The organism is Mycobacterium sp. 1482292.6, assembly GCF_001672995.1.
GTDB lineage: Bacteria > Actinomycetota > Actinomycetes > Mycobacteriales > Mycobacteriaceae > Mycobacterium > Mycobacterium europaeum_A.
Genome location: NZ_LZKV01000069.1, coordinates 56,053 through 111,550, shown reverse-complemented (window position 1 = coordinate 111,550; position 55,498 = coordinate 56,053). Strand labels below are relative to the sequence as shown.

Sequence of the window (55,498 nt, the reverse complement as noted above, 5' to 3'; positions counted from 1 at the left end):
CGTCGCGCCTTGTCGCCGTCGTCGCCGTGGGTGACACCGACGAATGCCAACAGGCCCTGACCAGCCGGCCGGATCGCGCCCACCACCGCGCCGTCCACCGAGACCGTTGCCGACGAAACCCGTTGCACCAACACCCGCATGGGCCTCGATGGTGCCAGACCGGCCCCGCGGATCTTGGGTACGCTCGATGAATGTCTGTGCTCGTCGCGTTTTCCGTCACCCCAATGGGGGTGGGCGAGGGGGTCGGTGAGATCGTCGCCGAAGCGGTTCGGGTGGTGCGCGATTCCGGGCTGCCCAACAAGACGGATGCGATGTTCACCGTCATCGAAGGCGAAACCTGGGCGGAGGTCATGGCCGTGGTGCAGCGTGCGGTCGAGGCGGTGGCCGCCCGGGCGCCCAGGGTCAGCACGGTGATCAAGGCGGACTGGCGCGCCGGGACGACCGACGCGATGACGCAGAAGGTCGCCACCGTCGAGCGTTACCTTTCCGAGGGCTAGCTGTACCGACCTGAGCCGTTAGGCTTCCGGACGAACGTCCTCGGAGCCGATGCGTAGGCTCGGGGCGGTGAGCACACGCGCAGGAATCGTTGTCACCGGAACCGAGGTCCTGACCGGTCGGGTTCAAGATGCGAACGGCCCCTGGATCGCCGATCGCCTCTTGGAGCTGGGCGTCGAGCTGGGCCACATCACCATCTGCGGTGACCGGCCGGCCGACATCGAAGCGCAGCTGAGGTTCCTGGCCGACCAGGGCGTGGACCTGATCGTCACCAGCGGGGGCCTGGGGCCGACGGCCGACGACATGACCGTCGAGGTGGTCGCGCGCTTCTGCGAGCGCGAGTTGGTGTTGGACGCCGAGGTCGAGGAGAAGATCGCCAACATCCTCAAGAAGCTGATGGGCCGCAACCCCGCGTTCCAATCCGCCTTGGATCCCGGCACTTTCGAGTCGCTGCGGGCAGCCAATCGCAAGCAGGCCATGGTGCCGGCCGGGGCGCAGGTGCTCGACCCGGTGGGGACCGCTCCCGGCGTCGTCGTGCCCGGCAAGCCGACGGTGATCGTGCTCCCGGGTCCGCCGCGCGAGCTGCAGCCGATGTGGCACACCGCCATCGAGACGCCCGCGGCGCAGGAGGCGATCGCCGGCCGGACCGTCTATCGGCAGGAGATGCTGCGCATGTTCGGGCTGCCGGAGTCGGGACTGGCCGAAACGCTGCGCGACGCCGAAACGGCCGTGCCCGGCTTCGAACAACTGGAGATCACCACCTGCCTGCGGCGCGGTGAGATCGAGATGGTCACCCGCTACGAGCCGGACGCCGCGGACGCGTACGCGCAGTTGACCAAGCTGCTGCGCGAGCGGCACGGGCATCAGCTGTACTCCGAGGACGGTTCGCGCGTCGACGATCTGGTGGCCCAGCTGCTGGCCGGCCATCGGATCGCGACGGCGGAGTCCTGCACCGCGGGCCTGCTGGCCGCGCGGCTGACCGACCGGCCCGGGTCGTCGGATTACGTGGCCGGCGGCGTCGTGTCCTACTCGAACGAGGCGAAGGTGGAGCTGCTCGGCGTCGACCCCGCGCTGATCGACGCGCACGGCGCGGTGTCCGAGCCGGTGGCCGAGGCAATGGCCGCGGGTGCGTTGCAACGCTTCGGCGCCGACACCGCGATCGCGATCACCGGAATCGCGGGCCCGGGCGGGGGGACCGAGGAAAAGCCGGTGGGCACAGTCTGCTTCAGCGTGACGGCCGCCGGCCGGACCGATACCCGCACACTGCGGCTACCCGGCAACCGCTCGGATATCCGGGAGCGCTCGACGACGGTGGCCATGCACTTGCTGCGACGCCTACTGGACAACAGCGACTAGCTTCACGTCACTTCGCTTGCCAGGAAAGCGCTTTCGGTGGTGCCGAACCGGATTCCGGTGGCGTCCTTTCCGATCAGCGTCAGCCCCGCCACCGCGATCAGCACCGGCACGATCGTGGCCGCCAACGCGAACGGATAACCGTGCGATTCGGCGAGGCGTTCCTGGATCGGCAGGTTGAACGCCGCCAGCAGGTTGCCCAGCTGATAGGTCACCCCGGGATAGAGGCCGCGGATGGCGTCCGGCGACATCTCGGTGAGGTGCGCGGGAATCACGCCCCACGCGCCCTGCACGAAAAGCTGCATCAAAAACGAACCCAGGCACAGCATCGCGGCGCTGCGCGAGTACGCGAACAACGGGACGATGGGCAGCGCCAGGATCGCACAGAAGACGACGGTGTAGCGGCGGCTGAAGCGCTGCGACAGCGTGCCGAAGACCAGGCCCCCGACGATGGCGCCGACGTTGTAGACCACCACGATCCACTTGACCGTCGTGCTGGACAGACCGGCGCCCTGATTGGCGTGCGCCCCCAGGAAGGTGGGATAGACGTCCTGCGTGCCGTGGCTCATCCAGTTGAAGGCCGTCATCAGCAGCACCAGGTAGATGAACCGACGGATGATGGCGCCGCTGCGCAGCACGTCGCGGATCCGGGTGCTGGTGAGCTTCATCTGATCCTGGGCGGCTTCCCACACCTCGGACTCCTCCACGCGGTAGCGGATGACCAGGCTGATCAACGCGGGGACGATGCTCAGACCGAACAGCCACCGCCACGACAGCCCGATCCAGTCGATCACCACCAGCGAAGCGACGCTGGCCAGCAGGTAGCCGAACGCGTACCCCTCCTGCAGCAGCCCGGAAAAGAACCCGCGCCGCTCGACGGGAACCTTCTCCATGGCGAGCGCGGCGCCCAGCCCCCATTCGCCGCCCATGCCGATGCCGTACAGCAATCGCAGGATGACCAGCACGGTGAAATTGGGGGCGAATGCGCACAGGAAGCCGACCACGGAATAGAACATCACGTCGACCATCAGCGGCAGCCTCCTGCCGACGCGGTCGGCCCAGAGGCCGAACAGCAGCGCGCCGACGGGCCGCATGATGAGGGTGGCCGTGGTGACGAACGCGACCTCGGCCTTGCTGTGATGGAACGTCTTGGCGATGTCGGCGTAGACGAGCACCACGATGAAGTAATCGAAGGCGTCCATCGTCCAGCCCAGTAGCGCCGCGATGAAGGAGTTTCGCTGATCGGCGGTCAACTTCTGACGAGGGCGTGGTGTGGTCACGTCAGCATCGTGGCTTACCCAGCGCGCCGGCGCGAGTTGTTTCACCATGTGGACCGCGAGAGTAAGTTCCGGATACATGCGGATCATCGACGCCGACGGACACGTGGCCGAGAATTCCTCGCTGGCAATCGAAGCGATCAAACGATGGCCGCAGCACGTCAGGCCCAGCACCGACGGCCGGCCGGGATTGACGCTCGAGGGCCGCAACTACCCCGAGGACACGGGTCCGGGCGCGGGTTGCCCGCCCGAACACGGGATCAGTAGGGCGCCCGACATCAACTGCCGCTCACCCGAGGGCGTGCTGGGGGACGCCGATCGCGACCACATCGACACGATGGTGCTGTATCCCAGCATGGGGTTGTGCGCGCCCAGCCTCGAGGACCCGGAGTTCGCCGCGGGATTCTCGAGGCTGTACAACCAGTGGATCGCGGACTACTGCGCCTCATCGGGTGGCCGGTTGCGCGGCGTCGCCGTCACACCGATCGAGCACGGCCGCGTCGCCGTCGACGTCATGACGGAGGCCAAAGAGCTCGGGCTGGTTGCCACCTTGGTGCCGCCGGCGCTCAAGAGCCGCAACCTCGACCACCCCGACCTCGATCCGTTCTACGCCGCCGCCGTCGAGCTCGGCATGCCGTTGGGGGTGCACGGCGCCCCGGGCATTCACCTGCCCAAGATCGGTGTGGACCGTTTCACGAATTACATTCAGGTGCACTGCATCAGCTTCCCCTTCGATCAGATGACGGCGATGACCGCGATGGTCTCCGGCGGCGTCTTCGAGCGCCACCCCGAGTTGCGGGTCGCCTTCCTCGAGGCCGGCGCGGGCTGGGTCCCGTTCTTCATCGACCGACTGCACGAGCATTACGAAAAGCGCGGCGACTGGGTCAAGGGCGGCTGGCGCCGCGATCCGCACGACTATCTGGCCGCGGGCAACATCTGGGTGACGTGCGAGCCGGAGGAACCGATCCTGCCCGGCGTGATCGACGTGCTGGGCGACGATTTCATCATGTTCGCCAGCGACTACCCGCACTGGGACGGTGAGTGGCCGGAGAGCACCAAACACCTGCGCACGCGAACCGACCTCAGTGAGGACTCGCGGGAAAAGATCGGCGGCTTGAACGCGCAGCGCTTCTACAATCTGAACTGAGCTCCGCCGCTTACTCCCGGCCCCGACGGGTGGCAGGATTTGCGACCATGGGCCCATTTCTGTTGCGCGCCGCGTTGACCGGCCTGGCGCTGTGGATCGTCACCCTTTTGGTGCACGGCCTTAGCTTCGTGGGCGGGGACACGAAGCTGGAACGCGTCGGCATCATCTTCGTCGTCGCCGTGATCTTCGGGTTGGTCAACGCGTTCATCAAGCCGATCGTCCAGATCCTGTCGATCCCGCTGTACATCCTGACGCTCGGCCTGTTCCATGTCGTCGTCAATGCGCTGATGCTGTGGATCACCGCGCGGATCACCGAGCACACCACGCACTGGGGGCTGCAGATCGATCACTTCTGGTGGACCGCGATCTGGGCCGCGATCGTGCTGTCGATCGTTAGTTGGTTGCTGTCCTTGGTGATTCGGCGTACTGGCGCCCGGCGCTAGCCATCATTGGCCAGGTTCACCACATCGCCCGCGCAACCCCAGGACAAGGTGACGCCGTTGCCGCCGTGCCCGTAATTGTGGATGCACCGCGCCCGCCCCAGCGGCTCGGCTTCCACCCGCACCGAAGGACGGTCGGGACGCAGGCCGGTGATCACCTCGATCACCTCGGCGTCGTTCAGGCGCGGCTCGACGCGGCGACAGCGCCGCAGGATGCGTTGCGTCACGTCGGGGTCGGCCGCGGTGTCCCAGCGCCCGGGGATGCTGACGCCGCCGCAGACCACCCGTTGCGGATGGGGGAAGTAGCAGGTCCAGTCCGGGCCGCCGTCGGTTTCCACAAACAATTGCCGCAGACCGGGATTGGTGAGCACCACGTGCTGGCCGAACAATGGCTGCACGGTGTCGTCACCGGTCAGCGCGCCGGCGGCCAGCCCGGCGCAGTTGACGACGATTTCGGCGGCGTCGGCGGCCTCGTCGAGCGTCCGCACGGGATGATCCTCGATTTCGCCGCCGGCCGACGCCAGCCGTCGGGTCAGGTAGTCGAGATAGTGCGGCATGTCGATCATGGGCAGGGTCGCGCGAAACCCGGTGCGGGAGCCCTCGGGGAGATCGGCCGGGTCGGCCGGCCGCAGGTCGGGAATCAACGCCGCCGCCGCCGATGACATCGCCTCGGTCGCGGTCAGTTCACCGGCGGCCAGCGCCGGCGCCAGCTGGACCCCGGAGTCGGGATCGTCGGCAAGATCGGTGAACACCCGCAGCGAGCGCTCGGTCCACTCCAGCGTCTCGGCTGCGCGCTCGGCGGGTCGTGGGGGAAGCCAGACGGCGCCGGCCACCGCCGAGGTCGTCTGCTTGCGCGTGGCGGCCGCCCATACCCGTACCGGCCAGCCGGCCTCGGCCAAACAGATGGCCGACGTCAGCCCGCTGACGCCGGCGCCGACGACGACAATCTGCTGCGAAGGTGCCACGGCGCCACGGTAACGAAAACGGCCCGGCCGCGGAACGGGCCGAGGGTCGATCAGGGTCGATCAGGAATGCGCGCCCTGCGGGGCCGGCGAAGCGGGGGAAGCCGCCGGCGCTTGCGGGGCCGGCGAGGCGGGTGAAGCCGCCGGGGCCTGGGGGGCCGGCGAGGCCGACGGCGCCCGCTGGGCACCCCCGCCCAGCAGGCTGTTGAGGATGCCGAGCGTGCCCTGCACACCCGCGGGCGGCGCGCTCGACGGCACCGCGGCGTCCGGCGTCAGCTGCCAGGGCTGGCAGCCCGAGGTCTTGAACGCTTTGTCGCCCGGATCGATCTGCACGACCTGGGGCTTCTTGGACATGGCGTTGTCGATGATGTTGCCGTCGGGGTTGCCGGTCCGCTTCCAGTAGCAGGTTCCGTCGCCGACGGGACCCCCGGAGCTGTATATGCCCGGCACGATGTCGCTACCCACCGCGTAGATGCCGTCCTTGTCGATGGACGTCTTCGGTTCCGCCGGTGCGGGCGAGGCCCCCGGGGACGCGGCCGGCGACGGCGACGCCGAAGGTGCCGGCCCGGGCGCCGGCCCCCGCGTCTCGTCCGGATCGGCGCTGGCGACGACCGTGGACGCGGCCCAGCCCGCGACCATCAGACTCGCAGCGACCACCCTCGCCGCAGCAGGTACTCCACCCATAGAGATCGAGGGTACCGGGGTGGACAACCTAATTCATATCGTTGTGAAATCTGCGGAGTGGCAAAGAACGGCTAATCCAGCCGCCGGACCCGGCCCGCGTAGCCGAGCGCGTGCTCGTAGGTCGCGAGGTTGTCGCGGGAGATCTTCGCGTGCACCGGGCGTTCGAGAAAGAAGCGCAGCACCGGGTTGTAGGCGTGGTACGTCTCGTGGAAGGTCAGCACGGTGGTGCCGTCCGGCTGCTCTTCGAGCCGGTGATATCCCTCGGCCCGCGACCACAGCGGGGCGCCAACGGCGACGTAGCGCGACAGCTTGTTGAGCTCGGCCTCGGTCACGGTTTCCCAGGATCGCGCCCTACCGCCGGACAGCAGGTATTTGGGCACTTCGAAGATGCAGGTCCGGACCAGGCCCTCGCCGGCTTCGTTGCCCTCGTTGAGGATTTCCATGCTGCCGTTGGGCCACTCGAGCACCCGCGGCCGCGGGGCGTTCGGTGGGGCCGGCGGATGCAGCACCCGCCACACTTTGCGCGGCGGCGCATCGACGTGGAATCGCACGGTGTAGGACTGCATCAGCTGGCTCCGACGGGCCGTTCCCAGGTGTCCCAGTACGTGATGGTCTCCGCGGGCGGCCGCTTGGCCGGCCGGAAGTCGGTGCCGATCGTGTAGGCGACGGGGAACAGCGCCGCCTGCGTGACGGTCGGCGGGATGCCGAGCAGTTCGGCGACCTCCTTCTCCTTGAACAGATGCATCGTCGTCCACACCGATCCCAGCCCGCGCGAGCGCAGCGCCAGCAGAAAACTCCACCCCGCGGGGATGATGGATGCCCAGGCCGCCGCGGCGATGCCCGGTTCCGCGGTGTCGATGCGCTCGGTGAGGCAGGGGATGACGTGCACGGGCACCTCCGCCAGCGTCTCGGTCAGGCTCATCGCGCTCTGGTACACCCGCTGCGTTTGGGCGTCGGTCGCGTTGTCGGCCGCGTAGGCCAGGTACTGGGCGCCGATGCTGCGGTAGATCTCGGCGATCGCGGCGCGCTTGTCCGCGTCGGTGATGACCAGCCAGCGCCAGTTTTGCGTGTTGCTCGCCGTGGGCGCCTGCATCGCCAGCTGGATGCACTCCAGGATCACGTCGCGACCGACCGGGCGGGTCAGGTCGAGGCGTTTGCGGACCGACCGTGTGGTGCTCAGCAGCTCGTCGACGGTGGCGATGTCCATGGGTTCCTTTCCGATGGGTGATCAGAGGTCGATGGCGCAGGACTTGTCGATGCAAAGGTGTTGGCGCGCAGGGTATCCCGGACAATTGGCGGATGCGGCGACACAGTCGTCGATCATGGCGGCTTCACCGCCGGGGCCATCCGGGACGTTGATACGGGCCATCGCGCACTCCTGCCCGCGCAGACAAGGCGGAAACAAGCTAGCCAGCTGAGCAAACCAGACTCGTCGCTCGGCTGTCTAGGGCGCGGGGTCGCGGTTGAGGATGCGGTTGGCGTCACCGACCATCTCGGTGACGATCTCCGCGGCGGGCCGAACCTCGCGGACGCGCCCCACCCCTTCGCCGGTGAGGATGGCGGCGGTATCGAAATCCTCTGCGGCTACCGCTTTTTCGTAGGCGTCGATCGCTTCGGGCAGCCGCGCCGACAGCTCGGCCTCGTTGCCGTGCCAGGTGTCCAGGAAGGCGTTGTTCAGGGCCCGCACGGTGTATCCGGTGGGCCAATCGAGGCGGCGCACGACGTCGTAGACCCGGGTGCGCACGGTGTCGTCACCGCCGGCCGCCACTGCGCGCCGCTGCGCTTGGGGTGAGACGAGCGCTTCCGGCGTCGCCCAGAACCGGGTACCGACTACGGCGCCGTCGGCGCCCAACGCGAGCGCGGCGGCCAATCCGCGGCCATCGCCGACGCCACCCGCGGCCGCCACCAACGTGGCCGGAGAGCGGTCCGCCACGAAGTCGACGACCTCGGGCACCAGGGTGAAGGTCGACCGCACGCTCATGCCGTGCCCGCCGGCCTCGCCGCCCTGCGCCACGATGACTTCCGCACCGGCATCGAGCGCGCGACGGGCCTGATCTAGGTTCTGCACCTGCGCGATCAGCGGAACGCCGGCCGCGTGGATGCGATCGGCGAAGGGCGCCAACTCGCCGAACGACAGCATCACGGCCGCCGGATCCCTTTCCAGCGCGACGTCGAGCACCCCCGGATTGCGGGCCAGGCTCCAGGTGATGAACCCGTATCCGACCCGGGCGCCGGCGGCCCGGTCGATCTGCGTCTGCAGCCATTCGGCGTCGGGATAGCCCCCACCGATGAGCCCCAGTCCGCCCGCCCGTGTCACCGCCGCCGCCAGCCGGCCCCCGGAGACCAGGGCCATCGGCGCGAGCAGGATCGGGTGCTCGATCCCGAACAGGTCGGTCAGGCGTGTCGGCAAACCCGTGGCGGCGCTCACTTGAGTTCACCGGTGAGGAACTGGGCCCTCCCGTGGCCGAAAGACCAGTCCTCGTCGTCGTTTTCGGTGACCGAGACGATCAGGTCGGCGGGGTCGAGCCCGCACCGGTCGGCGAGGCGCGACGCCAGCAGTTCATAGAACTTCTGCTTGAGCTCGCGCGGCCGCCGTCGGCTTACCACGTGCAAGATCACCTGGCGAGACGACCGATCGATGCCCAGACCGGTGTCCAGCGTGACGATTTCATGTGCCGGGTGGGTATGCACCACCTGGTAACGATCCCGCGGCGGAACGCCGAACGCCTCGACGACCGTGTCGTGGATCGCGTCCAGCAGGGCACGAACCTCCGAGGGCGTACGACCCTCGATGAGGTCGATGTACAACAGCGGCATTTTTCCTCCTGCGAACAACAGCGCGGATTGCGCTCCCAGTGCAACCGACGTTAGGTCTTCGGGAATCCCGCGTGAAATGCCTTGTGTGAAGGATCTATGCTCATCGAGCATGGACGCGGTGCAGTCCGGGCGAGTCGAGTTGCGTCACCTCCGGGCGTTCGAAGCGGTGGCCCGCCTCGAATCGTTCACGCTGGCCGCGCAGGAGCTCAGCATCACCCAGCCCGCGCTGAGCCGAACCATCAAACAGCTCGAAGACGCGCTCCAAGCGTCGCTGCTAGACCGCAGTTCGCGCCACGTGGCGACCACCCCGGCCGGGCGGGTCTTTCTCGGTCACGTCGAGCGGGTCCTGGCCGAGCTGGGGCGTGGGGTCGACGCCGTCCGGCAACAAGCGAGCATCCGCCTCGGATTCAGCTGGCTGCTGCCCGACCCGTGGGCGCAGGACACCGTCGCGCGGTTCGAGCGCACCACCCGGACCACCGTCAGCCTGATCCGCACCGACGACGCGCTCGGGGCGGTCCAGCAGGGCCGGGTGGATGTCGCCCTGGTGCGCGGCCACGTGACCTCGACCGCCGTTCGAATCGTGCACCTTTTCGATGAGCCCCGGGTGGCGGTGTGTTCGGTGCATTCGCCCCTGGCCAAGCGGGCGAAGCTGGACTGGGCCGGGGTGCCACGCTGGCCGCTGGTGGTCAACACGGCCAGTGGTACCACCGGGCCCTGGTCGTGGCCGGCGGGGGATGGGCCGGAAACCATAGTCGAGACAACGAATTTCGACGAGTGGATCGAATCCGTCGCGGCCGACCGCGGCATCGGGGTCATTCCCGACGTTGCGATCAGGCGCAACATCCACCCCGGCGTGCGGTTCGTCGCGCTGCGAGGCGCGCCCGACATTCCCGTCGCGTTGGCGTTTGTGAAGCGGGCCAACGGCCCCGTGCTGCGGCGCTTCATCGAGGCGGCCGTGGACGCCGCGGCAAACCAGTGACGGCTTCGGTCGGGGGTGCCGTCAGGCCAGCGGCGCCAGGCCGGAGCGCACCAGATCCAGACTCGCGGTGACGTCGTCGGCGAGATCGCCGGAACAACCGAGCTGATCGCGCCCGAACAAGTTCCCGCACAACTGGTCTCGCGTGTTTCCGGCCGCGATCACCGGGCCTCGTTCGTGCAGATCCACTTCGCGCTGGGCGGGCTGCCCGAATTCGCCCCGCCCTATGAGTTCCTCAATGAGGAAGGAATGCAACAGTCGGTCGGAATCTTCGGGTCACCCGAGGAGCAACAGCTGCACTGGGAAAACTGCCGCCGGGGCGTCATTCCGGACAACCCGTCGATGGGCATGCAGATCCCGTCGGTGCACGATCCCAGCATGGCGCCGCCCGGCAAGCACGCGGCCAGCGCATTCGCTTACGCGTTTCCGGTCGAAGTCGCCCGCGACCAGCATGGCCATCTCAAAAACGCGATGGCGCAACGGGTTATCGACAAGATCACCCGATTGGCGCCGAACTTCAAGGACATCGTGATCCGCCACATCACCTTCGCGCCCTACCCATGAACACCATGTTCGGCGCGCCCTCGGGCGACTTCTGCCACGGACTGCTCCACCCCGACCTGATGGGCCCGAACCGGCCCGGCCCGAAGGGCTTTGCCGACATGCCCATCGAAATCGACGGTCTCTATCTCGCCGGCGCCGGATGCCACGGCGGGCCCGGCATCACGTTCACTCCCGGCTACAACGCCGCCTATCAGGTTCTCGACGACGCGTCGTGACGGGCCCGATCAGCCGCCGAAGACCGCGGTGAGCTGAGCCTGCGCGGTCGCGACGCCGCCGATCGTCTGCGCCGCCTGCACCCCGGCCAGACCGGCGGGCAGCTGATAGTCGTTGGGCAGCTGATAGAGGGTGAACCGGTAGTGATGCGTACCGGTTCCCGCCGGGGGACAGGGCCCCTTGTACGCCGGCTGGCCGGCCGTGTTGGGCAGCGCGGTCGCCCCGGCCGGGGTCTGACCATCGGCGGTGCTTCCGGAACCAGGCGGGATTCCGACGACGACCCAGTGGACGTACAGCCCGTTGACGGCGTCGGGGTCGTCGACCACCAGGGCCGCACCCAGCGGCGCCGACCACGCCAACGGCGGCGCGATGTCGGCGCCCTTGCAGGTGTACTGCACCGGGATCGGGGCCCCGTCGGCGAAAGCGGGACTGCTGATGGTCAGCGGTCCGTCGGCGGGCGCGCGCGGCGCCGTGCGACCGAGGGTGGTGATCTTCGGCGCCGACGACGTCGTCATGTGGCCATCGCCGTGGCCGCCGCAGCCGGCCAGCGCCGGCGCCATCGCCAGCACACCGATGATCGCTGCGATTCGGTGCGGCCTGCCCGCCGGCGTAGGTTCCATGACTACCAGTCTGACTCGCGCGCTCACACTCGGGAAGGGCCCGATTTCACCCGCGCGAGGCCAAGCTACTTGCCGCGCTGCTCGACTTCGAGGACCCGCTTGCGCAGTCCCTCGGTGGCGGTGTCCATCAGGCTCTTGGCCCCCTTCTTGACCAGAAATCCGGGGACGGGCGCCACCAGGTCGACGGTGAGCTCGAAACGGACCCGGGTGCCGTCCCCCTCGGGGGTCAGCGTGTACCGACCCTCTTGAGCGCGTTGCTGTTTGGAGCTGACTAACGTCCAGCCGACGCCGTCGTCGTGAACGGTGTAGGCGAGCTCCTGTTCGTCGCTGACGCCGACGAGCTTGACGACCTGTCTGGATCGCCTCGGATGGTTCTGGTCGTCACGTTCGAGCACCTCGACCTTCTTGTGCGCCGACGACCACTCGGTCAACGACTCGAGGTCGAACAGCACGTCCATGATTTCGTCGGGCGTCGCCTCGATGACGACTTCGCGGGAATCGGTGATAGCCATTCCGGGGTGATAGCCCGAGCGGTCTGCCCCGAAACCAGTCCCACGGTGGGGTCTAGCGAGTCGTCTGGGCGCCGAGCTGGGCGAGTCGGGGCAGGACGACGTCGCGCCATCCCGGCCCCATGCGCTCGAACGCCCGGGCCATGCGGCCGTCGCCGAGGTCAAAGCCGCTGTGTTCCAAGAAGACTCGGGTGCCGTCGCCTTCGGCTTCCAACCGCCAGGTCAGCGTCCAGGCCGCGGTGAACGTGTAGACGAACCGGTGCGGTGCGTCGACCTCGAGCACCGTGCAGGGCTGCTTGCCATAACCCGGCATGTCGAGCGTGAACTGGTGTCCCACCACCGCGGCCACCTGCCCCTCGGCCCACCAGAGCTTTATCAGCGCGGGTTCGGTGAGCAATCGCCACACGGTGGCCGGTGGCGCCGCGACGAATTGATCGACCCGGACCGTCGCGGACCGTGACGTTTCGGTCATTCCAGCTCCTGTGCTACCTCGGCGAGCTTGGCCAGTCGGCCGCGCCAGAACTTCTCGAAGGGATGCAGCCAGTCGCCGAGGTCTGCCAACGGCTCGGCGGTCAGGCGGTAAATGCGATGGCGCCCCTGCGGCCGGTCGGCGACCAGTCCCGCGTCACGCAGCACCTTGAGGTGCTCGGCGACGGCGGGGCGGCTGAGCTCGAAGCGATCGCTGAGTTCTCCCGCCGAGAGCGGTTGGGCGGCGAGGATCTCCAGCAGTTCGCGCCGCACCGGATTGGCCAGGGCGAGGAAGACGCGATCGACGCTGTGCACGTCCGCCAACATACGTCGGGAATTTCCGACATGTCAACCATGTCCGACATAAGAAGCGGGCGGCGACCGCTTGCCGGGGCGGCTACCTTCGGAGGCTGTGCAACTCGCCTGGAACGGTTGACCGCCACCGCGCGTCGCTGCCGGCTTCCGTTCTGCGACGTGACCGTCGGGCTGGTGTGGGGCCGCACCGGCGCATTGCTCGTCGACACCGGGACCACGCTCACCGAGGCCGCCGCGATCGACGCCGACGTCCGGCTGCTTGCCGGGCGCCCGGTGACCCATATCGTGTTGACGCACAAGCACTTTGACCACGTACTCGGTGCGTCGCTGTTCGCCGGGGCGAAGGTTTTCTGCGCCCCCGAGGTGGTCGAATACCTTTCCTCGTCAACCGGCGACCTGCGCCAGGACGCGCTGCGTCATGGCGGCGACCCCGCGGAAGTGGACGCGGCGATCGCGGCTCTGCGGCCCCCGCGCGGTGGAGGTCACGACGCCGTCATCGACCTGGGGGACCGGGCGGTGACGATCGCCCACCTCGGCCGGGGCCACACCGCGTCGGACTTGGTGGTGGTCGTGCCCGCAACGGAAGGCGGCGATCCGACCGTGGTGTTCACCGGTGACTTGGTGGAGCAGTCCGGCGACCCCGCGATCGACGCCGACTCCGATATCGCGGCCTGGCCCACGACCCTGGATCGGCTACTGGCGGTCGGTGGGCCCACGGCGATCTACGTCCCCGGCCATGGCAGCGTCGTCGACGCAAGATTCGTCCGGCGCCAGCGAGACTGGCTGGCCCGTCGTGCGGCGGCCCCGTGATCGATACCGTATCGAAAGGTATTGTCTCCCAAGGCGTTGAAACCGCACCGCGCCGCGGTGCCTCGCTGTCCCAACGTCCGCAGCCATCCAGTGGTTCACGCCGGTCACCGGTCCGCCACCGAAAAGCTCTCGCAAGTACATGGCGGGGCAACAGTTTTGGCTCAAGTCGTTCGAGCCCTGATTGAACTGCCGTTTCCGGGGATAGACTCACGTTCAGTGGAATCATGCGCGCGAAGGAGCGAAGACATGGCGATCATTGATAAGGACACGCAAGTCCGGCCATCGTTTGACGACGAGGTCGCTGCCACGCAGCAATACTTCGACGACCCGCGCTTCTCTCGCATCACGCGCCTCTTCACGGCCCGCCAGGTAGCAGAGCAACGCGGCACCATCCCCACCGATTACACCGTCGCCCGCAACGCGGCGGCCGCGTTCTATGAGCGGCTGCGCGAGCTGTTCGCCGAGAAGAAGAGCATCACCACGTTCGGTCCGTACTCGCCCGGCCAGGCCGTCGCGATGAAGCGGATGGGCATCGAGGGGATCTACCTCGGTGGTTGGGCGACGTCGGCCAAGGGTTCCACCACCGAGGATCCCGGCCCCGACCTCGCCAGCTACCCGCTGAGCCAGGTGCCCGACGACGCCGCGGTGCTGGTGCGCGCGCTGCTGACCGCCGACCGCAACCAGCAGTACCTGCGCCTGAACATGAGTGAGCAGCAGCGGGCGACCGCCACCGAATACGACTACCGGCCGTTCATCATCGCCGACGCGGACACCGGCCACGGTGGTGACCCGCACGTGCGCAACCTCATCCGCCGGTTCGTCGAGGTCGGGGTCCCGGGGTACCACATCGAGGATCAGCGTCCCGGCACCAAGAAGTGCGGCCACCAGGGCGGCAAGGTGCTGGTGCCGTCGGACGAGCAGATCAAACGCCTCAACGCCGCGCGCTTCCAGCTCGACATCATGAAGGTGCCGGGCATCATCGTCGCCCGCACCGATGCCGAGGCGGCCAACCTGCTCGACAGCCGGGCCGACGAGCGCGATCAGCCGTTCCTGCTCGGCGCCACCAACCTCAACATCCCGTCGTACAAGTCCTGTTTCCTGGCGATGGTGCGTCGCTTCTACGAGCTGGGCGTCAAAGACCTCAACGGTCACCTTCTCTATGCACTGCCCGAAGGGGAGTACGCCGAGGCCGGCGCCTGGCTGGAGCGCCAGGGCATCCAGGGCGTCATCTCCGACGCGGTCAACACCTGGCGCGAGAACGGTCAAAAGTCGATCGACGACCTGTTCGACCAGGTCGAGTCGCGGTTCGTGGCGGCCTGGGAGGACGATGCCGGGCTGATGACCTACGGCGAGGCCGTGGCCGAGGTGCTCGAATTCGATGCGAGCGAGGGCGAGCCGGCCGACATGAGCGTCGACGAGTGGCGAGCGTTCGCGGCGCGCGCTTCCTTGTACTCGGCCAAGACCAAGGCGAAGGAATTGGGCGTCGACCCGGGTTGGGACTGCGAGCTGTCGAAGACCCCTGAGGGCTACTACCAGATCCGCGGCGGCATCCCGTACGCCATCGCGAAGTCACTGGCTGCCGCGCCGTTTGCCGACATCCTTTGGATGGAGACCAAGACCGCCGACCTGGCCGACGCCAAGCAGTTCGCCGACGCCATCCACGCCGAGTTCCCCGACCAGATGCTGGCCTACAACCTGTCGCCGTCGTTCAACTGGGACACCACCGGCATGACCGACGAGCAGATGAAGCAGTTCCCCGAGGAACTGGGCAAGATGGGGTTCGTCTTCAACTTCATCACCTACGGCGGCCACCAGATCGATGGCGTCGCGGCCGAAGAGTTCGCCACCTCGCTGCAACAGGACGGCATGCTGGCGCTGGCCCGCCTGCAGCGCAAGATGCGTCTGGTCGAATCCCCTTACCGCACACCGCAAACCCTGGTCGGCGGGCCGCGCAGCGACGCAGCGCTGACCGCGTCGTCGGGTCGCACCGCGACCACCAAGGCGATGGGCGAGGGATCGACCCAGCACCAGCACCTGGTACAGACCGAGGTGCCGAAGAAGCTGCTCGAGGAGTGGCTGGCGATGTGGAGCGAGAACTACAGCCTGGGCGAGAAGCTGCGCGTGCAGCTGCGGCCCCGCCGGGCCGGCTCGGACGTGCTGGAACTCGGGATTTACGGCAACGACGACGAGCAGTTGGCCAACGTCGTCGTCGACCCGATCAAGGACCGGCACGGCCGCAGCATCCTTCAGGTCCGCGACCAGAACACCTTCGCCGAGAAGCTGCGGCAGAAGCGACTGATGACGTTGATCCACCTCTGGCTGGTGCACCGCTTCAAGGCCGACGCGGTGATCTATGTGACGCCGACCGAGGACAACCAGTATCAGACGTCGAAGATGAAGTCGCACGGCATCTTCAGCGAGGTCTACCAGGAGGTCGGCGAGATCATCGTCGCCGAGGTGAACCGGCCCCGCATCGCCGAACTGCTGCAGCCCGACCGGGTCGCGCTGCGCAAGCTGATCACCAAGGAAGATTAGCCAGCCACCCGACGGCGGCCGCCCGATCGACCGATGCGGCGGCCGCTAACGGAGTCATCATCCAGCGCCGACGTGCACCGGCGCGCCGCCCGAGCCCGGCGCGGGCCGCTCCCGCCACCCGCGCATTCGACGTGCCCCGGTTCGCCGTGCGACACGATGCCAAAAATTTACCCTGCGCATAGTTGCACAGGTGTAGGATTTAGCTAGTAACAAACGTGCGCTCAGATTTAACAAACGCCCCGGAACAGAGAGGAGCGCCTGATGGGCACCCCAATCAATAAGGCGATCGCGGTGTTCGGTGGTGCGGCAGCGGTTCTTCTGGCGGTCGGATTCGGTGCCGTGGGCGTTAGCCAAACCGGCAACGCAGCGACGGCGGCGACGCATCCGCCAGCCAGCGTCGCGATGCCGCAGCCCGGCACGACCGTCCCCGGCGTGCATATCGGCACGCTCGCGGCCTGCATCGTAGGAGCGAACTGCTAGCCGACCGCTGTTCGCGATGGCCCATCACGCCTGCGTGATGGGCCATTTTCGTCCGGCACGATTTCGCCGCCCGAATCTGTTTGCGCGGCGAGGCCGCGGGGTAAGAAAAAGTGGGCGGCGCGAAGTGGCGCATGTGGAGATGGGGGATCTGATGAGATCTGGCCCGAGGACGGCGGTCGCACTGTTCGGCGGTGCGGCGATGCTCGTGTTATCGGTCGCCTGCGGTGGCGGACATAAGGGCGGCCCCAGCAGCAGCACCACGACCCCGACGACTACACCGTCCTCCAGCGTGGCGCCCTCCACCGCACCCGGTGGCGGCGGCGGTGAGCCGGGCGGCCCGACCGGCGGCGGTGGCCCTAATGGCGGTGGCGGCGGCGTGCCCGGCGGCCCGACCGGTGGCGGCGGTCCCGGTGGCGGTGGCGGCGGCGTTCCCGGCGGCCCGACCGGTGGCGGCGGTCCCGGCGGGGGCGGCGGCAGCATTCCGGGCGTGGGCGGTGGTGGCGGCGGACCGGGCGGTGGCGGCGGTTGCGTCGGCAACGTCTGCGGCGGTTTCTGATCACCCGATGAGCCGGCGCTAAAGCGCAAACACCAAGACTTGCTCCCTAGCCGGTGGGGCCGGGATCACCTGGCCCCATCGGCTGAACACTTGTCTGGACCTAGGGCCCAAGCCGCATTCCGAGTTATGGTTCTGCCAACTCGGATGCAAGGGGACTTCAATGTCGAAGCTGCGGTTCGGATACTTCATCGCCCCGTTCCACCGCGCGGGCACCAATCCGACGCTGGCCCTGCAACGCGATCTCGCCTTCGTCGAGCATCTCGACGCGCTGGGCTTCGACGAAGTCTGGTTGGGCGAACACCACTCGGCGGGTAGCGAAATCATCAGCTCCCCAGAGATTTTCATCGCCGCCGCCGCCGAACGCGCGAAGCGAATCCGGTTCGGCACGGGTGTCATCTCGCTGTCGTATCACAATCCGCTGTGGGTCGCCGACCGGCTGATGCTGCTGGATCACCTCACGCACGGCCGCATCATCGGCGGCGTCGGGCCGGGCTCGCTGCCCAGCGACTCGTCCATGATCGGACTCACCCCGACCGACACGCGCGAGCTGCTGGAAACCAATCTCGACATCGCGGTGCGGCTGCTGGCGGGCGAGACGGTCAGCGCCAAGACCGCCACCCATCAGCTCTACGATGCCAAGCTGCAGCTCGCCCCGTACACCGACGGCGGCATCCCGCTGTCGGTCGCGGCGGTCGCCTCACCGACGGGCGCGCGGTTGGCGGGTAAGCACGGCATCGGCCTGCTGTCCATCGGGGCGACGTTGACCGTCGAGGGTTTCAACGCGTTGTCCTACCACTGGGGCATTGTCGAGGAGCGCGCCGCGGCCTTCGGCACGCAGGTCGACCGCAAGAACTGGAGCCTGGTCGGTTTGTTCCACCTGGCCGAGACCGAGAAGCAGGCCCGCGAGGAGGTCAAGTTCGGCATCGAGCCGTGGTTCCGGTACTTCCAGAAGGTGGCGGCGTTCCCGCAGATGACGATGCCGGGAGAGCAGCTCGACGAAATGATCGACGTCATCAACGAGAACGGCGCGGGCGTGATCGGCACGCCCGAGCGGGCGCGCGAACAGGTGCAGCGGCTCTGGGACCAGTCCGGCGGATTCGGCTGCATGCTGCAGATGGGTCACGAGTGGGCCAACCCGGCCGCCACCCGACGGTCCGCCGAGTTGTTCGCCGCCGAGGTGATGCCGCACTTCCAGGGCCAGGCGCAGCCGACGCTCGACGCCGCCGCGCGCGCCGGCCAGGCCCGGGAGAACCTGGCGCAGTCGCAGCTGGACGCCGTCGCGCACATGACCAAGAAGTATCAGGACGAGGTCGAGTCCAGATAGCGGCTCATTGCGAGGCTTCATACCGAGACGACAGCCGCCTCCCAGTGGGCAGCTAAAGACGCGGCGCATACCTGGAGAATGACCACCGACACCCTTGGCCCCGCGATCACCCGCGTCTTCGGAATTGCCGCCACCCTGGCCGTACTCGCGCTGTACGACGCGGCTCGTGTCACGACACCGGAGACCGTGCCGAGCTGGGACTCGGTGCACCTGGCGGACGCCGCCGGTTCACCCGGTCTCACCGGCGGTTTCGCGACCGATGACGGCGACGATCAACTGCAGCAGCAGCTACAGCAATCCATGCAACAGGCCGAACAGCAGAACGAGCAGGCCCAGCAGCAGTTCAATCAGGACATGCAGCAACAACAAACGTACGAAAACCAGTTCAACAACCCGTGATTCGTGAATCGAAGCGTGGCGGCCGCTTCGTGCGGCCGTCATGCGGGTGCGGGACGGTCAGCGCCCCGCGCGGGATTCCCGCTCGGCCGCCTTCACCAGCCGGCCCGCGAAGAACCGGACCGCTCCACCCATGGCGGCGCGCATCAGCGGACCCGTCCCGCGGACGCCTTCGGTGAACGAACCGGTCCAGCGGATGTCGGTCCCGCCCGCCGCGTTCGGCGTCAGGACCACCTCGCCGCCGTAATCCTGGGCCGGGGTGCGCGGGCCCACCAGCTTGTAGGCGTGGCGACGGTCCGGCTCGTAGGCGACGGTTTCCTCCTGCACGTAGACGGGCCACATGCCCACCTTGCGGACGGCCCCGATGCCACCAGGCGCCGGGTCGCCCTGGCGCGCCCAACTCGAGTGCACGACGATCGGCTTGGCCCACTGCGACCAGTTGGCGCCGTCGGCCACCAGCCGGAACACCGTCGCCGGGGGCGCACTGCTGGTGCGGGTGACTTCGAAGGAATAGTTGCGGCCCGGCATGACGACTCCTGGTGGTAGCAAACGGACGGCCCTGGACGCCGCTCGCCGGTAGGCTACCGCCCGCCCCGGCCCATGACCGGATCGGGTTGACCGTCGCCGCGCGCCCGGTGATCGAGCACCCGCCCGAGGCGGCGAATGCCCGCGCCGCTCTTGCTGTTTGCCGATTCACCGGCGCGAAGACCGCCGCTCGGCTTGCCTAGACTGCAGTCATGGATCGCGGCTCCCGGCAGGACGGCCCGGCTGCCGGTGGCCTCCTTCGCATCGAGGACTGCCTGGACGCCGCGGGCCGGGTGGTGCTGCCGCCCGGGGTCAACCTGATCTCGCTCATCGACCGCAACATCGCGAACGTCGGTGACACCGTGGCGTACCGCTACCTCGATTTCAGCCGTTCGGCGCGGGGCGAAGCCGACGAGGTGACATGGACCCAGTTCGGTGCGCGGCTGCAGGCCATCGGCGCATGCATCCAGCAGGCCGCGGGCCGCGGTCAGCGCGTTGCCGTCCTTGCGCCGCAGGGCATCGACTACGTCGCCGGGTTCTACGCGGCGGTCAAGGCCGGAACCATCGCGGTGCCGTTGTTCGCCCCGGAGCTGCCCGGGCACGCCGAACGCCTCGATACCGCGCTGCGGGATTCGGAGCCCACCGCCGTGCTCACGACGACCGCCGCCCAAGGGGCGGTGGAGGCGTTCCTGGCCGGCCATCCGCATCTGCGCCGGCCGCAGGTGATCGCCATCGACCAGATACCCGACGCGGCGGGGGAGTGGTTCGCGCCGACCGAGCTCGGCATGGACGACGTCTCGCACCTGCAGTACACGTCGGGCTCCACCCGCCCGCCGGTCGGTGTCGAAATCACCCACCGCGCGGTGGGCACCAACCTGGTCCAAATGATCCTGTCGATCGATCTGCTGGACCGAAACACCCACGGCGTCAGTTGGTTACCGCTCTACCACGACATGGGTTTGTCGATGATCGGCTTCCCGGCGGTCTACGGCGGCCACTCCACGCTGATGTCTCCCGCCGCCTTCGTCCGCCGCCCGCAGCGATGGATTCAGGCGCTGTCCGACGGGTCCCGACAGGGCAACGTCGTCACCGCCGCACCGAACTTCGCGTACGAATGGGCCGCGCAGCGCGGGCTGCCCGGCCCCGAGGCGGACATCGACCTGCGCAACGTGGTGATGATCATCGGTTCCGAGCCGGTCAGCATCGACTCCATCAAGACCTTCACCAAGGCGTTCGCGCCCTACGGGTTGCCGCCCACCGCGTTCAAACCCTCCTACGGCATCGCCGAGGGCACCTTGTTCGTCGCGACCATCGCCCCGGCCGCCGAGGCGACGGCGGTGTACTTCGACTCAGAACTGCTGGGCGCCGGATCGGCGGTGCGCGTCGACGCCGATCATTCCAGGGCCGTCGCGCACGTGTCGTGCGGTCAGGTCGCACGCAGCGAATGGGCCGTCATCGTCGATCCCGCCAGGCGATCAGAGTTGCCGGACGGCCAGGTGGGCGAAATCTGGTTGCAGGGCAACAACGTCGGACGGGGCTACTGGGGACGGCCAGACGAGACGCGGCGGGCCTTCGGCGCCAAGCTGCAGTCGCGGCTCGCCGACGGCAGCCATGGCGACGGCGCCGATCTGGACGGCTCCTGGCTGCGCACCGGGGACCTGGGCGTGTATCTCGACGGTGAGCTGTACGTGACCGGCCGGATAGCGGACCTGGTGACGATCGACGGCCGCAACCACTACCCGCAGGACATCGAGGCCACCGTCGCCGAAGCCTCCGAGATCGTCCGGCGCGGATACGTGACGGCGTTTTCCGTGCCGGCCGACGATGACCCGGATGCCGCCCGGCTGGTGGTGGTCGCCGAACGCGCGGCGGGCACCAGCCGTCAGGATCCGCGCCGGCGATCGAGGCCGTCCGGGCGGCGGTCGCACAGCGACACGGCCTGAGCGTGTCGGACGTCCGTCTGCTGCCGGCCGGCGCCATCCCGCGCACGACCAGCGGCAAGCTGGCCCGCCGGGCCTGTCGCACGGAATACCTCGCCGGCACCCTGGGCGTCCGCTGACCCGGGGTCAACCCGGGGGAGTTGCTGGCATCCTGGCGATGTGGGTCTGATATTCCGGTTGGCGGAGCTGTTGATCGTCATCCTGCCGCTGACGGGCGCGATCGTCGCCGCCGTGCGCGCGTTCGGCAGCTACCGACGGCGCGCCGACGAGCGGTCGCGGGAGTTCGGCCGGGAACCGTTGCCCGGCGCGCCCGCGGCCGACGGCGCGGGCGGAAATCAAGCGGCCCAGTGGCGCGCGATCCGGCGCGTCCTCGATGAGCATGGCCGCACGGATGCCCGCTGGCTCGAATACGAGCTCGATGTCGCCAAACTGCTGGACTTTCCGCTGATGACCGACATGCGCGAGGCCAACACGATCGCGTTCCATAAGGCCAAGCTGCGGGCCGACTTTCTGCGCCCGGCGCAGGCCGAGGATCTGCTCGACGACCGCGACGGCGCCGCGCGGTACATGGCCGCGGTCGAGGACTACGTCACGGCGTTCAACGCCGCAGAGGCCGAGGCGATTCGCCGGCGCCGCACCGATTTCTCCAACGCGGACCAGCAGCGAATTGCGCGGGCGCAGAGCCTGTTACGGGTGGCGGCGGACCCCGCGGCGGCACCCCAGGAACGTCAACGCGCCTACGATGTGGCCCGCAACGAACTCGAGGGCCTGCTGGTGTTGCCCTCGGCGACGCAGGCCAACCTCGAACGCGGGATCTCCGGCGAGCTCGAGCGATAGGGCCGGTGAGCTAGGGACAGGTGTAGCCGCCGTCGATCACGACGTCCGACCCCGTCATATAGCTGGACGCCTCGCTGGCCAGATAGACGTACAGGCCGACGAGTTCCTCGGGGCGACCGATGCGGCCGAGCGGAATCTTCGGCTCCCACTGGCGGTGATACTCGGTTAACGGCTCGACGAGCTCGGTGAGGATATAGCCGGGGCTGACGCTGTTCACCCGGATGTTGTGGGCCGCGAATTCGACCGCCATGGCCTTGGTCAACTGGATGACGGCCGCCTTGGCGGTGCAGTAGTGACCGACCTGCTGCGGAACGTTGATGATGCTGCCCGACATCGACGCGGTGTTGATGATGACGCCGCCGCGCCCCTGGGCGACCATCGCCCGGGCCGCCGCCTGCGCGGTCAGGAAGACTCCCGTCACGTTGGTGTCCTGGATCCGCTGGAATTCCTCCGGCGACATCTCCAGCATCGGGACGACCGCGATGATGCCGGCATTGCAGACCGCGACGTCGATCCCGCCCAGCTCCGCGGTCACCCGGTCGACCATGCTGTTCACCTGGTCGGGTTGGGTCACGTCACATCGAATCGGCAGGACCTTGCCGGCGCCGTCCGCCGCCAGCTCGCCGGCGATGCGTTCCAGCGCCTCGACATTCCGCGCGGCGATGGCGACGTGGGCGCCGGCTTGCACGTAGGCCTGCGCGACTTTCCTGCCGATGCCGCTGGACGCCCCGGTCACCAACGCCCGCTTGCCGCGCAGGTTGAACAAGTCCAACACGTTCATCCGATCTCCCCATTCATACGAGCGACCCAAAACCGAAACACGTTCTAGTGTGTCCGCTATGGGCAAATTCACCAGGGCAGAAATCGACGAAGCCGTCGAGAACTACACCAAGGTCGTCGAAGGGTGCAGCGCTTCGGGCGACTGGCGGCCCTTCGCGGACCTCTTCACCGAAGACGTCGTCTACACCGAGCATCACTACGGCGTCTTCCACGGACGCGAGGCGGTTCGCGACTGGATCGTCGCGGTGATGGCGCCGTTCCCGCACATGCGGTTTCCCAGTGACTGGATCGCCCACGATGAGGACAACGACGCCGTCGTCGTCATGATCAAGAACCTGCTCGACCATCCGACCGATCCGAACGGCGAGCCGTTCTGGTTCCCCAACTGGACCCGCCTGGTCTATGCCGGCGACGGGCTGTTCTCCAGCGAGGAGGACATCTACAACCCCGACCGTGACGCTCCCGGCGCCGTCGCGGCGTGGCTGCAGGCCGGCGGGCAACTCGCCACCACCGAGATCCTGCAGCCCGGCGCCTAGCGGCTAGGCTCTGGCTCGAGAGTGCTTGTGCGCGAAGCGCTATCACCGGCGCTAGCGCATTCCCCAGTTACGTAATGCTCTCCAGCGGCCGCCTGCGCCGCCGCGACCGGACCTTGTCCAGCGCCTGCTCCCAGGCGAGCAAGGTCGTGGCCTTCACGTTGGCGGGCTTCACGCTGTCACGGGACAGCAGCGCCGTCGCAGCGGCCTTCGTCGTCGCCGAGGCCTTCGACATGTGGCCCGAATCGAATGGCGGCTGCGGATCGTATTCGAGCGCGAGCTGGATTGCCTTCGCGCGGGATTCGCCGGCGATCTGTCCGGCCAGCCACAACGCGAGGTCGAGCCCGGCGGACACGCCGGCGCTGGTGACCATGTCGTCGGAGTGCACGATCCGTTCGTCGGCCACCGGAACCGCGCCGAATGCCTTGAGCGCGGGGATCGTCAGCCAGTGCGACGTCGCCCGCCGGCCGTCCAGCAGCCCCGCGGCCGCCAAGATCACCGACCCGGAGCACACCGACGTCGTCCAGCTCGCGCTGCGGTGGGCCCGGCGCAGCCAGTCGAGCAACGCGTCGTCGCGTGCGTGCACCGGGGTCGACGGCCCGCCGGGCACGAGAATGACGTCGGGGGAGGGTGTTTCGGCCAGCGAGTGGGTGGCGCCGATGACCAGCACCCCGGAGTCGGCGGTGATCGGTCCGGCCTCGTGCCACACGAAGCGAACCTCGGCGCCGGGCAGGTTGCGCAGCACCTCGTACGGCCCGATCATGTCGAGCGCGGTGAATCCGGGGTAGGCCACGATGGCGATTTGGGTCATCGGTGTCGTCCTTTCGGTGTCAGGCGAAAGCCTTGCGGTATTGATCGGGCGAAATACCCACGCGGCGAAGGAAATTGCGCCGCATGGTTTCCGCGGTGCCGAAGCCGCACCGGGCGGCGATGGCGACGACGGTGTCGTCGGTCTCCTCCAACTGCCGGCGCGCGGCTTCGGTGCGGATCCGTTCGACGTATTGGCCGGGCGCCTCGCCGATTTCGGCGGTGAACACGCGGGTGAAGTGGCGCGGGCTCATCGCGGCCCGGCGGGCCAGATCACCGATGCTGTGCGGACGGCCCGGGTCGACCTCGATCGCCTCCTGCACCTCGCGGATGGAATCCCGTCTGGCCCTCGGCATCCACACCGGCGCCGCGAACTGCGTCTGGCCGCCCGGTCGGCGCAGATACAGCACCAGCCAGCGGGCGACCGTCTGCGCGACCTCGGTGCCGTGGTCGTCCTCGATCAGCGCCAGCGCCAGGTCGATGCCGGCGGTGACGCCCGCGGCGGTCCACACGGTCTGCGAGCTCCGCACGAAGATCGGGTCGGCGTTGACCTCGATCGCGGGGAATTGGGCCGCCAACCGTTCGGCGAAGGCCCAGTGTGTGGTCACCCGCTGCCCGTCCAGCAACCCCGCCTCGGCCGCGAGAAACGCACCGGTGCACACCGTCACCATGCGGCGGGCCTGGCCGGCGACGGCCTTGATCCAGGCGACGAGCTCGGCGTCGGCGCGTGCCTCGTCCACGCCGGCACCGCCGGGCAGCACCACTGTGTCGATCGGGTCGGCCGGGTCCGGCAGCGGCGTCGTCACGAAGGCCAGCCCGGTCGCCGTGGCTATCGGTTGGCCGCCGACCGAGGCGACAGCGACCTCATACCCGCCGCCGGTCAACATCGATGCGCTGGTGAACACGTCGTATGGGCCCACCACATCGAGCGCCTGCACACCGGGGAAGCCGGCGATCACCACCTTGCGAGGCATGGATTCAGTGTTGGCCACGCGGGGGCACGTCGTCTACGCCATGCACCCCACCAATTAGGACATGGGACCTGCCCCGTGGCGGCCGCGACGGCCTTGGCAGACTGTTGCCCATGGCACAGATAACGTTGCGTGGAAACCCGATCAACACTGTCGGCGAGCTGCCTGCCGTCGGATCCAAAGCCCCGGCCTTCAGCCTGGTCGGCGGCGATCTGGCCGCGGTCAGCAGCGAGCAATTCGGCGGTAAGCCCTTGGTGCTCAACATCTTTCCGTCCATCGACACGCCGGTGTGCGCGACCAGCGTGCGGACCTTCAACGAGCGGGCCGCCGGCGGCGGGGCGACCGTGGTGAACGTCTCGAAGGACCTGCCGTTCGCGCAGGCACGGTTCTGTGGCGCCGAGGGCATCGAGAACGTCAAAACCGCGTCGGCGTTCCGGGACAGCTTCGGTGAGGACTACGGCGTCACGATCACCGATGGCCCGATGGCCGGACTGCTCGCGCGCGCCATCGTGGTGGTCGGGGCCGACGGCAACGTCGCCTACACCGAGTTGGTGCCCGAGATCGCGCAGGAGCCCAACTACGACGCGGCTCTGGCGGCCGCGGGCTGATCCGCGCCCGCTGCCAGTCAGGCCTGTTCGAGTTCGGCCCGCCCCACGCGCTGCGACGTGGCCCCCAGCACCTCGCGGCAGCCTCGCCACATCTGCTCGATGATGTCGGCGGCCGGGGGCAGGTCCTCGATGCGCCCGGCCACCTGGCCGGTGTTGGCGACGCTGGCGTCGAGGTCGCCGTCGAAGTAGAGCCGCTGCACGCGTTGTAGGGCCGCGGCGCCCGCTTCGGCGGACGTCGCGGCGTCGAGCCGCTCGGCGGCGGGCGTGCGGATGACGCGCATCATCCGGTTGCCGTCGAGGGGGAGCAGCACCGTGCCGGTCTCGTCGGCGTCGACGACCGCTTGCTTGAGGTTGCCGTGCACCGGCGAGTCCGCGGACGCGAGCAGCCGGGTGCCCATCTGCACCGCGTCCGCGCCGAGGACGAAGGCGGCCGCCATGGACCGCGCGTCACAGATCCCGCCCGCGGCCACGATCGGGACGTCGACGTGGGCGGCCACCAACGGCAGCAGCACCATGGTCGAGGCGCCGAACCGATTCTTGAATCCGCCTCCTTCGACGCCTTCGACCACCAGCCCGTCCACGCCGGCATCGACGGCCTTCTTGGCCGCGGCCAGGGTGCCTACCACGTGGAACACCGTGATGCCCGCATCGTGCAGACGTTCGGTGAAAATCGACGGGCTGCCGGCGGAGGTGGTCACGAAGCGAATGTCGTTGGCGACAAGCAAGTCCAGCATCGCCGGATCACGATTGAACAGCAACGCGATGTTCGCGCCGACGGCACCGGCGGTCAGTTCGCGCACCCGCCGCAGGTCGGCTCGTCCCTGATCCGAGGTGGTCTCGATGATTCCCAGCGCACCGGCGTTCGACACCGCAGCGGCCAGTTGGGCGCCGGCGATATAGGTCATCGGCGCCTGGATGATCGGGATGTCGATGTGCGCCAGCGCGCAGACCCGGTTGCCCGGTGGACCGGGTTCGGCGGTGGTCATCGGTCCCGCGGATCGACGAGGTCGCGGAAGCTTTCCGACCGCTGAACGGATGCGCCCAGGCTTCGCACCCGGTCGGTCAGCGCGCGGTCGGATGTCACCACGCGAATGTCGTGCGGCGCGGCGTCGGCCGCGACCATCCGGACGATCTCGTCGTCGGCCGAATTGGCGGCCGCCGTGGGTGCGTGCGCTATCTCGATCACCGATGACGTGATGGCGCTCGACGGCGGTCGCTCAAAAACCACCGTCACCGTTTCTCCTTGCCGCGACGCCCATCGATTCAGCCTTTCCACCAAGGTGACCATCGCACCGTTGCGGTCCTTCCACCAGCCATCGGGACGGCTTCCGATCACATTCATGCCGTCGACAATCCAGCGCACCACCCACACGGTAAACGACCTGTCACGACGGGTGATTTTCGTTCGCAAAGCCGGGAGTGGTTGATACGGTCACCCCCATGACCTCGATCGCCGACACAGCAGACCGGGTGGTGGCGCTGGCCCGCGGTATGCGGGACCTGGTGCAGTCCGAAGCCGCCGAATCGGAGCGGCTGCGCACGCTGTCCCCGGCGATCGTCGATGCGATGTGGGCCAGCGGGCTGATGTCGGCGTTCAACCCGGTGGCGGCCGGTGGCGTCGAGCCGTCGTTCACCGAGATGATCGAGACCTGGATCGAAATGGCTTGGCAGGATGGGTCATTCGGTTGGGTGGGGATCGCCAATCTGCCCTCGTCGTTCGCCGCGGCGGCATACCTGCCCGACGACGGCTTCGCCGAGGTGTTCACCGCGCACGACAACCGGGTCACCCTGGGCGGCCAGTTCTTCCCCAACGGACAGGGCACCGCCGGCGACGGTGGCTACCGGGTGAGCGGCGCGTGGAACTTCGGCTCGGGCATCGGGCACGCGGAATATGTTGCCGCCGGGTTCCTGCCGATGGACAACGGCGAGATGCGCTGGATCAGTGAGGGTTTCCCCGAGATGCGGGTCGCCGTCATTCCGCGCGACGAGATCAGCTTCAACGACGGCTGGTTCGTGCAGGGACTGAAGGGAACCGGTTCCTACGACTACAGCGCCGCAGACGTTTTCGTGCCCGAGAGGCGCACGTTTGAACTGTTTGTGCGGCAGCCCCACCGCGGGACGTCGCCGGCCACCCGGATGGGACTGATGCCGGTGACCGCGGCCGGGCACGCGTCGTGGGCGCTGGGCGTGGCCAAGAGCATGCTCGACGATGTCCAAGAGCTGGCCGCGACGAAGTTCCGGATGAGCGACATGGCGTCGCTGGCCAGCCGCCCCACCTTCCAGAAGGGCCTGGCGCATCACCGCGCGGCCTGGCGCGCGGCCCGGCTGTTGGTGCTCGACGCGTTCACCGCCGCCGAGGCGGCGGTGGCATCGGGACAGGACCTCACCCCGGCGCTTCGCGCCGACATGCGGGTGGCCGCCGTCTACGCCACCGACACCGCCCGCGGCTGCGCCGAATGGGCGCATCTGGTCGCCGGGACCAGCTCGATCCGCGAGGGCAGCCGGTTGGAGCGCGCCTTCCGCGACATCTACACCGGAACGCAGCACGCCTTCATCAGCGAGAAGGTCGCCATCGACGCCGCCCAGATCTGGCTGGGCATCATCGACGACCAGCCCGGGCTGTAACCCGCCGGCGCCGGGGGCGCCGGCCAGTTTGCGCACACGGCAAACCGGCGGTGGCAATGGCTGGCCCCTGAACCGATCCTCGAGATCAACCCCACCGCGTTCCTCGAGGCGGCTGACGGCAGGCGTCAGCTGATGCGCATCAATCGCCGCCCATCGCGACGGATGAGCACAATGCGCAAAACCAGGAAATCGTCGCTTTTGGTGACTATTGACTACAACAGCGACACAGCTCTAAGCGGCGTCGTACGTTCGGATTGCACAACATATCCGAGTACGGCGCACGATTACGGAACCACTGGAAATGCACGCGGGCGCGAAGTTTATCCGCAAATGGCCGGTTCTGCCATTCATGTGCAACGTACTAAATGTCGATGTTGAAAGACAAGGAGCGAGGAAATGGTCGCATTGGGCAGCATCAACGGATGGCAACCGGCCCATGGTCCGGTAGTCACATGGACTGCCTCAGCAGTAGCGCGTGAGGCGGCTCGTACGGCACCGCGATCGGACCTGCCTGCCACTTACCAGCAGTTCCAACACGTGCGAATCGCTCACTACGCGAAGGCGATGGGCAGGCAGCTGCCCCGTTTGATGGTCGTGGCGTGGGACATCCCCGGTGTGTGTGACATCGCGGCAATGACGGCCGCAATCAATGCGCATGTTCGTCGTCACGACACCTACCACAACTGGTTCGAATTCGATAATGACGACGTTGTCCGACATGCCATCGACGACGTGGAAGCCGTCGAATTCCTCCCGGTGCAGTCCGGGAATATGGACGTGGCGCAGATAAGGGCGCATGCAATGACGACAACGCCGGAAACCCTCGAATGGGATTGCTTTACCTTCGGCGCCATCCAGCACAGCGAATACTTCACGTTCTACGCCAGCGTCGACCATCTCCACATCGACGGCATCTCCGGCAGCTTGATATTCCTCGACATTCACCTCGCCTACCAGCGCTCGCAGCTTGCCGCACCGCTCACACTTCCCCCAGCCGGGAGCTACAGCGACTACACCATGCGCCAACACGAGCAGCTGGCCGGCCTGACCTCGTCGTCCCCGCAGGTCAAGGATTGGCTCAAATTCGCGCACGACACCGACGGTGACTGGCCGAGCTTCCCGTTGCCGCTCGGCGACACGTGGGCCAGCAACCGAGGCGACTTTCTGACTGTCGACTTGCTGGACGCGGCCCAGACAGAGTCCTTCGACACCGTCTGTCGCGCAGCCGGCGCCCGATTCAGCGGTGGAATTCTGGCCTGCGCAGCCCTGGCCGAACGCGAATTCACCGGCGCCGACACCTATTACGGATTCACGCCGTACGACACGCGGACGCCCGGCATCGACACGATGAGTGTCGGGTGGTTCGCCAGTCTCATTCCCGTGACCGTGCCGACGGGTGCCGGCTGTTTCTTCGAGTCGGCGCCGGCAGCCCAGAAGGCGTTTGACTCCGCGAAACATCTTGCCGGCGTGCCGTTGGAACGGGTCTTGGAGTTGACGACCCCAGATCAGCCGGCCATCAAGCTGCCCACGCGCCCGGCCATGATGGTGTCGTTTCTTGATTTCCGAAAGATACCGATCGCCGCATTGTGGGAAGAAACGAACTTCGGCGCCTACGGCGACAACTTGTCGCACGGCGGGATCAACATCTGGATCAACCGGCACGCGACAAAAACCACCGTAACCATCTCCTTTCCGGATAACCCGACCGCGCGCGATTCGGTACATCGTTACATCTCGGCATTGACGCAAGCATTCACCGCCGTCGCCGAGACCACTTCGCGGTGGGCGGATGTGGTTGCAGACCACGCCAACTCGAGCCACGCCGTGCCCGCAATCACCCTCTAACCCGAAGGGATAAGCACAATGACCAATGTCATCGACCTGGTGGACCAGATCCACTTCCTCGGCGAGCAGGCCACCGGAACCAGCAACGTGCTTCAATGCGTCTGGGTCTACGACCGGACCATCGACGTCGATGGTGTGCGGCGGTTTCACCACCATCTTGAGCGAGGACGGTTAGCCCGTCGCATCGAACGGTCACCGGTGCCCTGCGGCCGGCACCGCTGGGTAACGCCCGGCCGCTCATCCGGCCTCGAGATCGTCGCCCGCGCCCGCTCCCGCGCCGAGTTCGACGCCTGGTTGGACGAGCAGGCCAGCACCCCGCTGGATTGCGAGCACGGACCCGAATGGCACCTCGCCGTTCTGCGGTTCGCTGAGGGCGGCGCGGGAATCAGCCTGGTCATCTCACATTGCCTCACCGACGGTGTCGGGCTTTGCGAGGCATTGGCGGATGCGGCCGACGGTCTGGACGACGTGATTACATGGCCCGCCGCGCAATCGCGCTCCCGGTGGCGCTCGCTTCGCGAGGACAGCCGCCAGACGATGCGCGACATCCCCGCGATCAGTCGCGCCATCACCGCAGGCACACGGACGCTACTGCGCAGCCAGAGTCGTGACGGGTCTGGCACCCCTGCACCGGATGGGACACAGCTGCCTTTCGTCGGGACTGACGAACTCGTAACTGTCCCGACGGCAACGGTATTCGTCGACGCGCAGGAGTGGTACGGACGCGCACAGACGCTCAGGGGAACTGGCAACGCATTGCTTGTGGGACTGGCGGCACGCCTGGCCCACCGAATGGGGCGGGTCGCAGCCGACGGTTCGGCGGTCGTGGCAATACCCGTCAACGACCGCGTGCCCGGTGATACCCGCGCCAACGCGATCACCGGTATCGACATCTCTGTCGACCCGCTGTCAGCGGCGACGGACCTTCAGGAGATCCGCGCCGCAACCAAGCACGCGCTGACCCACCGCCAGGAGGTGCCCGACGAACGGTTCGCGCTGCTGCCCATCGTTCCCCTGCTACCGAAGTGGTTGGTAAAGCGAATGATCGGCCTGGCCGTTGGCAATACGACCACCGCGTCGTCCAACCTCGGAGTCGTCAACCCGGCCGCCAACCGGCCAGACGGCACCGACGCCGACTACTTCGCCATGAAGATGCGTTACCCCAGCATGACCAAGGCGACGATGCACCATACCGGCGGGCTGCTCAGCTTGCTCTCCGGCATAACACACGGACGGGTCTTCGTCTCCGTCGTTGCATACCAACCTGGAAACATGACAGACGAACTGCAGCAGATGATTTCGGACACGCTGAGCGACTTCTCGCTCACCTGCACCACGAACTGGCGAAGCCCCGAAGTCGTGGCCGCCGGATAGACGCCGGTAAAAGGCCACCCACGAAAGCGGCATCAGAAGCCGCCCCCTCGACCGCACCCACACGAATGAAGGTTGGCCATGGCCACGCAATCGATCACCCCCAAGGTCTCGACAGGCAGCGACGCGTTTGCTGTGCTGGGCCGCCTCATCAGCCGTGCACCTTGGCTCGTGATCGCCGTCTGGCTCGCGGCAGTCGGCGTTCTGGCGGTGGCCTTCCCCTCCCTGACGAAGGTGGTGGAAAATCAAACCGTTCAGGCACTTCCGGCCAAAGACCTGGCGGCGGCCGACCAGATGGCCAAGGATTTCGGTGAATCCGCGCAGAACATCCTGATCGTCGTGCTCACCGATGGCAACGGGCTGACACCCGCCGACGAGGGGGTCTATGGCAGGCTGGCCGCCAGGTTGCGCGCCGATACCCGCGATGTGGCCGGCGTGCACGACCTCGTCACCATGCCCGCTCTGCGCCCTTCGATGGTCAGTGCCGACAACAAGGCGTTCTACCTTGCGGTGGACCTCAAAGCGCCCGCGGGCTCCCCGGAGTCCTCTCAGGCTTATCAGCGGATTGCAGCAGTCACCGAACGCTCCGCCACGGGCTCCGCGCTGACCGCGCAGGTGACCGGACAAGCCGCCGTCGTCGGTGACATGTCAATCGTGACGGCCCACGACATGCACTTGATTGAAATCGCCACCGCCGCACTGGTGCTCACCATCCTGTCGGTGATCTATCGGCGCCCGGTCACCGTGTTGGTGCCCTTGCTCACCATCGGATTTTCGGTGGCCTCGGCCCAGGGCATAGTGTCCGCGCTGAATCAGCTGGGGTTAGGTGTGTCCGCACCGACGATCGCATTGATGACCGCGATGATCGTCGGCGCCGGCACCGATTACGCCGTTTTCTTGATCAGCCGTTACCACGAGTACCTGCGGTCGGGTGCCGACTCCGACCTCGCAGTACAGAAAGCATTGACCTCCATTGGCAAGGTCATTGCCGGCTCGGCGGCCACGGTCGCCCTCACTTTTTTGGGCATGATCTTCACCCGCCTACCCGCGTTCACAACTGTTGGCCCGGCACTTGCTATCTCGATCCTGATCGCCTTTCTCGCCGCGATCACGTTGTTGCCCGCCACGCTCGTCCTTGCAGGCCGGCGCGGTTGGGTGGCGCCCCGAAAAGCTCTGACTGGCCGGCTGTGGCAGAGGTCAGGCGTGCTGATCGTTCGCCGGCCCAAGATGCATCTCCTGATCAGTCTGGCACTGCTGGTCGCGCTGGCCTCCTGCGCCGCCTTCCTATCACCCACCTTCAACGACCGTATGCAGCTGCCGCAGTCGGCACCGAGCAATGTCGGCTTCACGGCGATGGAACGTCATTTCGCGACCAGTGCACTGCTGCCGCAGTACATCTACGTGCGCTCGCCACGCGACCTCCGTACCCCACAAGCCTTGGCCGACCTGGAGCAGATGGCCCAACGCGTTTCGCAGCTGCCCGATATCGCCGCGGTGCGCGGCGTCACGCGACCCAACGGCCAACCGCTCGATCAGACAAAACTGAGTTTTCAAGCCGGACAGGTAGGCACCAACCTCGAGAATGCCTCAACCCAAGTCTCCGGCAGAAGCGACGACCTCGACGCATTGACCGCTGGCGCGGACAAACTGGCGGCAAGTCTCGGCCAGGTTCGCGACCAGACCCATATTGCTGCCAGGCCAGCAATGGAACTCGGCACGACCTTGAACCAGGTGCGACAGCAGCTGGTCGCCGCGTCGCAGTTCTTGGACACCCTGCGTGGGCTGGCGAACACCGGGTCCGCCGCGCCGCTGGTCGACGGTGCCGTTGACGCGGTCGGCCCCATGATCGACGCCTTGAACGTGAGTCCGCAATGCAACGCAGACCCTGCGTGCACTGCTGGCCGCGCGCAACTGCGACAACTAGCCCCGCCGCGAAACGGCGGTACGTTGATTGCGCAGATCGCCCCTGTGGTGCAACGGCTCGCGACGATGATGCAGCGGCTGAGCGCACTGTTGGCGGCGGCAGGCAATACCGACGTGCCCCAACGGTTGGTTCGGCTGCAACAAGGTGCCGACGCGCTCGCCGACGGGAGCCAGCGGCTGGACCAGGGAGTGCGCACACTCGTCGAACAGACCAAGAAGATGGGCGTCGGAATGAACCAGGCGGCCGACCTGCTGCTCTCGATGAATCGTGACGCGTCGCAAACCGCCATGGCGGGCATGTACATCCCGCCCAAGGTGATCACGTCGGACGACTTCAAGAACGCCGCGAAGATGCTCATCTCGGCCGACGGGCGTTCGGTGCGCTTCATCGTCGAGACGAAATTCGATCCGTTCAGCACAACCGCAATGGATCAGGTGGCGTCGATCCTCAATACTGCTCGCGGCGCCCAGCCCAACACCTCACTCTCGGATGCATCGATATCGGTCGTCGGCACCACCGCGATGTACAGCGCGATGCGGAGCTACTTCAACGACGACGTCCGTCTGATCGTCATCGTGACGCTCGCGGTTGTCTTCTTTATCCTCGTCGCACTGCTGCGGTCCATCGTGGCTCCGCTGTATCTTATTGCCTCCGTGGTGATCTCGTTTCTATCGGCGTTGGGCGTGGGAGTCGTCGTCTTCCAGTTCGTGCTCGATCAGGCCATCTATTGGAACGTGCCGGCCATGGCGTTCATCGTGCTGGTCGCCGTCGGAGCGGACTACAACCTGCTCTTGATCACACGGATTCGCGAGGAGTCAGCCTCGGGCGTCAAAAGCGGAGTCATCCGTGCCGTTCGTTCGACCGGTGGTGTCATCACCTCGGCCGGCATCATTTTCGCGGCCTCGATGTTCGGGCTCCTATTCGGCAGCCTGTCTTCCATGGTGCAAACCGGGATGATCATCGGTGTAGGGCTGTTGGTCGACACCTTTGTGGTGCGCACCATTACGGTGCCGGCTCTGGCGGCAATGCTCGGCCGGGCGAACTGGTGGCCCGGCAAGGCGATCACTCAGCGGGGTAGACGCCTTCGTCGCTTGTCGATCGCTACGAATTCCTGCTCGGGTCGTCCCGTGGCTCCGTAACGCAGGCCCACGGTGAGGTCACCGGTGCTGGCCAACGCCGCCAGATACCGTTGGGCGGTTGCCCTCGATATCCCGATCGCAGCAGAAACTTCCGCCGCCGACATCGGCTTGTTCGATGTTCCTAAGGCTTGCAGCACAAGCTGTTTGGTGGAGGAAGCCGCCAGGGTGGCCGGCTGGGAAGGAGCAATCCTCGGGCGCAGCGCGTCGAGTGCCGCGTCCACGTCGCTGGAGCTCAGATTGGGGCTGGAAAGGATTTTGCGGTACCGCGCATAGCCGGCCAGCCGCGCGGCGAGGTCTGTGGTCGCGAACGGCTTCACGAGATAGCTCAGAGCCCCGGCCGACATTGCTGCTCGGATCGTGGTGGCCTCGGTTGCCGCCGTCAGTACCATGCTGTCGCCGCGTAATTCACGGACAAGATCAATTCCGGACCCGTCGGGTAGGTAGACGTCCACCAACGCAAGATCGACGGCGTCGGCCTTGCGCGCGGCGTCGAGCGTGTTGACGGTGGCGACCACCGTGAAGCCGCCAAGCGTATTGACGACCTCCGCGTGCATATTGGCGACGCGGAAGTCGTCATCGACAACCAGCACCGTCAGGTCTGCGTCGCCCATTGCGCCTCCTCTACCATCACGCCTGGCAGTCGAGCGATGAACTCCGCGCCCCGCAGCTGCATCTCGGTGTTCCCGGGACTGGCCAGCCATAGATCGCCACCCAGCGAGCGGCTGATCTGACGCGACAACGCGAGCCCGATACCCCGGCCGCCCGGGATGCCGGAGTCCGGCTTGGTCGTCCTGCCCTCGGTGAACAGATCGCCAACGAACTCGGGCGCGACGCCGTCGCCGCTGTCGGCCACCGTGACATGCAGCGTCGAACCGTCCTGCAATAGCTCGACTTCCACTTCTCTGGGCTCGGTATCGCTCACCCGAGCGGCATCGATGGCGTTGTCCAGCAGGTTGCCCACCACGGTGGTGACATCGACTGGCAGCACGAGCCGGCCTGACACCCAGGTGTTCTCACCGATCTTCAGCGTCACGCCGGCTTCGCGCGCGGCCGCAGCCTTGGCCGCCAAAAAGGCCTGCAGGTACGCATCGCGGATCGAGTCGATGCCCGGTAGCGCGGATCCCAACGGGCCGGAGCCGAGAAGCTCTTCCAGATATTGCAACCCCTCGTCGACATGGCCGCCGTGCAACAGCCCGTTCAGTAGGTGCAGACGGTTGGCGAACTCATGGCGCTGTGCGCGCAGCACGGTGCTCATCACCTGCACCGCGTCGAGTTGCCGCGTCAGTGATTCGACATCGGTTCTGTCCCGCACCACCAGCACGGTTCCCAGCTCGCGTCCTTCTCGCAATACCGGCCGCGCGGAGACCACTACGATCCGACCACCGACATTGGCGAGCGTTGGCGCCGAATCGGCCGCTTTGAAAACGTCACGGACCCGCGGGGTCAACCCGATGTCATCGACGGAGCCGCCTGTGTCGCTACCGATCTCGAGAAGCCGGCACGCCTCATCGTTGACGAAGGTGATGTTCCAGGAGGTGTCGGCTGCCAGCACGCCCTCGCCGATGCCTTGCAGCACCGCCGCCTGGCTGCGCACCAGCTCGACGATCTCGGCCGGCCGCAAACCCAGCGTCAGCCCTCGCCAACGCCTGGCCAGCAACACGCAGCCGACCACACCGACCACCAGGAGAACTCCTCCCATCGCGGCCAGCACGCGCAGATTGCCAGAAAACTGTTCATCGAACGCCCTCGTGGAGATGCCAACGCCGACGAAACCCAGCACACGATCAGAACCCGCGTCCAGCACCGGAACCCTGGCAACTATCGACCGGCCGTAGACCGTGATTTCATGAAATGTCTCCTCGCGCCCGGCAAGGGCCTGCGTGATATCGCTACCGACCATCCGGGCCAAGTTGTGCCGATCGGGAGAGGCGAGCCTGATGCCACGCATGTTGGCGATCACCACAAACGACACGTGCGTGCGCTGTTCGACGTGTGACGCAACGCTTTGAATTGGACCGACCGCAAGTTCGTCGACCAGTGCAGGGCTTGCGGTCAACGGGGTGTCGTTGTAGCGGGAGATGTTGTTGATGACCGTCGGGGAAGAGGCCACTACCCGAGCTATATCCAAGGCGTGAACGCCATACTCGACGTCTAGACGGTGACGGTTGAATGCGGCGAACAAACCAAACGCGACGATCAACGTCAGCGTCACCACAACGAGCTGCACCAGCAGTACCTGGGTGCCGAGTCGCAGGTCGATGCGGCCTGTGGCGGCCATGCAAAGACCCTATCGCTCTCGTGAGCAAAATGCGCGAAAGTTCACGATCGCGGAGGCGCAACCACCCCGAACAAGGGTGGACGGTTATGCAACATCCAGTTTCGTCACCGCATACCATTGCGCCCATGCGCGGCGCAAAAATCCTGATCACCGGCCCGACCGGTCAAATCGCCACCCCCATCGCCCGGGCGCTGGCCGGCGACAACGAGGTCTGGGGGATCGCCCGGTTCACCGACACCGCCGCGCGTGAAGGCCTTGAGAAGGCCGGAATCCGTTGCGAGAAGGTGAATCTCGCGGCCGGCGACTTCACCGGTGTGCCAACCGATTTCGACTATGTCCTCAACCTGGCGGTGGCCAAGAGCGGTAGCTGGGACAAGGACCTTGCGGCCAACGCGGAGTCGGTCGGCCTGCTGATGGCCCACTGTCGCACCGCAAAGGCCTTCCTGCATTGCTCGTCGGCGGCCGTCTACGACCCGCCGGACGACGAGCCGCGCAGCGAGCGGTCCGCCCTGGGCGACAACCACAAGCCACTCTTTCCCACCTATTCCATTTCCAAGATCGCCGGGGAAGTGGTGGCCCGGTCGGCGGCTCGCATTCTGGGCCTGCCCACCACGATCGCGCGGCTCAACGTTCCCTACGGCGACAACGGTGGTTGGCCGTTCTATCACATGGAGATGATGCTGGGCGGCATCCCGATTCCCGTCCCGCCCGGTGAACCCGCGCGCTACAACCCCATTCACGAGGACGACATCATCGCCACCATCCCCAAGCTGCTCGAGGCCGCGTCGGTCCCGGCGACCACGGTCAACTGGTGCGGAGACCAGACCGTCAGCTTGCAGGAGTGGTGCGACTACCTCGGGTCGCTAATCGGCGCCGAACCGGTCTTCGAGCCGAGCGAGCAAGCGCTACGCGGCAATCCCACCACCATCGACCGGATGCACGAGCTCATCGGCGGCACCTCGGTCGACTGGCGCGACGGAATCCGTCGCATGGCGGCCAAGTACCACCCGGAGCTCGTTGGCGTCTAACCGGTTGCGGCACAACATTATCGGCGAACACATCAGGCTCGGCCCCGGATAAGCCGGGCCGCGGCCTCCACCGCGGCGGCGCGGCGGCGTGCGATGACGTCCGCGTCCGTGGTCGCCGCGTCGGGGTCGGGCCAGTGGGCCCAGGCCAGCCCGATGCCGAACAGCAGCACCAGCAGCTGCCTCGGGTCCCACGACGGATCGACGTGACCGTCTAGGCGGGCGCGTTCCAGCGCCGCGACCGCCCTGTCGGGCGGGGACTCGCCGTCGAACTCGGGCTTGTCGAGCGGAAAGCCCTCCAGCCGCGCCCAGGTGATCATCCGCAGGTGTTCCGGCCGGTTCTGGGCGAGATCGAAGATGTCACCGACGAACTCGGGGACCGCGTCGGGGCGCACCTGAACGGCGCGGAAGAACTCCGCGCCGTCAGCGGCGACCACATCGCGGAACAGGGTCTCCTTGTCGCCGAAATGCGCGTACAAACGTTCCTTGCTGGCACTGGCGGCCCGCGCGATGCGGTCGATCCGGGCGCCCGCCAATCCGTATTGCGCGAATTCCGCGCGAGCGGCGGCGAGAATTTCGCCGCGCAGCTCAGTGGTGGTCCTCACAGACTCATCATAGGCGGACGAACTGGTTCGTTTGTTACGGTGGTGGGAGCACACCGGAAAGCGCAAAGGAGACGGGGCGATGGGGACGGCCAGAACACTCGATCAAACTGCGATCGCGACGATGCCGCGGGGCGGACCCGATGCGTCGTGGCTGGATCGCCGGTTCGAGACCGATACGCCGGAGTACCTCGATCGCGAAGACGTCGCCGACGAGGTCAAGCAGAAGGTCATCGGGATGCTGGATCGCATCGGCACGCTGACCAACCAGCACGAGACATTCGCGCGGATGGCCCTGGATGTCGTGGCCGACATCCCCAACCCCCGCGTCCTGGAACTGGGCGCGGGTCACGGCAAACTGTCCGCCAAAATCCTGGAGCTGCACCCCACGGCGACAGTCACCGTCTCGGATGTGGACGCGACCTCGGTGGCCAACATCGGCGCCGGTGCGCTCGGCGCTCATCCACGTGCGCAGGCAAAACTGATCGACGCGACGGCGATCGACGCCGCGGACGACAGCTATGACCTGGTGGTGTTCGCGATGGCGTTTCACCACCTGCCGCCGGCAGTGGCTTGTCGTGCCATCGCCGAGGCCACCCGGGTAGGCAAGCGGTTCTTGGTCATCGACCTCAAGAGGCGAAGTCCGTTGGCCACGTTGCTGTTTCCGGTGGTGACGCTGCCGGTGAACCTGGTGCTGTTGCCGTGGTCGTGGATACACCCGTGCCTGCACGACGGGTTCATCAGCGCGTTGCGGGCCTACAGCACGTCGGCGCTCGAGGCCCTCGGCCACAGCGCCGGCCCCGACATCCGGATGCAGGTGTTGGCTTCGCCGCGGCGACGCGGGATGCCGTCGCACGCCGTCGTGTTCTCGCGTCCGGAGGGACCCGCCGACCATGAGTGACGGACCCGATCTCGTCGCCATCACCGACCCCGGCGAGCGTGTCCGGGCGCTGCGCCGGGTGCTCGATGCGGTGACCGATGGGCTGCACCCCGTGCTGAACCTGTCCCGTCCGTACGTCGACGGGCTGGAGAATCTGCCGCCCGACGGTCGATTCCTGTTGGTGGGCAACCACACTCAGCTCGGCTCCGAGGTCTTTCTGATTGCGGATGCGGTGCGGCGCAGCATCGGAACGCGGGTACGGCCACTGGCCGACCGGAATTTCGGGCGGCTGCGCGGATTGCCCGCCGATCTGATGGCGGCGTTCGGCGGCGTGATCGGCGCACCCGAGAATGCGCGTGAACTGATGCGCCACGACGAAACCATCCTGGTGTTCCCCGGCGGCGGAGGCGAGATCGCGAAATTCAAAGGCGAGGAGTACACGCTGCGCTGGCAAGGGCGCTCGGGCTTCGCCCGCCTTTCGGTCGAAAATGGCTACCCGATCGTGCCGGTCGGCCTGGTCGGGGGCGACGACGTGTATCGCAGTTGGACCACCCGCGACAGCGCATACGCGAAAGTCAGTGCGGCCCTGAGCCGGCGATTGAATGGCCGGCCGGACATGGCGATGCCGTTGCTGCGGGGGATCGGGCCGACGCTCATCCCGCGCCCGCAGCGGATGTATCTGCGGTTCGGCCCTGCGATCGACACCACGACGCCGCTCGGCGTCGAAAACGAACAGTGGGTGGACATCGTCAGGGAGCGGGCCCGGCTGCAGTTGGAAGACATCCTGGCCGACCTGCTCCGGCTGCGCGGGCAGGACCCCTACCGCGGGCTGAACCCGCTGGCCTGGCGCAGCGCCACAATGGCCTGAGGACGAAACACCCCGAGAGAGGTGCACCCTCAACAGGTCGGGGTGGCAGCATCACGTAGGTGACCAACACACCGGACGCCGCGGCGCAGCGCCTGCGCACCCTGGTCCTGTTGCGCCGCGTTCGGGACCGCATCGACCGGGACTACCGGCAGCCGTTGGACGTCGAAGCGCTCGCGCGCGGGGTGCACATGTCCGCCGGCCACCTCAGCCGCGAATTCCGGCGTGCCTACGGCGAATCGCCGTATTCGTATTTGATGACGCGTCGCATTGAGCGGGCGATGGCGCTGCTGCGCCGGGGCGACCTGAGCGTGACCGAGGTCTGCTTCGCGGTCGGCTGCTCGTCGCTGGGCACCTTCAGCACCCGATTCACCGAATTGGTCGGTGTGCCGCCCAGCACCTACCGCCGCCAGGCTGCTGACGCGCTGGCGGGCATGCCGCCATGCGTGGTCAAACAGGTGACCAGACCGATCAGGAATCGAGAAGCAGCTGCCATCGGACCGCACCTAACCTGACCGCATGGACATCACCATTCACTCGAGTTTCCTTCCCCACACGGACCCGGAATCATCGCTCGCCTTCTATCGCGACGTCCTCGGCTTTGAAGTTCGCCTGGACGTCGGGAAGGGCACGATGCGCTGGATCACGGTGGGTCCGCCACACCAGCCGGACACGTCCATCGTCTTGAACCCGCCGGCCGCCAATCCGGGCATCACCGACGACGAGCGCCGCACCATCGCCGAGATGATGGCCAAGGGCAGCTACGCCACGCTGCTGCTGGCCACCAAGGATCTCGACGGCACCTTCGAACGGCTGCAGGCCGGCGACGTCGACATCGTCCAAGAACCCACCGACCAGCCGTATGGGCTTCGCGACTGCGCCGTCCGCGATCCCGCCGGAAACCTCATCCGCATCCAGGAATCGCGCTGAGCCCATCCGCGTGCGGATGCTTGACCAGCCGTGTGCACAATGCTAAGCAAGTGCTCAGCACTGAGCGCACGGGGCGCCGGGGCGCCACGACTGGCAAGACGAAAGGGATCAGATGACGGTGCAGGCGGTATTGGACGACATTCGCAAGCGCCCCGGAACGGGGGACGTCATCGCGGTCATCGATCCCGCGACCGAGGAGACGATCACCGAGTTCACCGACTGCGGGCAGGAAGCGGTCAATGACGCAGCGGCCAAAGCGAAGGCGACCTTCGAGTCCGGCGTCTGGGCGGAGCTGCCGGGCCGCGAGCGGGCCAAGATCTTGTGGCGGATCGGCGAACTGATCGACGAGCACGCCGAGGAGTTCGCCCAACTGGACTCGCTCAACACCGGCATGCCGTTGCTGCAGGCCCAATTGCAGATGTCGACCTGCTCGGAGTTCTTCCGCTACTACGCCGGTTGGTGTTCGAAGATCAACGGCGTCGCCTACGACGTGAAGACCGACGGCATCGCCACCGACAACTACGTCAACATGCACGCCTACACGCTGAAGGAGCCGTACAGCGTTGTGGGACTGATCTTTCCGTGGAACGGCCCCATCTTCAACGCCAGCGCGAAGCTGGCACCGGCCCTGGCGGCGGGCGGCAGCCTGCTCGTCAAGCCGGCCGAGGAGACCCCGCTGTCGGCGCTGCTGCTGGACCGGCTCATCCACGAGGCCGGGGTGCCCGAGGGGGTGGTCAACCTGCTGACCGGATACGGCCACACCGCCGGCGCCGCGATCACCGCGCACCCGGATGTCGAGAAGGTGGCCTTCACCGGCTCGACCGAAGTCGGCAAGGAGATCGTGCGGGCCTCCGCCGACAACCTGAAGAAGGTCACGCTCGAACTCGGCGGGAAGTCGCCGGTGCTGATCTTCGACGACGCGAACCTGGACAACGCCATCATGATGGCGTCGCTGGGCATCTTCGTGCACTCCGGCCAGGGCTGCGTATGCGGGTCGCGCATCTTCGCCCAGCGCGGCGTCTACGACCGGGTCGTGGAAGGCATTGCGATGATGGCGAATTCGTTCAAGTTGGGCGCCCCCAGCGAGGAGGGCTGTGTCAGCGGGCCGCTGATCAGCCAGAAGCAGCTGAACCGGGTCATGGGCTTCATCGACGAAGGCCGCAGCGACGGCGTCGAGGTGGTCACCGGCGGCCACCGGCTGGACCGCAAGGGCTACTTCGTCCACCCGACGGTGCTCACCAACGTCGACACCAGCATGCGGCTCTACCAGCAGGAGATCTTCGGTCCGGTGGTCACCATCCTGCCGTTCGACGACGAAGACGAGGCCGTGGCGCTGGCCAACGACACCACCTACGGCTTGGCGGCCACCGCCTGGACGGAGAACCTCGGTCGGGCCCACCGGATCATGCGCCGACTGCAGGCCGGCAGCGTGCAGGTCAACTGCCAGCTGGTGTTCGACCACGATGTCCCGTTCGGCGGGTACAAGCAGTCCGGCTGGGGTCACGAGTTCGGCAAAGAGGGCCTCGAGATCTACCTCAAGACGAAGTCGGTCTGGGCTCAGCTCTAAAGCTATTGCGCCACAACGGAAAGTCCCGGACCCGTACCAGGTCCGGGACTTCTCCGACGGCCGTCAGACGAGTCAAGATCCCTTGTTGTAGCGGGTGAGGAATCCGACGGAGGCCACCGCGGCGGCCGTGCCGATCACACCCCACAACACCACCTGGAAGGCCATCGCGCCGAAGAACCAGCCGAAAGTCATTCCGAGGTAGAGCATCCAGATCAGTCGGTAGACGCTCCAGAGCGCAAGCAGCCCGGTGCTGATCCCGATGTACAGGCTGCGCTGCCGATCGACGCGGTTGATCTGCTCTTGGATGCTGGTCGGCACGATGTTCATTTGCTGTCTTCCTTTCCTGGGTCGCCACCTCCTTGGCGGCGTCATGGCAGCAAGTACAGCCCCGGCCCGCGGCTACCGATCCCAATCACCCGTCACCGCCCAAACCGGCCCGCCGAATCCACGGCGCGCCCTACCCTGCAGGAGGGGGCCTGACGAAGGGTTGGCTCGATGAACGTGACGCGCTGTGCGGCCCGGATCTTCACCGTTGCCGCGCTCGCCCTGCCGATCCTGTCGACGGCGGCGGCCGGGCCCGCGGCGGCGGATCCGCCGCCCACCCAGTCGATCACGGTGATGGCCGTCGGGCCCAGCGGTGAAGCGATCAACGGCTACCACGTGGCGTCCGGGCCCGGCAACGTCGGGCAGGCGAGCGACTGCTCGGAACCGTCGCCGTCGGCGGTGGCCGACAACGTCTACTACTGTTCGCCGAGCGCGGCCGGAGCCGGCACATGCTGGCCGTCCACGCCGGGATCGCTTCTGTGCGTGGACAATCCGTGGGACATGCAAATGCACCGGGTCACCTTCGACGGTCACCTTCCGCCCGTGCACCCGACCGCCGCCCCGGACCCGTTCGCGCTCACCCTCGACGACGGCACCCGCTGCCTGCTGCGCAACGGTGGCGCGTGGGGCGGGCGCGCCGACGGGTACGTCGGCGTCTACGGATGCGGCGGCGCCGGTAGTGACCTGGCCGTGCTGTGGCTGCCCAGTCAGGGTGCCGGATCCTGCATCGATCGCTCGTCGTCGGCGTGGACCGTCAAAGTCGGTCGCCTCGGCGCGCCCGACGCCGTTCTTCCACCGCCCGCCACCCGTGGGGTGACCGCCGCGTGGTTCGCGGGAGGCAGGGCCGGCCAATAGGGCGGCGCCGGTACTGCTATAACGCAACGTATGTCTGGTCCAGGGCACACGATCACCCATGTTTCCGATACCGCCCGGTGGACGGCGTTGCACCGGGCAACCGAAACGCTGCGCCCCGACGCGCTGTTCAGCGACCCGCTCGCCGAACGTCTCGCGGGAGAGCACGGCCGCGCGATCGTCGCGGGAGTTCCCTGGACGGACCGCAGCGGTTGGTGGCTGGTCGCACGGACCAAGCTCATCGACGACGCCATCGCAGCCGCACTCGCCCAGGGCTGTGACCGCGTCCTGAACCTGGCCGCCGGCCTGGACACGCGGCCCTATCGCTTGGAGCTCCCACCCGACCTGACCTGGATCGAGGCCGACCTACCCAAGCTGCTCGCCGAAAAGACGCAAATCCTCGCCGATCAGACACCGCGCTGCCGGCTGAACCGCGTCGCGGTCGACCTCGCCGACCCACACGCCCGGGACGCCTTCCTCGACGAGGCGCTGGCCGGCGCGACGAAGGCCTTCGTGCTGACCGAGGGGCTGTCGATGTACCTGGAGGCGTCCGACGTCGCCGCCCTTTCGGGTGCGATCAAGCGACCCGAGGTCACCTGGTGGATGATCGATTTCGCCTTTCCCGGTCTCAAAGAGCGGATCAACAAGAACGTCGCCGGGATTTCGGAAAACGCACCCTTCAAGTTCGCGCCCGAAAACGGGTTGGCCTTCTTCGAAGACCTCGGCTGGCGAGCCGTCGAAGCGGAATCGCTGCTGGTGGCCGCCAAACGGTTCGGCCGACTACCGATCTTCATGCGCCCGTTCGCCTGGCTGCGATCGGATTTGCGCCGTCCGGGTGGCAGGCCGACGACGGCGGTCGCGCTGCTGACGCACTGAGGACGCGCCGCCCTACCAGACGCGAATCCAGTCGACGAGCATGTCGGCGGGGTAGCTGCCCGGGCCCGGGTCTTCCCCGCCCGATCCGGCCACCGCCAGGTTGAAGACCGGATAGACCGTGTAGCCCGCACCGTTGAACGGCCAGTCCGGCAGCGAACTCGCCGGCACGTCGAAGTAGGGCGCGGCGCCCTCGGTGTAGTCCTTCCAGAACCGGATGCCCGCCTCGTCCCACTGCGTGCGCCAGGTATGCCAGGCGCTGTCCACCGCGATGTTGTGCGTCTTCCATTCGCCGCCGTTGGCCTTGGCGTGCACGGTGGTGGCCGACGGCCACTTGCCGTTGCCGTACCACTCCATGACGTCGATCTCGCCCTGATCGTCGTTGCCGAGCCAGTACGCGGGCCAGGCGCCCGCGGTCAGGCAGTTCAGCTTGATCCGGGCCTCCCAGGTGTGGCCGACGCCGCCGCGCCACAGGCTCTGCACCTTGCCGCTGTAGTAGGTGGGGCCGTCCTTGGCGGCGCGCAGCACCAGGTTGGAACTCCCGTCCACGAACACGTTGCGGCGATCGTCGCGGTACTGCCCGATGTGCTCGGGCAGCTCCCAATAGGTCGGGTCCTTGATCGTCTCGCGGGCTTTGGCCACCGCCCACTTCGACGCGTCGGGGGCCGACCCCGCCGGACCATCGAATTCGTCCGAGAAGATGTAGTTCCCGGATTGGCCGCTGGGCGCGGCGGGCGGCGGTATCCGGCCGGCAGGCTCGTCCTGTCTGGCAGGGGAGGCCCAGGCGTTCGAGGTGGGCAGCGCTGCTGCCAGCACCCCGATCCCGGTCGTCAAGATCATGCGGCGGCGATCAATCTCCGGCATAAGCAAGGGACCCTAGCAGCCCACCGGGCACGAGGTTGAAACGGAATTCTGTCGGTGCCCGTCGCTATGGTTCTGATCGCGGTCGGACCAGCGTGGACGACAGCACGGCAGTGGCAACGGATTACGCGCGCAAATTCACGGCCAATTCTCACCTTGGCGGGTGGTTTGGTCTCAGGATTCGGCGGGCATCCTGGAATCACGATCCGATAACCACACTGTTGTAGCTTTTGCGGGTGGTACTGAGAGGAGTGACGATCGTGGCGAATACACCAGAAGGCACGGTTATTTTCCTTCAGTCCCATCCAGCATGGGCCGCCGCGCAGCGTCGCGAACGCGAACGCAATGCGGCAATGCGTCGTCATCCCTCATTTCGCGCGCGCCAGCGCGCCGCAGCGGGGAACCCGGTCGTTCCGCTGGTCCGCGACTTCAAGCTCTACTCGAGCGGCAACACCCCGGCCTGAATTTCGCCACGAATTGTGGTAGCCGCGTTTCTCATCTCTGAAAACGCGGTCCGTGGCAATTGACGCGCAGCCATCGAATTGCGCACGTCGCTTCGGTCGCAAAGTCTCAAGTCCAAGTCGAGAGATATCCGGACGCTACTACCGTGCGGTTCCGTAGGTCGGTGCGCATGCCGCCGGCATTTCTTAGGCATTTGAAGCCGGCCGCCCACCGGGACCGACCAGCAACGTCAACCGCTTTTCCCGGCTGACCCCCGGCTGCGGCATCGGGCATTGCCACCCGCCGCGCTCAGGACCGAGATTGCATACAACCAGCGGCACACGGCGATGCCTTGCTGGCCATCGAACATTGACACCCGTCAAATCGGCCCTACTGTATACAAAATGGCCGTCTCGCTGGACGCGCTGTCGTCTGCCTCCGAACTCGACGACCTGCGTGACATGGTGCGCAAACTCGTGGCCAAGCGCCTTCCGCTGCACGAGACGCGGCACGTCGGTGCCGCGGCCGCACGCCGCGCGGGGTGGGCCGAGCTGGCCGAATTGGGGCTGCTCGGCATCGCGGTGCCGGAGCAGTACGGCGGCAGCGGCGCCGGGCTGTACGAACAGGCCGTCGTCTGCGAAGAACTCGCGCGGGAACTGGGCGCGGTGCCCTACCTGCCCACCGCCTGCCTGGCCGCCGAAGCGCTGCTGGCCTGCGGCGACGACGCCGTGTGCGCCGAACTGCTGCCCGGCCTGGTCGCCGGCGAGCTGACCGCCACCCTCGCCGACGGCACCGGCCACGCCGAGCGGCACGGGCCGAACTGGGTGGTGTCGGGCCAATTCCACCACGTCCCCGACGGCGCCGACGCCCAGATCGTCTTGGTCGCTGCGGACACCGGCGGGGGCACCACGCTGTACGCCGTCACCGGCTCCGACGGCGTGGACCGGGAGCGGTTGTCCACCCTGGACACCAGCCGCGGCCTCGCCAATCTCCGGCTGAGCGGCGCACCGGCTCGACAGGTCGGTGCCGTGGCGGCGGCCGAGGCGGTCCTGGCCCGGGTGCGGCTGCGCGCGACGGCGCTGCTGGCCGCCGAGCAGGCCGTGCTCGCCGAGCAGTGCGTCGCACTGACGAAGCAGTACCTGTTGGATCGGCGGCAGTTCGGCCGGCAGATCGGGGCGTTCCAAGCCCTCAAGCACCGCCTCGCGGACGCCGCGGTACGGGCCGAATTGTGCGCCGGCAGCGCCTGGTACGCCATCCGGCAGCTGGCCGGCGACGCGGCCGACGCGGACTTCGCCGTCAGCGTCGCCGCGGCCGCGTGCGGGGAAGCCGCACTGCAGAACGCCGCCGAGATGATCCAGCTGCACGGCGGAATCGGCTACACCTGGGAGCACGTCGCACATCTGTACCTGCGCCGCGCCAAGGCCAACCAGTACCTGTTTGGGACGCCGTCGGCCCACCGCCACCGGCTCGGCACGGCCGTGGCCGAAAGCCGTTCGACCGCAACGGAAACCGTATCCGATCAGGCCCGGGGCGAATCGCCGGCGCCCGACGAGCTGCGCCGCTGGCTGGCCGACAACCTGACCGACGCGATCATGCGCGATCACGCCCCGCCGCCGCCGGGCGAGAAATACTCTGCGGTGCAGCGAGATTGGTATCGCCGCCTCGGCGAGGCCGGCTGGGCCACACCAACCTGGCCGACCGAATACGGCGGCCGCGGTCTGGGTCGCGACGAAGGCGGTGCCGCGGTGGAGGAGTTGCGCCGCCGCGGTGTCGACCGGCCCGAGGAGGACTTCGTCGGCGTATGGCTGGCGGGTCCGACCATTCTGCAGTGGGGCACCGACGAGCAGCGAGACACCTACCTGCGGCCGCTGGCCCGCGGCGATCACCGCTGGTGTCAGCTGTTCAGCGAGCCCGGCGCCGGATCGGATCTGGCGTCGCTGTCCACCTCGGCCGTGCGTATCGATGACGACCGCTGGCTAATCAACGGCCAGAAGATCTGGAGTTCGTTCGCCGACACGGCCGATTTCGGGCTGTTGATGGTGCGCACCGATCCGACGTTGCCCAAACATGCCGGCATCACCTATTTCCTGCTCGACATGCGCACGCTCGGAGTGGACGTGCGGCCGCTTCGGCAGATGACCGGTGACGCCGAATTCAACGAGGTCTTCCTGACCGACGTCATAGTGCCGGACGCGGCCCGCCTGGGTCCGCTCAACGCCGGCTGGAAGGTGGGCATCAGCACCCTGATGCAGGAACGCAACAGCCTCACCGGGCCTCCCGTCGTCGGCCCCGGCGTGGCCGACCAGCTCATCGCGGAGGCGGTGCGCAGCGGCGCATGGCAACGGGCCGATGTGCGAGATCGCCTGCAGCACATGCTCGTCGACGAACGCGCACTGCAGAGCGCCGGCTTTCGGGCCAGCGTCGCCGCGGACCGCAACCCCGGGGCCATCGACTCCATCCGCAAACTCGTCAGCGCCGACCTGCACGAGCGCGCGGGGCGCATCCGCGTCGATCTGCTTCCCGAACTCACCATGGGCTGGCCCGTCGACACCGAAATGCCTTCGGGCACGCGGTCATTCTTGGAGATGAAGAAGTATTGCATCGCCGGGGGCACCTCCGAGATCCAGCGCAACATCATCGCCGAGCGCGTGCTCGGGCTGCCCCGCGAGGCCGACCCCGACCGTGACACACCCTTCAACCAGCGGACCAGCCGATAGAGGAGAGCGCACCGACCATGATGACCGGCGAGCAGTACAAGAACTCACTCCGCGACGGACGGCGGGTCTACCAGGACGGCAAGCTGGTCGCCGACATGGACACCGATCCGCTGCTGGCGCCGGCGCTCGACGCGGTGGCCGCCGGATACGACCAGTACTACCGGCCCGACGGCGACGCGGTGAACCCGTTGGTGGAGGCGCCGCGCAGCGTCGCGGAACTACGTGACCGGGTGCCGATCCTCACCAGCATGGACCTGCTGCTCAACGTCACCTACCAGTCGCTCATGACGCTCGTGGTGGCGGCGGCGCGGCTGGCCGACGCCCACCCCGAGTTCGTCGCCCGCATCAACTCCTATGTGGCACAAGCCCGCCGGGACGACATCCGAATCGCCGAATGCATCACCGACTCCAAGGGCGACCGATCCAAGGCGCCAGCCGCGCAGGACGATGCCGACCAGTACGTGCGCGTGGTGGCGCGCCGCGACGACGGCGTGGTGATCCGCGGCGCGAAACTTCACATCAGCGCGGCACCGTTCGCCCATCACCTGATGGTGATGCCGACCAAGTCGATGAAGCCAGGGGAGGAGGACTACGCGATCGCGTGCGCGGTACCGGTCAACGCCCCGGGGGTGCACGTCATCAGCCGCACCGTGCAAGCCCGCGGCGGGGACGAGCGCGACTACCCGGTGAGCGCGCGGCGCAGCATGCCGGACGGGTTCGTGATCTTCGACGACGTGTTCGTCCCGACCGAGCACGTGTTCCTCGATGGCGTTGCCGCACAGGCCGGCATCTTCGCGCACTCGCTGGGCCTGTGGGAGCGCCTCGGCGGTACCGCGGTGATGGTGGAACAGGCCGACGAGATGGTGGGCCTGGCGCAGTTGATGGCCGAAGCCAATGGGACCGCACGGGTGTCACACATCCGGGAGAAGATCGACGAGATGATGATCCATGCCACCAACTTGCGGGCCGGCATGGAGGCCGCGATCAGCAACGCCCACACCACGCCCGAGGGCTACTACTATCCCGACGACCTGTACACGAACGCGACCAAATACCTAGGCGCGGCGAACTTCAATTTGATGGTCCGGCATCTGCACGACATCGCCGGCGGCGGGGTGATCACCACACCGTCGATGGCGGACCTGGACAACCCGGACATCGGCCCCCAGTTGCGCAAATACCTGACCGGAGCGGCCGACGTGTCCGGCGACGCCCGCGCCAAGCTGTTCCACGCCATCCGCGACACCACCGCCGATTCGTACGGCGGCTGGCACCTGGTGACCAACGTGCAATCCGGCGGCGGACTGTTCGCACAGCGGCTCGTGACGCGCAAGCACTACGACATGGAACGCGCCAAGCGCCTGGCGCGGCACGCCGCCGCCCTGGACTGAGCGCCCATCCCGCCGTGCCGTTGATCGTCGCGACGGCGGCGCTTGCATGAACGTGAACGTAGACGTAGATTTGGGCCATGCGCTTTGGTGTCTTCATCGCGCCGTACCACATGGTCGGCGACAATCCGACGCTCGCATTCGAGCGCGACCTGCAGTTGGTCGAAGCAGTCGAGGAACTCGGCTACGAGGAGGCGTGGTTCGGCGAACACCACTCGGGCGGAACAGAAATCATCGGCGCGCCTGACCTGATGATTGCGACGGCCGCGGCCCGCACCAAGCGCATCCGGCTGGGCACCGGGGTGGCCTCGTTGCCGTATCACCACCCGTTCATGTTCGCCGACCGCATGGTGCAACTCGACCACCTGACCCGCGGGCGCCTGATCGTCGGCGTCGGACCGGGCGCGCTGCCCGGCGACGCCTACATGATGGGCATCGAGACCACCCGTCAGCGCGACATGATGCTCGAATCCCTAGACGCGGTGCTCGAACTGTGGCGCGACGAAGCCCCGGTCAACCGGGAGACCGACTGGTTCACGCTGCGTGACGCCCGGTTGCAGTTGCGCCCGTACAGCAAGCCCAACATCGAGGTCAGCGTGGCGGTGACGGCGTCGCCGTCGGGCCCGGTGGCCGCCGGCAAGTTCGGCATCGGACTGCTCTCGATCGCGGCCACCCAGAAGAAGGCCTTCGATGCGCTGGCCCGCAACTGGCGCACCGCAACCGAAACCGCCGCCGCGCACGGAACCACGGTGAGCCGGCAGGGCTGGCGGATGTGCGGGCCGATGCACATCGCCGAATCCGTGGGACAGGCCCGCAAGGATGTCGAGGTAGGTCTGGCGCAGTGGGTGGACTACTTCCAAAACGTCGGGGCCATACCAATTTTGGGCGATTTCGACCCCGGCGAAGACATGGTGTCTGCCGTCAATGAGACCGGCGTGGGAGTGATCGGCACTCCCGACATGGCGATCGAGCAGCTGCGCCGGCTGCAGCGGCAATCCGGCGGCTTCGGCACCTATCTGTTGATGGCCCACGAGTGGGCCAACCGCGAGGCCACGCTGCGCTCCTACGAGATGATCAGCCGCTACGTCATGCCGGTGTTTCAGGATTGCCTCGAGCCGCTGGAACGCAGCCGCGACTGGACGATCTTTCACCGGGAGACGTTGATGGGCAACATCACCAACGCGATCGTCGGTGCCACCCAGCAATTCCTGCAGGAGCGCGACGCCCGTCGCCGCGCCGAGGACGAAGCCCACACCGAAACCCTGCCCGCGGGCCGGTGACCGACTTCGGGGCGCTGCTGTTTCCCAACGTCTCCTGGGCCACGCTGGTGGACCGCTGCGAACGGGCCGAGGAGATGGGCTTTCGCAGCCTCTGGATCGACGATCACGGCGCCAATCCGCAAGCACCCAGGTCGAATTGGTTCGAAGCGTTCACCACGCTGGCCGGTCTGGCCAACTGCACCCGCCGGATCCTGCTCGGGCCGCTGGTGTCCAACGTCGTTCTGCGGCACCCGGTGATGCTGGCGCGCCAGGCCCTCACCGTCGAGAACATGTCGGGTGGGCGGCTGCAATTGGGCCTCGGCGCCGGCTATGCCCCCACCGACCACGAAATGGTCGGCAGCGCGGCCTGGCCGCGCGTGGAACGCGCGGAGAGATTCGCCGAAGCGGTCGAACTGATCGATGCGCTGCTGCGCGCCGAACCGGTCGACTTTTCCGGCGCCCACTACCGGGTGAGTGATTTCCGGTTGCGACCGCCGCCGCTGCAACGGCCCCGGCCCCCGATTTGTGTTGCCGCGCACGCCCGTTCGAGCCTGCAGCTGGTGGCCCGGTTCGGCGATATCTGGAGCTCGTTCGGCGGATGGGGGCTGTCGTCGCCGCGGCTGCTGGAGCTCACCGCACGGCGATCGGCCACCCTCGACGAGTTCTGCACCGAATCCGGCCGCGACCCCGCGACCATCCGTCGCCAGATTCTGGCCGGCAGCCCGGCCACCACGCCCGACCCCATCTGGTCGTCGGTGCAGGCGTTCGACGAATGGGTGGCCGGGTGGCAGCAGGTGGGCATCGACGAGATCGTGCTGTACTTCCCGCCAGACCTGCTTTACGAGCCGGAACTGATCGACCCCGCCGTCACCGAACACCTGCGCGGCCTGCTGTTCGCTCGCCGGTCAGGTGATCAGGGCGCCACCGTCAACGGGCAGCACGGCACCACTGACGAATGAGGCCGCCGGACTGGCGAGGAACAGCACCGCGGCGGCGACCTCGTCGGGTTCACCCAACCGCGCCGCCGGTACCCGGGTGGCGACGAAGTCGTCGTTGAACCCGTCGGGGGTGAGTTCGGTCAGGCCGGTCGACAAGAATCCCGGCACCACCGCATTGACCCGAATGCCCTTGCGGCCGGTCCACTGTCGGGCCAGGTCGCGGGTGAGTCCCAGCAGCCCCGCCTTGCTCGACACGTAGCCGGCCTGCGGCAGCGAAGTCGTGGTCAGCCCCAGGATGCTGCTGATCATCACCACGGCCGAACCGGGCCGCATCGATCGCCCGCACGCCTGACTCATCCAGTAGGCGCCCATCAGGTTGACCTCGACGGTGCGCCGGAACTGCGCCGGGTCCTCGCGCGTCGCCGGTGCGGCCGTGCCCACACCGGCGTTGTTGACCAGCACGTCCACGCCGCCGAACCGATCGATGATCAGATCCGTTGCCACCGTGCACGATTCGTGATCGCTCACGTCCACCCGGAAGGCGGCGGCGTCGATGCCGTCATCGCGCAGCTGGGCGCAGCGCGCTTCGAGCTCATCGAGGCGCCGGCTTGCCAACGCAATTCGCCCGCCCGCCGCCCCGAGCGCTCGCGCGATCGCCAGCCCCAATTCGGACGTCGCCCCGGTCACGACGGCGACGCGGCCGTCCAGCCGAAACCGGTCACCGAGGCCGACGGTCACGAAGCGTGCGTTTCCGTCTCGCGACCCCGCTGCGACCGCAACGACAGCAGGGAATCGCGGCCCTGCAGGATGTGCTCGGCCATCAGCGCACCGGCGCGCAGCGGTTCCCCGGCCGCTATCGCGTCGCGCACCATGCGGTGGAACAGATTCGACCGCTCCCGTTCCTCCCGCGTCTGATGCCGAAACACCTGATACACCAGGGGGATATCGACGGCGTGCTCCAGCAGAGCGGATAGCCGCCGATGCTGGGCGCCCACCACGATGGCCTGATGAAAGGCGCTGTTGGCGGCGGTGATCCGGCGCAGCCCGGCGTCGGCCGAACCCTTCGATACCAGCTCGATGCCGTGGTCGAACTCGACGATCGCGGCGTCCAGTGCCGCGATGGCGTCGTCGCGCATCCGGGTCGCGGCGCGTTCGGCGGCCAGCGACTCCAGGCGGGCGCGCAGTTCGTACTGGTCGCGGATGTCGGTCTCGGACATGGTGGCCACGATGGCGCCGCGGTTGCGCTCGATGGTGACCAGGCCGTCGGCGGCCAAGGCCCGCAACGCTTCTCGCACCGGGGTGCGGGACAGGTCGAACATCTCGCCGATGCGTTGTTCGACCAGGCGCGAGCCCGGCTCGAACTCGCCCTCGGCGATGGCACGCCTGATCAGCCGGTACGCCAGCTGCGAGCGGCCGTCCATCTCGCTCACCTCAGTCACCCCCGGACGTCGCTGCGCCGATGTCGAGCACACCGCCGCCTTCCGGGTCGACGACCTCGACGGTCGGGTCGTCGACATCGTCGAATTCCAGCCGCAATGCCCGGGACATGATCGCGTGCATCACGTACATGGTGGTGGTGTAGGTGAATTCGAGGATCTCGGTGTCGCTGAAAACTTCCCGCAGCTGGGTCATCAGCCGCTCGGGCACCCGGCCGTGCTGTCCCGCAAGGCAATCCGTGTAGGCCAGCAGCAGCCGCTCGGCCGGGTCAAAACAGTCCGCCGTCTGCCAGGACGGGATCGCGTCGATCTTCTCCTCGGACAACCCCGCCGACCGGCACGCCTTGCAGTGTTGGGAGAAGACGAACTGGCTGCCGACCACCCAGCCCGCCCGGATCTGGCCCAGCTCGCGGTGATCGGCGCGGATGGACACCTCTTCGCGGTAGAGGCGAAAGCCGCGCACGGCGTGGCGCAGCGCGGCGGGGGACTGCGCCATCACCGTCCACCAGTTGCCCGGAGTGCCGCCCACCGTGCCGGGCTCGGCCACCGGGTCACGGTCGCCGAACATGAAGTCATACATCTTCAACGTGAATTCGTCGGTGACTTCATCGCGCGGAATCGGCTTCAGACGCGGCATCGCGTCTCCTCTCGGCTGACGGCACGGACCAAGCATTACTGCAGATTGCATTCAATCCTAGGCTCAAGCGCCGCGTCAACGCAGTTCGTCGCCGCACAGAGGGTGCGATTGCGTACAGTCTGGGGATCAGGGCCGCAGGCTGGACAGCACCATGGCCGCAAAGGCGTCGCCGATCTCGGTCAGCGAGTTGCGCCCGCCGGGGACATACCAACGGTGGATCCAGTTGTGCATGCCCAGGATGCCGAGCATGGCCAGCCGCGGATCCAGATCCGCGCGGAACACGCCCCCGGCCACACCCTCTTCGATGATCGCCAGCAGCGTCTTGCCGTAGGCGTCGGCGTTGGCGACGATGCCCTGTGCCTCCGGAATCGTTGCGATGTGCTGACTCTCGCCGAACAGCAGGAAGAGCTCGGGATAGGTGGCCAGGTCGCTGATGTAGGAGTCCAGCGCGCGACGCAGCTTCTGCTCGGGTGGCGCATCCGATTCGAGCGCGTCGCGGCAGTGCCGGGTCATCTCGTAGGCCGGCTGCTCGATGAGCGCGACCAGCAATTCCTCTTTGGTGCCCACGTAGTAGTACAGCGAGGCGCGGTTGATGCCCACCTCGACCGCGACGTCCTCCAGCCGGGCGCGGGCGAACCCCTCTCGGCGAAACACCTCCGCGGCGCCCTTGAGGATGGTCTGCCAGCGCTCGTTGGACGCGCGGCGGTCAGCCGTGCGCCGCTCGTGGCGGCGCCGCGCGTTGTCGCTGTGCTGGCGTGCGGCGGGAATCGTCGGCCTCC

Annotated in this window: 58 protein-coding genes and 3 pseudogenes (2 of these 61 running past the window's edge); 33 read left to right on the top strand and 28 right to left on the bottom strand. The window is 67.3% G+C overall.

The window, feature by feature from the left end; translation table 11 throughout:
- On the bottom strand, positions 1–140 hold the 5' portion of the coding sequence (dtd, locus tag A5624_RS06505; RefSeq protein ID WP_066863330.1) for a D-aminoacyl-tRNA deacylase. The gene continues 292 nt to the left of window position 1, outside the view; 140 of the gene's 432 nt are visible here — the first part of the coding sequence; its start codon is at positions 138–140; the stop codon falls past the left edge of the window.
- Positions 141–191: 51 nt separating this feature from the next.
- On the opposite strand from dtd, the gene A5624_RS06500 reads away from it, so the two are divergent.
- Positions 192–497 (top strand): MTH1187 family thiamine-binding protein, encoded by a 306-nt coding sequence (locus A5624_RS06500; RefSeq protein WP_066863327.1) that lies wholly within the window; start codon positions 192–194, stop codon positions 495–497.
- Between the two features lie 49 nt (positions 498–546).
- Positions 547–1,851 carry a competence/damage-inducible protein A gene (locus tag A5624_RS06495; RefSeq protein ID WP_066863324.1) on the top strand — a complete coding sequence of 435 codons (1,305 nt, stop codon included), beginning with the start codon at positions 547–549 and terminating at the stop codon, positions 1,849–1,851.
- A gap of 2 nt (positions 1,852–1,853) precedes the next feature.
- Here A5624_RS06495 and A5624_RS06490 read toward each other — a convergent pair whose 3' ends face one another.
- Positions 1,854–3,206, bottom strand: coding sequence for a sialate:H+ symport family MFS transporter (locus A5624_RS06490; protein ID WP_369827447.1), 1,353 nt, complete (start codon positions 3,204–3,206; stop codon positions 1,854–1,856).
- Here A5624_RS06490 and A5624_RS06485 point away from each other — a divergent pair.
- Together A5624_RS06485 and A5624_RS06480 are read left to right on the top strand one after the other, a co-directional pair.
- A complete protein-coding gene (locus A5624_RS06485; protein ID WP_066863317.1) occupies positions 3,205–4,272 on the top strand; it encodes an amidohydrolase family protein in 1,068 nt (355 codons plus the stop codon). The two genes, A5624_RS06490 and A5624_RS06485, sit on opposite strands and share 2 nt — an antisense overlap.
- Before the next feature lie 47 nt (positions 4,273–4,319).
- Positions 4,320–4,715 carry a phage holin family protein gene (locus A5624_RS06480; RefSeq protein WP_066863314.1) on the top strand — a complete coding sequence of 132 codons (396 nt, stop codon included), beginning with the start codon at positions 4,320–4,322 and terminating at the stop codon, positions 4,713–4,715.
- Here the strand turns inward: A5624_RS06480 and A5624_RS06475 are convergent.
- The 7 genes and pseudogenes from A5624_RS06475 to A5624_RS06450 all read right to left on the bottom strand — a co-directional run bounded on the left by A5624_RS06475 (position 4,712) and on the right by A5624_RS06450 (position 9,175).
- Positions 4,712–5,677 carry an FAD-dependent oxidoreductase gene (locus A5624_RS06475; protein ID WP_066863311.1) on the bottom strand — a complete coding sequence of 322 codons (966 nt, stop codon included), beginning with the start codon at positions 5,675–5,677 and terminating at the stop codon, positions 4,712–4,714. The genes A5624_RS06480 and A5624_RS06475 overlap by 4 nt on opposite strands.
- A 162-nt stretch (positions 5,678–5,839) precedes the next feature.
- Positions 5,840–6,391 (bottom strand): annotated as a pseudogene (locus A5624_RS28495) (hypothetical protein); the annotation flags it as partial.
- Between the two features lie 38 nt (positions 6,392–6,429).
- On the bottom strand, positions 6,430–6,924 hold the full coding sequence (locus tag A5624_RS06465) for an SRPBCC family protein (protein ID WP_066863309.1): 495 nt from the start codon (positions 6,922–6,924) through the stop codon (positions 6,430–6,432).
- Complete coding sequence (locus A5624_RS06460) at positions 6,924–7,565, bottom strand: nitroreductase family protein (RefSeq protein ID WP_066863306.1); 642 nt, start codon at positions 7,563–7,565, stop codon at positions 6,924–6,926. The genes A5624_RS06465 and A5624_RS06460 overlap by 1 nt, the downstream gene beginning before the upstream one ends.
- A gap of 21 nt (positions 7,566–7,586) precedes the next feature.
- Complete coding sequence (locus A5624_RS28060; protein ID WP_156748868.1) at positions 7,587–7,727, bottom strand: hypothetical protein; 141 nt, start codon at positions 7,725–7,727, stop codon at positions 7,587–7,589.
- 75 nt (positions 7,728–7,802) lie between these two features.
- Positions 7,803–8,786 carry a nitronate monooxygenase family protein gene (locus tag A5624_RS06455; protein ID WP_082972050.1) on the bottom strand — a complete coding sequence of 328 codons (984 nt, stop codon included), beginning with the start codon at positions 8,784–8,786 and terminating at the stop codon, positions 7,803–7,805.
- Positions 8,783–9,175, bottom strand: coding sequence for a tautomerase family protein (locus A5624_RS06450; protein WP_066863303.1), 393 nt, complete (start codon positions 9,173–9,175; stop codon positions 8,783–8,785). The genes A5624_RS06455 and A5624_RS06450 overlap by 4 nt, the downstream gene beginning before the upstream one ends.
- A 109-nt stretch (positions 9,176–9,284) precedes the next feature.
- On the opposite strand from A5624_RS06450, the gene A5624_RS06445 reads away from it, so the two are divergent.
- Entirely contained in the window at positions 9,285–10,154 is an 870-nt protein-coding gene (locus A5624_RS06445; protein WP_066863300.1) for a LysR family transcriptional regulator, read from the top strand.
- Between the two features lie 96 nt (positions 10,155–10,250).
- Positions 10,251–10,930 (top strand): annotated as a pseudogene (locus tag A5624_RS06440) (phytoene desaturase family protein); the annotation flags it as partial.
- Positions 10,931–10,939: 9 nt separating this feature from the next.
- On the opposite strand, the gene A5624_RS06435 reads toward A5624_RS06440, so the two are convergent.
- From A5624_RS06435 to A5624_RS06420, 4 genes are all read right to left on the bottom strand, one after another.
- On the bottom strand, positions 10,940–11,548 hold the full coding sequence (locus tag A5624_RS06435) for a YbhB/YbcL family Raf kinase inhibitor-like protein (protein WP_066863297.1): 609 nt from the start codon (positions 11,546–11,548) through the stop codon (positions 10,940–10,942).
- A gap of 65 nt (positions 11,549–11,613) precedes the next feature.
- A complete protein-coding gene (locus tag A5624_RS06430) occupies positions 11,614–12,060 on the bottom strand; it encodes an SRPBCC family protein (RefSeq protein ID WP_066863295.1) in 447 nt (148 codons plus the stop codon).
- A 52-nt stretch (positions 12,061–12,112) separates the two neighbouring features.
- Positions 12,113–12,529, bottom strand: coding sequence for an SRPBCC domain-containing protein (locus A5624_RS06425; protein WP_066863292.1), 417 nt, complete (start codon positions 12,527–12,529; stop codon positions 12,113–12,115).
- Positions 12,526–12,852, bottom strand: coding sequence for a helix-turn-helix transcriptional regulator (locus A5624_RS06420; protein WP_066863289.1), 327 nt, complete (start codon positions 12,850–12,852; stop codon positions 12,526–12,528). The genes A5624_RS06425 and A5624_RS06420 overlap by 4 nt, the downstream gene beginning before the upstream one ends.
- Positions 12,853–12,957: 105 nt before the next feature.
- Between A5624_RS06420 and A5624_RS06415 the strand changes: the two genes are divergently transcribed.
- The 6 genes from A5624_RS06415 to A5624_RS06390 all read left to right on the top strand — a co-directional run bounded on the left by A5624_RS06415 (position 12,958) and on the right by A5624_RS06390 (position 18,944).
- Positions 12,958–13,650 (top strand): MBL fold metallo-hydrolase, encoded by a 693-nt coding sequence (locus A5624_RS06415; RefSeq protein WP_369827446.1) that lies wholly within the window; start codon positions 12,958–12,960, stop codon positions 13,648–13,650.
- A 246-nt stretch (positions 13,651–13,896) separates the two neighbouring features.
- Positions 13,897–16,185 (top strand): isocitrate lyase ICL2, encoded by a 2,289-nt coding sequence (gene aceA / locus A5624_RS06410; protein ID WP_066863286.1) that lies wholly within the window; start codon positions 13,897–13,899, stop codon positions 16,183–16,185.
- Between the two features lie 261 nt (positions 16,186–16,446).
- Complete coding sequence (locus tag A5624_RS06405) at positions 16,447–16,665, top strand: hypothetical protein (protein WP_066863282.1); 219 nt, start codon at positions 16,447–16,449, stop codon at positions 16,663–16,665.
- A gap of 151 nt (positions 16,666–16,816) precedes the next feature.
- Positions 16,817–17,221: a hypothetical protein gene (locus tag A5624_RS28490; protein WP_066876856.1), complete on the top strand. Its 405-nt coding sequence runs from the start codon at positions 16,817–16,819 to the stop codon at positions 17,219–17,221.
- Positions 17,222–17,381: 160 nt separating this feature from the next.
- Positions 17,382–18,545, top strand: a complete 1,164-nt coding sequence (locus tag A5624_RS06395) for an LLM class flavin-dependent oxidoreductase (protein ID WP_066863276.1) — start codon at positions 17,382–17,384, stop codon at positions 18,543–18,545.
- Positions 18,546–18,623: 78 nt separating this feature from the next.
- Positions 18,624–18,944: a hypothetical protein gene (locus A5624_RS06390; RefSeq protein WP_066863273.1), complete on the top strand. Its 321-nt coding sequence runs from the start codon at positions 18,624–18,626 to the stop codon at positions 18,942–18,944.
- Between the two features lie 57 nt (positions 18,945–19,001).
- Here A5624_RS06390 and A5624_RS06385 read toward each other — a convergent pair whose 3' ends face one another.
- Positions 19,002–19,469 (bottom strand): SRPBCC family protein, encoded by a 468-nt coding sequence (locus A5624_RS06385; protein ID WP_066863270.1) that lies wholly within the window; start codon positions 19,467–19,469, stop codon positions 19,002–19,004.
- Positions 19,470–19,678: 209 nt separating this feature from the next.
- Between A5624_RS06385 and A5624_RS06380 the strand changes: the two are divergent.
- A pseudogene (locus A5624_RS06380) lies at positions 19,679–21,525 on the top strand (fatty acyl-AMP ligase).
- A 40-nt stretch (positions 21,526–21,565) separates the two neighbouring features.
- The gene (locus A5624_RS06375) at positions 21,566–22,243 is read left to right on the top strand and encodes a hypothetical protein (protein ID WP_066863267.1); all 678 of its coding nucleotides are present in this window, start codon (positions 21,566–21,568) and stop codon (positions 22,241–22,243) included.
- 10 nt (positions 22,244–22,253) lie between these two features.
- Here the strand turns inward: A5624_RS06375 and A5624_RS06370 are convergent, their stop codons facing one another.
- A complete protein-coding gene (locus tag A5624_RS06370) occupies positions 22,254–23,024 on the bottom strand; it encodes an SDR family oxidoreductase (protein ID WP_066863264.1) in 771 nt (256 codons plus the stop codon).
- Between the two features lie 58 nt (positions 23,025–23,082).
- On the opposite strand from A5624_RS06370, the gene A5624_RS06365 reads away from it, so the two are divergent.
- Positions 23,083–23,559 (top strand): nuclear transport factor 2 family protein, encoded by a 477-nt coding sequence (locus A5624_RS06365; RefSeq protein WP_066863261.1) that lies wholly within the window; start codon positions 23,083–23,085, stop codon positions 23,557–23,559.
- Positions 23,560–23,626: 67 nt separating this feature from the next.
- Here the strand turns inward: A5624_RS06365 and A5624_RS06360 are convergent, their stop codons facing one another.
- Complete coding sequence (locus A5624_RS06360) at positions 23,627–24,367, bottom strand: DJ-1/PfpI family protein (protein ID WP_066863257.1); 741 nt, start codon at positions 24,365–24,367, stop codon at positions 23,627–23,629.
- 19 nt (positions 24,368–24,386) lie between these two features.
- A complete protein-coding gene (locus tag A5624_RS06355) occupies positions 24,387–25,337 on the bottom strand; it encodes a GlxA family transcriptional regulator (protein ID WP_066863371.1) in 951 nt (316 codons plus the stop codon).
- A gap of 110 nt (positions 25,338–25,447) precedes the next feature.
- On the opposite strand from A5624_RS06355, the gene tpx reads away from it, so the two are divergent.
- Complete coding sequence (tpx, locus tag A5624_RS06350) at positions 25,448–25,942, top strand: thiol peroxidase (RefSeq protein ID WP_066863254.1); 495 nt, start codon at positions 25,448–25,450, stop codon at positions 25,940–25,942.
- Positions 25,943–25,959: 17 nt separating this feature from the next.
- Here the strand turns inward: tpx and A5624_RS06345 are convergent, their stop codons facing one another.
- Positions 25,960–26,928 (bottom strand): nitronate monooxygenase family protein, encoded by a 969-nt coding sequence (locus tag A5624_RS06345; RefSeq protein ID WP_066863251.1) that lies wholly within the window; start codon positions 26,926–26,928, stop codon positions 25,960–25,962.
- A complete protein-coding gene (locus A5624_RS06340; RefSeq protein WP_066863368.1) occupies positions 26,925–27,305 on the bottom strand; it encodes an NYN domain-containing protein in 381 nt (126 codons plus the stop codon). Before A5624_RS06340 ends, A5624_RS06345 begins: the two co-directional genes overlap by 4 nt.
- A 77-nt stretch (positions 27,306–27,382) precedes the next feature.
- Between A5624_RS06340 and A5624_RS06335 the strand changes: the two genes are divergently transcribed.
- The 4 genes from A5624_RS06335 (at position 27,383) to A5624_RS06320 (ending at position 34,846) form a co-directional block, all read left to right on the top strand.
- The gene (locus A5624_RS06335) at positions 27,383–28,567 is read left to right on the top strand and encodes an acyl-CoA dehydrogenase family protein (RefSeq protein ID WP_066863248.1); all 1,185 of its coding nucleotides are present in this window, start codon (positions 27,383–27,385) and stop codon (positions 28,565–28,567) included.
- A gap of 396 nt (positions 28,568–28,963) precedes the next feature.
- Positions 28,964–30,412 (top strand): condensation domain-containing protein, encoded by a 1,449-nt coding sequence (locus A5624_RS06330; RefSeq protein ID WP_066863242.1) that lies wholly within the window; start codon positions 28,964–28,966, stop codon positions 30,410–30,412.
- An 18-nt stretch (positions 30,413–30,430) separates the two neighbouring features.
- The gene (locus A5624_RS06325) at positions 30,431–31,786 is read left to right on the top strand and encodes a hypothetical protein (protein WP_066863239.1); all 1,356 of its coding nucleotides are present in this window, start codon (positions 30,431–30,433) and stop codon (positions 31,784–31,786) included.
- Positions 31,787–31,954: 168 nt separating this feature from the next.
- Positions 31,955–34,846 (top strand): RND family transporter, encoded by a 2,892-nt coding sequence (locus tag A5624_RS06320; protein WP_369827448.1) that lies wholly within the window; start codon positions 31,955–31,957, stop codon positions 34,844–34,846.
- Here A5624_RS06320 and A5624_RS06315 read toward each other — a convergent pair.
- Positions 34,774–35,457, bottom strand: a complete 684-nt coding sequence (locus A5624_RS06315; protein ID WP_066863233.1) for a response regulator — start codon at positions 35,455–35,457, stop codon at positions 34,774–34,776. The two genes, A5624_RS06320 and A5624_RS06315, sit on opposite strands and share 73 nt — an antisense overlap.
- Positions 35,439–37,124 carry an ATP-binding protein gene (locus A5624_RS06310; RefSeq protein ID WP_197518928.1) on the bottom strand — a complete coding sequence of 562 codons (1,686 nt, stop codon included), beginning with the start codon at positions 37,122–37,124 and terminating at the stop codon, positions 35,439–35,441. The genes A5624_RS06315 and A5624_RS06310 overlap by 19 nt, the downstream gene beginning before the upstream one ends.
- A gap of 125 nt (positions 37,125–37,249) precedes the next feature.
- Here A5624_RS06310 and A5624_RS06305 point away from each other — a divergent pair, with 125 nt between their 5' ends.
- Positions 37,250–38,152, top strand: coding sequence for an NAD(P)-dependent oxidoreductase (locus tag A5624_RS06305; protein WP_066863230.1), 903 nt, complete (start codon positions 37,250–37,252; stop codon positions 38,150–38,152).
- Positions 38,153–38,184: 32 nt separating this feature from the next.
- On the opposite strand, the gene A5624_RS06300 is transcribed toward A5624_RS06305, so the two are convergent.
- Positions 38,185–38,754, bottom strand: coding sequence for a TetR family transcriptional regulator (locus tag A5624_RS06300; RefSeq protein ID WP_066863227.1), 570 nt, complete (start codon positions 38,752–38,754; stop codon positions 38,185–38,187).
- Between the two features lie 79 nt (positions 38,755–38,833).
- On the opposite strand from A5624_RS06300, the gene A5624_RS06295 reads away from it, so the two are divergent.
- From A5624_RS06295 to A5624_RS06275, 5 genes are all read left to right on the top strand, one after another.
- Positions 38,834–39,652 carry a trans-aconitate 2-methyltransferase gene (locus A5624_RS06295; protein ID WP_066863224.1) on the top strand — a complete coding sequence of 273 codons (819 nt, stop codon included), beginning with the start codon at positions 38,834–38,836 and terminating at the stop codon, positions 39,650–39,652.
- Positions 39,645–40,499, top strand: a complete 855-nt coding sequence (locus A5624_RS06290; protein ID WP_066863221.1) for a lysophospholipid acyltransferase family protein — start codon at positions 39,645–39,647, stop codon at positions 40,497–40,499. The genes A5624_RS06295 and A5624_RS06290 overlap by 8 nt, the downstream gene beginning before the upstream one ends.
- A 59-nt stretch (positions 40,500–40,558) precedes the next feature.
- The gene (locus A5624_RS06285) at positions 40,559–41,011 is read left to right on the top strand and encodes a helix-turn-helix transcriptional regulator (RefSeq protein WP_066863218.1); all 453 of its coding nucleotides are present in this window, start codon (positions 40,559–40,561) and stop codon (positions 41,009–41,011) included.
- A 4-nt stretch (positions 41,012–41,015) separates the two neighbouring features.
- A complete protein-coding gene (locus A5624_RS06280) occupies positions 41,016–41,426 on the top strand; it encodes a VOC family protein (RefSeq protein ID WP_066863215.1) in 411 nt (136 codons plus the stop codon).
- A 112-nt stretch (positions 41,427–41,538) separates the two neighbouring features.
- Positions 41,539–42,993, top strand: a complete 1,455-nt coding sequence (locus A5624_RS06275) for an aldehyde dehydrogenase (protein WP_066863211.1) — start codon at positions 41,539–41,541, stop codon at positions 42,991–42,993.
- Positions 42,994–43,065: 72 nt separating this feature from the next.
- Here A5624_RS06275 and A5624_RS06270 read toward each other — a convergent pair whose 3' ends face one another.
- Positions 43,066–43,320 carry a hypothetical protein gene (locus A5624_RS06270; protein ID WP_066863208.1) on the bottom strand — a complete coding sequence of 85 codons (255 nt, stop codon included), beginning with the start codon at positions 43,318–43,320 and terminating at the stop codon, positions 43,066–43,068.
- A 168-nt stretch (positions 43,321–43,488) separates the two neighbouring features.
- Here A5624_RS06270 and A5624_RS06265 point away from each other — a divergent pair, with 168 nt between their 5' ends.
- Together A5624_RS06265 and A5624_RS06260 are read left to right on the top strand one after the other, a co-directional pair.
- Positions 43,489–44,172, top strand: coding sequence for a hypothetical protein (locus A5624_RS06265; protein WP_066863205.1), 684 nt, complete (start codon positions 43,489–43,491; stop codon positions 44,170–44,172).
- A gap of 30 nt (positions 44,173–44,202) precedes the next feature.
- The gene (locus tag A5624_RS06260; protein WP_066863202.1) at positions 44,203–45,045 is read left to right on the top strand and encodes an SAM-dependent methyltransferase; all 843 of its coding nucleotides are present in this window, start codon (positions 44,203–44,205) and stop codon (positions 45,043–45,045) included.
- A gap of 12 nt (positions 45,046–45,057) precedes the next feature.
- Here A5624_RS06260 and A5624_RS06255 read toward each other — a convergent pair whose 3' ends face one another.
- Complete coding sequence (locus A5624_RS06255) at positions 45,058–45,906, bottom strand: family 16 glycosylhydrolase (RefSeq protein ID WP_066863199.1); 849 nt, start codon at positions 45,904–45,906, stop codon at positions 45,058–45,060.
- Between the two features lie 248 nt (positions 45,907–46,154).
- Here A5624_RS06255 and A5624_RS28055 point away from each other — a divergent pair, with 248 nt between their 5' ends.
- The 5 genes from A5624_RS28055 (at position 46,155) to A5624_RS06235 (ending at position 52,667) form a co-directional block, all read left to right on the top strand.
- Entirely contained in the window at positions 46,155–46,367 is a 213-nt protein-coding gene (locus A5624_RS28055) for a hypothetical protein (RefSeq protein WP_156748866.1), read from the top strand.
- A 381-nt stretch (positions 46,368–46,748) separates the two neighbouring features.
- Positions 46,749–49,061 carry an acyl-CoA dehydrogenase gene (locus A5624_RS06250; RefSeq protein WP_066863196.1) on the top strand — a complete coding sequence of 771 codons (2,313 nt, stop codon included), beginning with the start codon at positions 46,749–46,751 and terminating at the stop codon, positions 49,059–49,061.
- Positions 49,062–49,078: 17 nt separating this feature from the next.
- Positions 49,079–50,452: a 4-hydroxyphenylacetate 3-hydroxylase N-terminal domain-containing protein gene (locus A5624_RS06245; protein WP_066863193.1), complete on the top strand. Its 1,374-nt coding sequence runs from the start codon at positions 49,079–49,081 to the stop codon at positions 50,450–50,452.
- 77 nt (positions 50,453–50,529) lie between these two features.
- Positions 50,530–51,729 carry an LLM class flavin-dependent oxidoreductase gene (locus tag A5624_RS06240; protein WP_066863190.1) on the top strand — a complete coding sequence of 400 codons (1,200 nt, stop codon included), beginning with the start codon at positions 50,530–50,532 and terminating at the stop codon, positions 51,727–51,729.
- Positions 51,726–52,667 carry an LLM class flavin-dependent oxidoreductase gene (locus A5624_RS06235; RefSeq protein WP_066863187.1) on the top strand — a complete coding sequence of 314 codons (942 nt, stop codon included), beginning with the start codon at positions 51,726–51,728 and terminating at the stop codon, positions 52,665–52,667. Before A5624_RS06240 ends, A5624_RS06235 begins: the two co-directional genes overlap by 4 nt.
- Here A5624_RS06235 and A5624_RS06230 read toward each other — a convergent pair.
- The 4 genes from A5624_RS06230 to A5624_RS06215 form a co-directional block, all read right to left on the bottom strand.
- Positions 52,614–53,384 carry an SDR family NAD(P)-dependent oxidoreductase gene (locus A5624_RS06230; RefSeq protein ID WP_066863183.1) on the bottom strand — a complete coding sequence of 257 codons (771 nt, stop codon included), beginning with the start codon at positions 53,382–53,384 and terminating at the stop codon, positions 52,614–52,616. The genes A5624_RS06235 and A5624_RS06230 overlap by 54 nt on opposite strands.
- Positions 53,381–54,067 (bottom strand): GntR family transcriptional regulator, encoded by a 687-nt coding sequence (locus tag A5624_RS06225; RefSeq protein WP_066863362.1) that lies wholly within the window; start codon positions 54,065–54,067, stop codon positions 53,381–53,383. The genes A5624_RS06230 and A5624_RS06225 overlap by 4 nt, the downstream gene beginning before the upstream one ends.
- 10 nt (positions 54,068–54,077) lie before the next feature.
- Positions 54,078–54,719 (bottom strand): carboxymuconolactone decarboxylase family protein, encoded by a 642-nt coding sequence (locus A5624_RS06220; protein WP_066863180.1) that lies wholly within the window; start codon positions 54,717–54,719, stop codon positions 54,078–54,080.
- A gap of 126 nt (positions 54,720–54,845) precedes the next feature.
- Positions 54,846–55,498, bottom strand: the 3' portion of a protein-coding gene (locus tag A5624_RS06215) for a TetR/AcrR family transcriptional regulator (RefSeq protein ID WP_232002213.1). Its footprint extends 25 nt past the window's final position; only the last 653 of its 678 coding nucleotides appear in the window; its start codon lies beyond the right edge, outside the window; the stop codon is at positions 54,846–54,848.

Excerpts from the sequence above, each read along its gene's own strand:
- A5624_RS06500 (WP_066863327.1), top strand. The coding sequence starts at position 192 with ATGTCTGTGCTCGTCGCGTTTTCCGTCACCCCAATGGGGGTGGGCGAG.
- A5624_RS06495 (WP_066863324.1), top strand. The coding sequence starts at position 547 with ATGCGTAGGCTCGGGGCGGTGAGCACACGCGCAGGAATCGTTGTCACC.
- A5624_RS06485 (WP_066863317.1), top strand. The coding sequence starts at position 3,205 with ATGCGGATCATCGACGCCGACGGACACGTGGCCGAGAATTCCTCGCTG.
- A5624_RS06490 (WP_369827447.1), bottom strand. The coding sequence starts at position 3,206 with ATGTATCCGGAACTTACTCTCGCGGTCCACATGGTGAAACAACTCGCG.
- A5624_RS06480 (WP_066863314.1), top strand. The coding sequence starts at position 4,320 with ATGGGCCCATTTCTGTTGCGCGCCGCGTTGACCGGCCTGGCGCTGTGG.
- A5624_RS06465 (WP_066863309.1), bottom strand. The coding sequence starts at position 6,924 with ATGCAGTCCTACACCGTGCGATTCCACGTCGATGCGCCGCCGCGCAAA.
- A5624_RS06460 (WP_066863306.1), bottom strand. The coding sequence starts at position 7,565 with ATGGACATCGCCACCGTCGACGAGCTGCTGAGCACCACACGGTCGGTC.
- A5624_RS28060 (WP_156748868.1), bottom strand. The coding sequence starts at position 7,727 with ATGGCCCGTATCAACGTCCCGGATGGCCCCGGCGGTGAAGCCGCCATG.
- A5624_RS06450 (WP_066863303.1), bottom strand. The coding sequence starts at position 9,175 with ATGCCGCTGTTGTACATCGACCTCATCGAGGGTCGTACGCCCTCGGAG.
- A5624_RS06445 (WP_066863300.1), top strand. The coding sequence starts at position 9,285 with ATGGACGCGGTGCAGTCCGGGCGAGTCGAGTTGCGTCACCTCCGGGCG.
- A5624_RS06435 (WP_066863297.1), bottom strand. The coding sequence starts at position 11,548 with ATGGAACCTACGCCGGCGGGCAGGCCGCACCGAATCGCAGCGATCATC.
- A5624_RS06430 (WP_066863295.1), bottom strand. The coding sequence starts at position 12,060 with ATGGCTATCACCGATTCCCGCGAAGTCGTCATCGAGGCGACGCCCGAC.
- A5624_RS06425 (WP_066863292.1), bottom strand. The coding sequence starts at position 12,529 with ATGACCGAAACGTCACGGTCCGCGACGGTCCGGGTCGATCAATTCGTC.
- A5624_RS06420 (WP_066863289.1), bottom strand. The coding sequence starts at position 12,852 with ATGTTGGCGGACGTGCACAGCGTCGATCGCGTCTTCCTCGCCCTGGCC.
- aceA (WP_066863286.1), top strand. The coding sequence starts at position 13,897 with ATGGCGATCATTGATAAGGACACGCAAGTCCGGCCATCGTTTGACGAC.
- A5624_RS06405 (WP_066863282.1), top strand. The coding sequence starts at position 16,447 with ATGGGCACCCCAATCAATAAGGCGATCGCGGTGTTCGGTGGTGCGGCA.
- A5624_RS28490 (WP_066876856.1), top strand. The coding sequence starts at position 16,817 with ATGAGATCTGGCCCGAGGACGGCGGTCGCACTGTTCGGCGGTGCGGCG.
- A5624_RS06395 (WP_066863276.1), top strand. The coding sequence starts at position 17,382 with ATGTCGAAGCTGCGGTTCGGATACTTCATCGCCCCGTTCCACCGCGCG.
- A5624_RS06390 (WP_066863273.1), top strand. The coding sequence starts at position 18,624 with ATGACCACCGACACCCTTGGCCCCGCGATCACCCGCGTCTTCGGAATT.
- A5624_RS06385 (WP_066863270.1), bottom strand. The coding sequence starts at position 19,469 with ATGCCGGGCCGCAACTATTCCTTCGAAGTCACCCGCACCAGCAGTGCG.
- A5624_RS06370 (WP_066863264.1), bottom strand. The coding sequence starts at position 23,024 with ATGAACGTGTTGGACTTGTTCAACCTGCGCGGCAAGCGGGCGTTGGTG.
- A5624_RS06365 (WP_066863261.1), top strand. The coding sequence starts at position 23,083 with ATGGGCAAATTCACCAGGGCAGAAATCGACGAAGCCGTCGAGAACTAC.
- A5624_RS06360 (WP_066863257.1), bottom strand. The coding sequence starts at position 24,367 with ATGACCCAAATCGCCATCGTGGCCTACCCCGGATTCACCGCGCTCGAC.
- A5624_RS06355 (WP_066863371.1), bottom strand. The coding sequence starts at position 25,337 with ATGCCTCGCAAGGTGGTGATCGCCGGCTTCCCCGGTGTGCAGGCGCTC.
- tpx (WP_066863254.1), top strand. The coding sequence starts at position 25,448 with ATGGCACAGATAACGTTGCGTGGAAACCCGATCAACACTGTCGGCGAG.
- A5624_RS06345 (WP_066863251.1), bottom strand. The coding sequence starts at position 26,928 with ATGACCACCGCCGAACCCGGTCCACCGGGCAACCGGGTCTGCGCGCTG.
- A5624_RS06335 (WP_066863248.1), top strand. The coding sequence starts at position 27,383 with ATGACCTCGATCGCCGACACAGCAGACCGGGTGGTGGCGCTGGCCCGC.
- A5624_RS06330 (WP_066863242.1), top strand. The coding sequence starts at position 28,964 with ATGGTCGCATTGGGCAGCATCAACGGATGGCAACCGGCCCATGGTCCG.
- A5624_RS06325 (WP_066863239.1), top strand. The coding sequence starts at position 30,431 with ATGACCAATGTCATCGACCTGGTGGACCAGATCCACTTCCTCGGCGAG.
- A5624_RS06315 (WP_066863233.1), bottom strand. The coding sequence starts at position 35,457 with ATGGGCGACGCAGACCTGACGGTGCTGGTTGTCGATGACGACTTCCGC.
- A5624_RS06310 (WP_197518928.1), bottom strand. The coding sequence starts at position 37,124 with ATGGCCGCCACAGGCCGCATCGACCTGCGACTCGGCACCCAGGTACTG.
- A5624_RS06305 (WP_066863230.1), top strand. The coding sequence starts at position 37,250 with ATGCGCGGCGCAAAAATCCTGATCACCGGCCCGACCGGTCAAATCGCC.
- A5624_RS06295 (WP_066863224.1), top strand. The coding sequence starts at position 38,834 with ATGGGGACGGCCAGAACACTCGATCAAACTGCGATCGCGACGATGCCG.
- A5624_RS06290 (WP_066863221.1), top strand. The coding sequence starts at position 39,645 with ATGAGTGACGGACCCGATCTCGTCGCCATCACCGACCCCGGCGAGCGT.
- A5624_RS06280 (WP_066863215.1), top strand. The coding sequence starts at position 41,016 with ATGGACATCACCATTCACTCGAGTTTCCTTCCCCACACGGACCCGGAA.
- A5624_RS06275 (WP_066863211.1), top strand. The coding sequence starts at position 41,539 with ATGACGGTGCAGGCGGTATTGGACGACATTCGCAAGCGCCCCGGAACG.
- A5624_RS06270 (WP_066863208.1), bottom strand. The coding sequence starts at position 43,320 with ATGAACATCGTGCCGACCAGCATCCAAGAGCAGATCAACCGCGTCGAT.
- A5624_RS06265 (WP_066863205.1), top strand. The coding sequence starts at position 43,489 with ATGAACGTGACGCGCTGTGCGGCCCGGATCTTCACCGTTGCCGCGCTC.
- A5624_RS06260 (WP_066863202.1), top strand. The coding sequence starts at position 44,203 with ATGTCTGGTCCAGGGCACACGATCACCCATGTTTCCGATACCGCCCGG.
- A5624_RS06255 (WP_066863199.1), bottom strand. The coding sequence starts at position 45,906 with ATGCCGGAGATTGATCGCCGCCGCATGATCTTGACGACCGGGATCGGG.
- A5624_RS06250 (WP_066863196.1), top strand. The coding sequence starts at position 46,749 with ATGGCCGTCTCGCTGGACGCGCTGTCGTCTGCCTCCGAACTCGACGAC.
- A5624_RS06245 (WP_066863193.1), top strand. The coding sequence starts at position 49,079 with ATGATGACCGGCGAGCAGTACAAGAACTCACTCCGCGACGGACGGCGG.
- A5624_RS06240 (WP_066863190.1), top strand. The coding sequence starts at position 50,530 with ATGCGCTTTGGTGTCTTCATCGCGCCGTACCACATGGTCGGCGACAAT.
- A5624_RS06225 (WP_066863362.1), bottom strand. The coding sequence starts at position 54,067 with ATGGACGGCCGCTCGCAGCTGGCGTACCGGCTGATCAGGCGTGCCATC.
- A5624_RS06220 (WP_066863180.1), bottom strand. The coding sequence starts at position 54,719 with ATGCCGCGTCTGAAGCCGATTCCGCGCGATGAAGTCACCGACGAATTC.